The sequence below is a fragment of the Roseateles saccharophilus genome, from assembly GCF_004342485.1.
GTDB lineage: Bacteria > Pseudomonadota > Gammaproteobacteria > Burkholderiales > Burkholderiaceae_C > Pelomonas > Pelomonas saccharophila.
The window spans coordinates 1-55797 of sequence record NZ_SMBU01000035.1 but is presented as its reverse complement, the minus strand read 5'-3'; the positions used below and the strand labels follow the sequence as shown (position 1 = coordinate 55797).

The window sequence follows — 55797 nt, the reverse complement described above, 5'->3', positions numbered from 1 at the left end:
ACCATCACCGGCAATGGCGTCATCACGATGACCTTCAACGCCGCAACCAAGGTCGGTACCGATCTGGGCGGCAATACGATTACGTTGACCCCGAATGTGGGTGATACCGCCATTGTCTGGACCGCCTCCACCAACATCTCCAACCCCACGCTGGTTGCGGCCATCACGAAGAACAATACCTAAGCGTTCATTATCTAGCAAAGAGGGGGCTGTGCCCCCTCTTTTTTTGCCCCCACTCAAGCGATCATTCACGTTCTGGATAACACTCGAACCATATCCCTCATCTGAAAAAATGCACCCGCGTTCATTCCGTGCCAACAAATGACATCTCTTTGTCAGCGCCTTAGCAGCCGCCTACTGATTGGTGGGATAGCGCTTTACATCGTGGCGATGCCGTTCTATTCGTCACTTAGCGGCTCTGCACACAATGATGCGCGACTTGCACAAATCCCACTATTTTTGCTGGGAACGGTTGTCCTTTTCATCGGACAAAAAAATCTTCCGAACTGGACAAGTTTTCAGCAGCTAACAACTACGATTCTTGTCATCTTAGCTGGCATATCTTGCAGCTTGGCTAAAAATCATGGCGCTGCATTGCGAGAGTGCACACTGTGGATTTCTCTAGCCACCCTATCCGCCGCAGTATTTATTGCTTGTTTTCAGAATAAAACGATAAAATTTATTATGCAAGCCATCACGCTTGCCTGGCTTGTTTATTCTGCATTCTTCTTTCTTGCTTGGGTTGCAAATCTCCTCGCCCACGGCGAAACACATTTCTGGCTGGCGGTTCCTGGATTCGACAACCCAAGATTCCTGAACCATGCCCAAACGATTGCGATTCCGCTGTTGGCCGCAGCCACTATCCATACAGACAAGTGTCGCACCGAATTAGCCTTGTCATGGATCGCCCTGTGCCTTTGCTTTGCAATGCTGATGGCGTTGGTCGCACGCGCCAGCACGGTCAGCCTCATACTAGGAACAGCAGCAGCAGTCGTGGTTTTCGGGCGCGCCGCCTTCCCGCTCGCCCGACGCATTCTACTAGGCGGCGCCATAGGATTTCTGATTTATCTTTTGATATTTCAAGGAATACCTCATTGGTTCGATCTCAAGACCATCAGTTCACCGCACACCCCTGCTGACCTCGTGAGCGATCATTCGCGGATTTATCTCTGGAAAATCGCGCTTTACGACGTAGCCAAAGCCCCTCTTATAGGGGTCGGCCCAATGCACTATTCCGCAGATTTCAACGGACGAGGCGCACACCCGCACAACATATATCTTCAGCTGATTGCGGAGTTTGGCGTGCCGTTCTTCGTGCTGCTGACCACCGCCACGGTCGTTCTTGCTAGGCGCAGCTTGCGTCATATCCGTCAAACCTCACATGCACCGGATACGCTAACCGTAGCAACTACGGCAGCATTGGTCGCCGCGCTCGTTGATGGCACCTTCTCAGGAAATTTCGTCGTTCCAATGGCTCAGATCTGGATCTGCCTAGCGGCAGGCCTATTTTTCGCCAGCACGAACCACCCAATATCAACACCCGGCACGACGCGAGGAATAAATTTGCTCGCCGTCGTAGCCCTATTAGGAATCCTGAGTTTGCAGTTGCTATTTTCGGTCGAAACAATTCAAGAATACATTCACAAGCCGATAACGATAGATAATCGCCCCGCTCTTCCTGGGGCAGAGGCCAATAGTCCGCGCTTTTGGCTTGACGGCTGGCTTTAACGCACACGGTGCGGAAAGTCATCTATTCAGAAACCATCTATAGGGAAAGATCGCATTGGCCGCCGCCCCCCGCATCTCAGACCCGTCCGTTGATCCGGTTGTCGCCATCTATCAAGTGATCGCGCTAAGCGCCACCGCGGCCCTCCCCCCGCTCCTCGCCTACAACCAGACCCCGGCAACCACGCTCTACAACCAACTGCTAGCCCTGGCCAGCTGGGGCCTCGTGCTGTGGCTGTGGGCGAGATCCTCGCCCGGGTGGCGCGCCGGCCTGAAGAGCCCGGCCGCGCTCGCCCTCGTGCTGCTGCTCATCGCGCCACCGACCTCGGTCATCTGGCGTTCCCTGCCACTGTCGGTCGCCCTGGACGCCGGCGCCGTCATCGGCGCCGGCCTGGCCGTGCTGCTGGTCGCGCAGGGTCTCGGCAACGATGCACGTCCGAAGGCTGGCGAGGCATTCTTCTGGGGCCTGCTCATCGCCGGCCTGTGCAGCGTCGCGATCAGCGTCGTGCAGGTCTTCGCGCCCGATCTGGCTGACGGCAGCTGGATCGCCCGCTACGGCATCGCCGGTCGCGCGGCGGGCAATCTGCGCCAGCCCAACCATCTCGCCAGCCTGATGATGTGGGCCGCCGTCGCGGCCGTCTTCGGCACCGAAAGACGCGGCTGGCGCGCGGCCCTGCCCGTGCTGCTGCTGGCCTTCGTGTTCGCCGTCGTGCTGAGTGCGTCGCGCACCGGCTACGGCGGCATCCTGATGCTGGCGCTGTGGGGCGTGCTGGACCGGCGGCTGTCCCGCAGCGCCCGCCTGTCCCTGCTGGCCACGCCGGTGATGCTCGGCGTGTGCTGGTGGCTGATGTCGCTGTGGTCGACCGAGAGCGGCCACGCCTTCGGTGCGGCCTCACGGCTGGCGGAGGGTGCCGGCTCGCCGTCCCGCCTGGCCATCCTGCGCAACGCCTGGGACCTGACGCTGGCCAACCCCTGGCTCGGTGTCGGCTGGGGCGAATTCAATTTCGCGTGGAGCCTGACGCCCTTCCCGGACCGCCCCATCGCCTTCTTCGATCACACGCACAACCTCGTCGCCCAGCTGGCCGTTGAACTGGGCCTGCCCTGGGCAAGTGCCGTGCTGGCCCTGCTGGCCTGGGCACTGTGGCGGGCCTGGCGCGGCGCCGCGCAGGCCGACGACGACGCCCCCCTGCGCCGTGCTGCCCTGATGATCGTGCTGACCATCGGCCTGCACAGCCTGCTCGAGTACCCGCTCTGGTACGCCTATTTCCTGCTGCCGGCCTGCTTTGCGCTGGGCCTGGCGCTGCCGGCCGCGAGCGACGCCAGGCCGGCCGGTAGCGGCCCCTGGCCCTGGCTCGGCGGCCTGCTGATCGCGGGCAGCCTGTTCGCCGTCTGGGACTACCAGCGCATCGTCGTGATCTATGCGCCCAGCGACGACGCCGTGCCGCTGACCCGGCGCATCGCCAGCGGCCAGGCCTCGCCGCTGTTCGGCCACCAGGCCGACTACGCCGCCGCCACCAGCCTCCCCCCCGGCCCCAACGCGCTGGCCGCCGCGAAGCGCACCGCCTTCAGCCTGATCGACGCGCGCCTGCTGATGCATTGGTCACGCTCGCTGGAAGTGACCGGAGACGTAGAAGGCGCGCGCTTTCTCGCCGACCGCCTGCGCGAGTTCCGCAACCCGACCGGCGACAACTGGTTCGCGGCCTGCACGGACGCAGCCTCGGCGCCCGCCATGCCGCAATGCCAGCCGGCCTCGGCCGTGGTGGACTGGCGCAGGCTGCGCTGACTCAGGCGGCGCGCCAGTCGCCCGACTTGCCGCCCTGCTTCTCCAGCACGCGCACCTGGCCGATAACCATGCCGCGGTCGGCGGCTTTGCACATGTCGTAGACGGTCAGCAGGCCCACCTGCACGGCGCACAGGGCCTCCATCTCGACACCGGTGCGGCCCAGCGTCTCGACCAGGGCCCGGCACAGCACGCGGCTGCCCGCCTCGTCGAGCTCGAACTCGACGGCCACGCGCGTGATCGGCAGCGGGTGGCACAGCGGCACGAGGTCGCTGCAGCGCTTGGCGCCCTGGATGGCCGCGATGCGCGCGACGCCGAGCACGTCGCCCTTCTTGGCCGCGCCGCTGGCGATCAGCGCAAAGGTCTCGGGTTTCATGCGGATCTCGCCGGCCGCGACGGCGACGCGGTGGGTCTCGGCCTTGGCCGACACGTCCACCATATGGGCCTGGCCCTGGGCGTCGAAATGGGTCAGCGGTGAGGTGGACATACCAGGAAACATTCAGGAAACCGAGTTGCAGGCATCATAGACAGCCGGCTTGACGCCGGCCGGAGCCCCTGTTCGATGAAGAAGTTCGCCGCCACCCGCCCCCTGCTGACCCTGCTCGCGGCCGCCACGCTGGCCCTGCCCGGTGCCCCGTTGAATGCCCAGGTCAACCTGCCGGCGCTGGGTGACGCGGTGTCGCAGGACCTCGACGTCGGCTCCGAGCGGCGCCTGGGCGACCAGGTCATGCGCCAGATCCGCATCGACCCCGACTACGTGCAGGACCCGCTGCTGCAGGAGTACCTCGAGAGCATCTGGAACCCGCTGGTCGCCGCGGCGCGCAAGCTCGGCCACATCGGCGACGAGACCCAGGCGCGCTTCGCCTGGGAGCCCTTCCTGGTGCGCGACAAGAGCGTCAACGCCTTCGCGCTGCCGGGCGGCTTCGTCGGCACCCATCTCGGGCTGATCCAGATGACGGTGTCACGCGACGAGTTGGCCTCGGTGCTGGCCCACGAGCTCTCCCACATCACGCAGCGCCACATCGCGCGCCGCATCGCCGGTGACTCGCGCAACAGCATGGTCGCCGTCGCCGGCCTGCTGCTCGGCATCCTGGCCGCGTCGCGCGGCAACATCGAGGCCGCCAATGCCGGCATCGTCGGCGGCCAGGCCGCGGCCACGCAGCTGTCGCTGAACTTCTCGCGCGACATGGAGCGCGAGGCCGACCGCGTCGGCTTCAATGTGCTGGTCGAGGCCGGCTTCGCGGGCAGCGGCATGGTCAGCATGTTCGAGCGCATGGAGCAGGCTTACCACCTGATGGACAACGGTTCCTATCCCTATCTGCGCTCCCACCCGCTGACGAGCGAGCGCATCGGCGATGCGCGCACGCGGCTGGCGCTCGAGCCCTTCTCGCGCCCGCGCGGCCTGGCCGAGCATGCGCTGATGGCGGCGCGCTCGCGCGTGCTGATGGACCCGCGCGTGGAGGCCTGGCGCGTGCTCGAGAACTACGACGCCGGCGCACGCAAGGACGCCAGCAACGGCTACGAGCAGCTCGGTGCGCGCTACGCGGCCTCGCTCGCGGCCATCAAGCTGCGCGACTTCGACCGCGCCGAGGCCACGCTGCGCAGTGCCGAGCTGACGCTGCAGCTGATTGGCCCCACGCCTGCCGAGACCGCCGCCGCCGCGCGCGTGCTGACCTATCTGCGTGCCGAGCTGGCCGAGGCGCGTGGCCGGCCGGCCGACGGCATCGTGGCGCTCGATTCGCTGAAGGGCGAAAAGTCGCGGCCGATGCTGATGCAGCGCGTCGGCCTGGCCCTGGCCTCGGGGCCGGCGTCGACCTCCGGCCCGGCGCTGCGCGAGGCCGCGGATGCGCTGCAGACCCACGTCAGCCTGGAGCCCAACGACGCGCTGGCCTGGCATGAGCTGGCGCTGATCTGGGAGAAGCTGGGCCAGCCGCTGCGCGCGGTGCGCGCCCAGGCCGAGACCCATGCCGCCGCGGGCGACCTGAATGGCGCCATCGACCGCCTGCGCTCGGGCCTGCGCCAGTCGCGCGGCCCCGACGCCGACCAGGTCGAAGCCTCGGTCATCGACGCGCGGCTGCGCACCCTGGTCTACCAGCGCCAGGGCATCCTGGCCGAGATGTACAAGGGCCGCTACATCCCGCCGGACGTCGAGTTGCCTGATTGAGCCCCCCTACCGGCTTCGCCGGCCCCCTCGAGGGGGCGCAGCCAGTGGCCCGGCAAAGCCGGTTCCACGGCTGCCGCTGGAGGGGCGGCGGGGCTATGCCCGCCTAGTGATCCGGTGCAAGGCGCGCGAAGCGCCACCTTCCGTCCAGCGACTCCAACGGATCCGGCTTTGCCGGTCCGTCGGGAGTGCCCCCTTGAGGGGGCGGCCGTCAGGCCGTAGGGGGTGGGCTCAGTCCTGAGGGAAGAGCCGCTCGATGACGACGTCGATGACCATGCCGCACAGGCTGTAGATCAGCGAGCCGACCAGCGCGGCCCAGAAGCCCGTCACGGCGAGGCCTTCCAGCACGGAGGCGGCGGCCCAGAACATCAGCGCGTTGATGACGAACAGGAAGAGCCCCAGGCTCAGCACCGTCACCGGCAGCGTCAGCAGCACGAGCACGGGCCGCAGCAGCGTGTTCAGCAGGCCCAGCACGAAGGCCGCGACCAGCGCCGAGCTGAAGCTCTTCACGACGACGCCAGGGTAGAGGTGGGCCACCAGCAGCAGCGCACCGGCCAGCAGCAGCCAACGGACGAGGATCTTGGTCATGGCCGCGAGCATATCGGGCGCTGCCCGCCGCTGTGTCGCGCCATTGTCGCATCGGCTATACATATGCAAATAGGAATCGTTCGCATTCGTGTTAAGATTTTTTCATCGAATCCGGACCCACCCTCTCGCCCGTGAAGCCCGCCCACGCCTTCGTCGCCCCCACGCCCTTTGCCGCTGCTGAACGGCATGTGGTGGCTGCCCCGCAGCCGCGGCCGGGCTTTGGGGAAACCTCCGGCCCAGGCGGCAGGCAGCGCGCGCTGGCCGTGGGCATCGTCGTGCTGCATCTGCTGGGCCTGTGGGGCCTGAGCCAGATGCAGGGCCTGCGCCGCACGGTGGCGCAGATCGCGCCCGTCGTCGTGCGGCTGGTGGCGCCGGCCGAGCCCGCCAAGCCGCAGCCCGCGCCCCCGGTCGCCGCGCCGCAGCTGCACGCACCCGCCCCGCTGCTGATCGAGGCACCGCTTATCGCCGTCGCCGCGGCCCCCGCGCCGCCCGCCGTCGTGGCCGTGCCGCCGCCTCCACCCACCGTGGCCACCGCGCCCGCGGCACCGACACCGGTCTTCCCGGTCACGCCGCCGCCCGCCCTCAAGCAGGTCCCTGCCAGCGCCGTGCGCTATCTGAAGGAGCCGCGCATGACGGTGCCGCTGATGTCGCGCCGACTGAGGGAATCCGGCGTCGTGCACCTGCGCATCGTCGTCGACCTGCGCGGCCAGCCGCGCGAGATCACGCTGGCCCGCTCCTCGGGCTTCGCCCGCCTGGACGAGCAGGCGCTGCAGGACATGCGCAGCGCCCGCTTCGTGCCACAGACCGAGAACGGCCAGCCCGTCGAGTGGGAGGTCATCGCGCCGATGTCCTACGAAGTCGACCGCTGACCCCGCTTCCACCCCATCGCCAGCCATGCCGTGGGCGGCCCCTCGTGCCGTCGTGGGCAGAGCCATGCCCATTCACGATCCATCGGAGAGATTCCCCATGCCCCGCCACAAGAACAAGCCGACACCTCTCTTGCCACTCGGCGCACTGGCCGCCGGCTTCGGCCTGAGCGCCGCCACGCTGGCCCAGACCGCGCCGGCCGCCCAGGACAACGTGCTGCCCGTCGTGCGCGCCAAGGCCAGCGCCGAGAAGCAGGGCAAGGACGACTACCAGGCCGGCGAGACCCGCATCGGCAAGGGCAGGCAGGACATCCGCGACATCCCGCAGTCGCTGACCGTCGTCACCGAGAAGCTCATCGACGACCGCAACTACAGCAACGTCAAGGAGGTGCTGAAGAACACCGCCGGCATCAGCTTCCAGGCGGCCGAGGGCGGCGAGGAGGACATCAAGATCCACGGCATCTCGCTGCAGAGCACCGGCGACATCTTCATCGACGGCATGCGCGACCCGGCCTTCTACGACCGCGACACCTTCTTCCTCGACCGCGTCGAGCTGCTGCGCGGCTCGGCCTCGCTGCTGTTCGGCCGCGGCTCCACCGGCGGCGCGGTCAACCAGGTGAGCAAGCAGGCCCAGCTGGCCGACCAGAACCAGGTCGACGTGACGATGGGCAGCCATGGCGCGCTGCGCACGCTGGCCGACTTCAACACCCGCACCGGCGAGGCCGCGGCGCTGCGCGTCAGCGCGATGGCCAACACCGCCGACAGCAATGGCGCCGGCTCCAGGGTCGACAAGCGCGGCATCGGCGCCAACTACCGCTTCGGCGTCGACGAGACCGACGAGTTCGGCGTCACGCTCTACGGCCTGCAGAACGACAACGGCATGAACTACGGCGTGCGCTGGATCAAGCCCGACGCCTCGGCCCCGGTGGCCAATTCGCTGGTGACGAAGCTGGACCCCGATGCCTATTACGGCCTGGCCAGCGACTTCAACAAGGGCACGGCCTACTACGGCATGCTCACCCACACCCACCGCTTCTCGCCGAAGACGGAGCTGGTGACCAAGCTGCGCCACGCCGAGTACACGCGCGACCAGCGCGCCACGCTGTGGAACTTCGCCGCCGCGGCCCAGCAGCCCGGCGGCCAGGCCGTCACGCTGGCCACGCTGAGCCCGGGCACGGTGCTGACGCGCGGCCAGCAGCTGAAGAAGCAGGACATGCAGACCGTCACGCTGCAGAGCGACCTGAGCAGCCGCTTCACGGCCTGGGGACTGGAGCACAACCTGCAGGCCGGCGTCGACCTCGCCCACGAGAAGAAGCAGGTCTACGGCCAGATCTCGGCCGCCCAGGGCGGCATCGTGCCGGCGCGGCCCAACACCACCCTCGGCACGCCGTATGACGACGCCAGCCTCGACGAGGGCCTGCGCAGCTACCGCGAGACCAGCGCCTATGTCTCCAAGGCCTACGGCGGCTATCTGCAGGACATGGTCCAGCTCGCGCCGATGTGGAAGCTGCTGGCCGGCCTGCGCTACGACCACCTGAAGGGCGACTACGACACGTTCAACGTACCGGCCAATGCGCTGACGCCGGTGACGACGAGCAGCTACCGGATGCAGGTCTCGGCGTGGAGCAAGCGCGCCGCCCTGCTGTTCCAGCCCGGTGCGCAATGGTCCTTCCACCTGATGGGCGCGACCTCCTTCAACACCTCGGGCGACGCCTACTCGCTGAGCCCGGCGAACCAGGACATCCCGCCCGAGCAGTCGGTCAACGTGGAGCTGGGCGCCAAGTGGGACAGCGCCGACGGCAAGCTCAGCCTGCGTGCCAGCGCCTTCCGCAACACCAAGCTGCACGAGCGCAACACCGACCCGCTGAACACCAATGTCGTCGAGCTCTCGGGCAAGCGCCATGCCGCCGGCCTGGACTTCGACATCGTCGGCCGCATCACGCCCGAGTGGGAGGTATTCGGCAATTTCACGTGGATGCCGGTGTCGCGCATCGACATCTCCAGCGCCACCTCGGGCGAGAAGCAGGGCGACCGCCCCTCGCTGTCGCCGCGCTACTCGGGCAGCCTGTGGACGGCCTACCTCGTGCAGCCGCGGCTGCGCCTGGGCGCCGGCCTGAATGCGCGCAGCAGCCAGACGCCCAACCGCAACCCGGCCGGCATCGTCGCGCCCCGCTTCGTCACGGCCGACCTGATGGCCGAGTTCGCCGCCGTCCCCGAGCAGCTGCTGTTCAAGCTCTATGTCAGCAACGTGGCCAACAAGCTCTATGCCGACCAGCTCTACACGGCCTTCTACGTGCCCGGCACCGGCCGTGTGGCAAGCATCACCGGCACCTACAAGTTCTGACCCGTCATGCTGCTGAAGATCACTCAGGTGCTGGACGCCGCCGGCGTGGCGCGGGCGCGCGAGCTGCTCGCCGCCGCACCCTGGGTCGACGGCCGCACGACGGCCGGCACCCAGGCCGCCCAGGTCAAGAACAACCAGCAGCTGCAGCCCGGCGGAGAGGCGCACCGCGAGCTGCAGGCCCTGGTGCTGCAGGCGCTGGAAAAGCACCCGTTGTTCTTCTCGGCGACGCTGCCCAAGCGCGTGCTGCCACCGCTGTTCAACCGCTATGCCGGCGCGGCCAACACCTATGGCGACCATGTCGACCAGGCGGTGCGCTATCTCCCCGGCGGCACCCAGCGCGTGCGCACCGACATCTCCTGCACGCTCTTCCTCAGCGAGCTGGCCGACTACGACGGCGGCGAGCTGGTCGTGCAGGACACCTTCGGCGAGCAGCGCGTCAAGCTCGCGGCGGGCGACCTCGTCGTCTACCCCGGCACCAGCGTGCACCGCGTCGAGCCCGTCACGCGCGGCGCGCGGCTGGCCAGCTTCTTCTGGATCGAGAGCATGGTGCGCAGCGACGAGCAGCGACGCCTGCTCTACGAGATGGACCTGAGCCTGATGAAGCTGAGAAACGAGCTTGGTGCGTCACCCCAGCTGGTGCAGCTGACCGGCACGTATCACAACCTCTTGCGCATGTGGGCCGACACATGAACGCACCGCGCATCGAAGCCCTGCCCGAAGGACTCGCCAACCTGGCCGACTTCGAGGCGCCCGCGCAAGCACGAGTCGACGCCAAAGCCTGGGCCTATCTGAACGGCGGTGCGGCCGACGAGATCACGCTGCGCGCCAACCGCAGCGCCTGGGATGCCATCCGGCTGCAGCCCCGCGTGCTGCGCGACCTCGGCCACGGCCACACCCGCGTGAGCCTGCTCGGCCGCGAGCTGCGCCACCCCATCCTGCTCGCGCCCATCGCCTATCAGCGCCTCTTCCATGCCGACGGCGAGCTGGCCATCGCCCACGCCGCCGCGGCCCAGGAGGCCGGGCTCGTCCTCAGCGCCCAGGCCAGCGTGACGATGGAAGACGTCGCCGCGCCCCTGCTCGGCGATGCCGGCACCGGCCCGCTGTGGTTCCAGCTCTACTGGCGCGACGACCGCGACTTCATGCGCGCGCTGCTGAAGCGCGTCGAGGCCGCCGGCTACCAGGCCCTGGTGCTGACCGTCGACGCGCCCGTGCATGGCGCCCGCGACCGCGAGCGCCGCGCCGGCTTCCGGCTGCCCGAAGGCATCCGCGCCGTCAACCTCGGTGGCGTCAAGAAACCGCTGGACCTGCAGCCCGGCCAGAGCGCGCTGTTCGACGGTCTGATGCCGCGCGCGGCAACCTGGCGCGAGATCGACTGGCTGCGCGCCGAGAGCCCGCTGCCGCTGCTGCTCAAGGGCGTCACGCATGCCGACGACGCCCGCGAGGCGCTGGCCCGTGGCGTGACCGGCTTCGTCGTCAGCAACCACGGCGGCCGCGCGCTGGACACGCTGCCCGCCAGCGCCGAGCTGCTGCCGCCGCTGCGCGCCGCCCTCGGGCCCGAGGTGCCCCTGCTCGTCGACGGCGGCATCCGCCGCGGCACCGACGTGCTCAAGGCCATGGCCCTGGGCGCCAACGCCGTGCTGCTCGGCCGCCCCTATGTCCACGCCCTTGCCGCCTGCGGCGCGCTCGGCGTGGCCCACGCGCTGCGCCTGCTGCGCGACGAGCTGGAGATCGCGATGGCGCTCTGCGGCTGCAAGACCCTCGCCGACGCCGGCCCGGCGCTGATCTGGCCCGGCAACTTCCGTTGAAGGACTCACGATGAAACACCTCCTCGCCGCCCTCGCACTCGCCGTCACCGCGGGCACCGCCCTCGCCCACGGCAACGTGTCCTGCCCCGCCGTCCCCAAGGAAGAGAAGCAGCCGCAGATGGCGCTGCAGAAGAAGCTCGAGGGCGAGGGCTGGAAGGTCCGCCAGGTCAAGAACTACAACGGCTGCTACGAGGTCTACGGCCTCGACGGCCAGGGCAGGAAGGCCGAGGCCTTCTTCAACCCCAAGACCTTCGAGCGCGTCTACCCCGAGGGCGAGCAGCCCGAAGGCAGCAAGTGATGCCGCGATGAGCGCCACGCGCGTCCGCGTCTGGGACGCCCTCGTGCGCACGCTGCACTGGGCGCTGGCCGGCGCGGTCGCGACCGCCTGGATCAGCGGCCACCGGCCGCCCCGCCACTTCGATGCCTGGCACCACACGGCCGGCCATGTCGCGCTCGCGGCCGTCGCGCTGCGGCTGCTGTGGGGCCTGGCCGGCAACCGCTACGCGCGGCTCGCGCAGTTCGTGTGCGGCCCGCGCGCCGTGCTCGCCTATGCCCGCGCGCTGCGCTCCGGCCATGAGCCGCGCCACATCGGCCATAACCCGCTGGGCGGGTGGATGGTGCTGGCGTTATGGGCCACGGCCGCGGCGCTCTCCACCACCGGCTGGCTCTACACGACCGACTGGCTGTGGGGCTACGAGTGGCTGTCGGACCTGCACGCCGCGCTCGCTGGGCTGATCGCGGCCCTCGTCATCGGCCATCTCGGCGGGGTCCTCGTGACGAGCTGGCGGCATCGCGAGAACCTCGTCGGCGCGATGTTCAGCGGCCGCAAACGCGCGCCCGAAGCCGGCGACATTGGCTGAGAACGCGCCTGCCAAGGGCCTCGTGTGACGCGAGGCCGCGACAACCCCGATGTTTCCTGGGCAGATACGCGTTTCCTCCTGGGAGAAAGCCTTCTATTCCTCCATGGAGCGCAGTACCATCGCCGGCGCAGGGTGCTAGAGAGTATTGAAGGCTTACGCGGCCTTCACCCGGACCCGGCACATCAACAACCTTTGATGGAGTGAATCGACATGGCAACTGCGAAGAAGGCCGCGCCCGCGAAAAAGGCAGCGCCGGCCAAGAAGGCGGCTCCGGCCAAGAAGGCCGCGGCCCCCGCCAAGAAGCGCACGCCCAACGCCGCCTTCATGAAGGCCCTGACCCCCAGCGCGGCCCTGGCCGCCATCGTCGGCGCAGCCCCGCTGCCGCGCACCGATGTGACCAAGAAGGTCTGGGAGTACATCAAGAAGAACAAGCTGCAGGACGAGCTGCAGAAGCGCGTCATCAATGCCGACGCCAAGCTGAAGGAAATCTTCGGCAAGGCCAAGGCCGACATGTTCGAGATGACCAAGCTGATCAACAGCCACCTGAAGTGAAGCGGCGCCGCGCCTGCCGCGGCCTCGTGAACGAAAGCCCGGCGATGCCGGGCTTTTTCATGCCTGCTGCGCGGCTCGTGCCGCGCGCTCATGCCGCGCAGGGCATGTCCACGGTCCTTGTTCATGCCAAGCCGCTTGCAGGCGGCTTGGCCTTCGTCGGGCGTCGCAGAGTCCGCAGGGACTCTGTTTGGTCCCGACTCAGTCCAGCAGATGCTGCAGGCCGCGCTGCAGCTGCGACAGGCCGATGGGCTTGAGCCAGTAGTCGTCGAAGCCCGCCTCGCGCGCAGCCCGCACCAGCGCGCTGGGGTCGTCGGCCGACAGCGCCACCCAGCGCGCACCCTGCAACGCGGCCGACAGGCCCGCGTCGGCGCCGACCCGCTGGCGCAGCTCCAGCCCCGTCATGTCGGGCAGGTTCATGTCCACCAGCACGACGGCCGGCCGGCATTCGGCCAGCGCCGCCAGCGCCTCGGCTCCGGTCTCGGCCATGCGCAGCTCCCAGCCCGGCAGCAGCCGGAACATCTCCTCCATCAGGATCAGGTGGATGCGGTCGTCTTCGACGTAGAGCACCAGCGGCAGGGCGCGGTCGGGCATGGCGGATTCTGGGTGAGCGACAACTACAGCGGTCGGCACGATAGCAGCAATGCCCGGCCGGGCCGCCGGGCGGCGACCGGCGGTGGCTTTCACGCGTTTGCGTGATTTTTCTCACCCGACTCAGACCCCCTCTTTGAGGGTTTCCAACGCGGATAAACCCTTGATATCCCTAATACTTGGGCATGCGCCCTGGTTCGGGCGCCTTCCTTTTCCGGGCCTTCCGATGTCCCTGATCGCCAGCCTTGCACTCGCCGTCTCCGCCGGCTCCACGCTGCCCCAGTGCAGCTGGGACCGCCCGGGCGCCAATCCCTTCATGGGTGATGTGGTCGCGGCCGTCGATCATTACGCAGACATTCCCGCGGCGACGCGCGACAAGCTCAAGGCCCGCATGAAGGCGCGCAACTATGACGACGTCGCCGTCATCGAGCGCGACGCGATCAAGGGCAAGGCCGAGTATTCGCCCGAGATCCGCGACATGCATTTCGGCCCGGGCGCCGTCTGCCGCACGGTGACGCGCACGAAATGGACGGCCAAGACCCAGGAGCGCGGCCTGGTCTATTGCGAGGACGGCCAGTGCATCCTCGTGCCCACCGTCTGCCGCAACGTCAGCCGCATCAACCGCCTGCAAAAACCCACGGCCATCGCGCCGGCCCATACCGAGAACGTCGCCTCGTCGACGCGCACGGGCGAGGACGCCACGCCGCTGGAGTTCGAGGCCCCGGGTGCCGGCCCGATGGCGGCCGGCGCGCCGGGCAGCTTTGCCCAGCAGTCCGGCGTGCCGGCGCTGGCGGGCGGCGCGTCGCCGGCCACCAGCGCCGGCCTGCTCGGCGGCTCGGCACCCACCCCGGTCGCGGCCCAGGGCAGCGGCCCAGGCCTGATCGGCCTGGGCATGCCCGCCCTGCCACCCGGCACCGTGCGCGTGGCCGACTCCAACTCGGGCCTGCCCGGCGTCACGCCGGCCGTGCCCGAGCCCGGCAGCTGGGCCATGATCGCCGCCGGCCTGCTGGTCATCGGCTATCGCCTCGGCCGCCGCCGTTGAGTCCGGACCGAGGACAGGCCCTGCGGCCTGTCCGACGCCGGACGAAGGCCAGCCGCCATGCAGGGCGGCTGGCATGAACCCTCAACGCCGCTTCAACAACGGCGCCAGATAGCGCCCCGTGTGGCTGGCCTCGCAGGCCGCCACGTCCTCCGGCGTGCCCGCCACCAGCAGCGTGCCGCCGCCGGCGCCGCCCTCCGGCCCCATGTCGACCAGCCAGTCGGCCGTCTTGATGACGTCCAGGTTGTGCTCGATGACGACGATGGTGTTGCCGGCGTCGCGCAGCTGGTGCAGCACCTTGAGCAGCAGCGCGATGTCGGCGAAGTGCAGGCCGGTGGTGGGTTCGTCCAGGATGTAGAGGGTGCGGCCGGTGTCGCGCTTGGAGAGCTCCAGCGCCAGCTTCACGCGCTGGGCCTCGCCGCCCGACAGCGTCGTCGCGCTCTGGCCCAGCTTCACATAGCCCAGGCCCACGTCCAGCAGGGTCTGCAGCTTGCGCGCCAGCGCCGGCACGGCGTTGAAGAGCTGATGCGCGTCCTCCACCGTCATGTTCAGCACGTCGGTGATGTTCTTGCCCTTGTAGAGCACTTCCAGCGTCTCGCGGTTGTAGCGCCGGCCCTGGCAGACATCGCAGGGCACATAGACGTCGGGCAGGAAGTGCATCTCCACCTTCAGCACGCCGTCGCCCTGGCAGGCCTCGCAGCGCCCGCCGGCCACGTTGAAGCTGAAGCGCCCCGGCCCGTAGCCGCGCTCGCGGGCCGTGGGCATCTCGGCGAAAAGCTCGCGGATGGGCGTGAACAGGCCGGTATAGGTCGCCGGGTTGGAGCGCGGCGTGCGGCCGATGGGGCTCTGATCGACGTTGATGACCTTGTCGAAGGCGTCCAGGCCCTCGATCTCGTCATGGGCGGCCGGGTCGGCATGGCTCTGGTAGAGCTTCTTGGCGACCGCTGCGTAGAGCGTGTCGTTGACCAGGGTGCTCTTGCCCGAGCCGGACACGCCGGTCACGCAGGTCAGCAGCCCGACGGGGATCTCGACCGTCACGCCCTTGAGGTTGTTGCCGCGGGCGTTGACGATGCGCAGCTGCTGCCCGTCGACGGTCCGGTGGCGCTCGGCCGGCACCGCTATGCGCGCGGCGCCGCTCAGATACCGGCCGGTCAGGGAGTTCGGGTCGGCCGCCACATGCTCGGGCGTGCCCTGGGACATGATCCGACCGCCATGCACGCCGGCACCGGGCCCGAGGTCCAGCACCCAGTCGGCCGCCCGGATGGCGTCCTCGTCGTGCTCGACGACGAGCACCGAGTTGCCGAGGTCGCGCAGTCGGCGCAGCGTGGCGATCAGGCGGTCGTTGTCGCGCTGATGCAGGCCGATGCTGGGCTCGTCCAGCACATACATGACGCCGGTCAGGCCCGAGCCGATCTGGCTCGCGAGCCGGATGCGCTGGGCCTCGCCGCCCGACAGCGTGTCGGCGCTGCGGTCCAGGCTCAGGTAGTTCAGACCCACGTCGTTCAGGAAGCGCAGCCGTGAGGCGATCTCCCGCACGACCTTGTCGCCGATCTCGGCCTTGTTGCCCTTGAGCTTCAGACCTTCGAAGTAGTCCAGGCATTCGCGCAGCGTCGAGTGCTCGACCTCGTAGATCGGCCGGCCCTTGAAGCCGGCCGGCGCGTCGGCCGGCTGCAGCACGACGTTGCGCGCCTCGCGCCGCAGCCGCGAGCCCTCGCAGGCCGGGCAGGGCTTGGCGGCCATATAGCGCGCCAGGTCCTCGCGCACGGCGGCCGAGTCGGTCTCCTTGTAGCGCCGCTGCAGGTTGGGCAGGATGCCCTCGAAGGGGTGGTGGCGCTTGACCTGGCGTTTCTTGCCGGTCGAGGTCTCGGCCTGGTAGGCGAAGGCGATGTCCTGCTCGCCCGAACCGTCCAGCAGCACCTGCCGGGCCGTGGCCGGCAGTTCCTCCCAGGGCGCCTCGACGTCGAAGCCGTAATGAGCCGCGACGGCCTCCAGCAGCGAGAAGGTGTAGGGGTTGCGCCGGTCCCAGCCCTTCACGGCGCCGCTGGCCAGGCTCAGCGTCGGGAAGGCGACGACGCGGTCGGCGTCGAACACGGTGACCTGGCCCAGGCCCTCGCAGCTCGGGCAGGCGCCCACCGGCGAGTTGAAGGAGAACAGCCGCGGCTCCAGCTCGGGCAGCGAATAGGAGCAGACCGGGCAGGCGAACTTGCTGGAGAACAGCGTCGTCTCCTGCGAGTCCATATTCATCACCAGCGCCCGGCCGTCCGCCTGCCGCAGCGCCGCCTCGAAGCTCTCGGCCAGGCGCTGGCGCAGCTGGTCGAGGGAGTCGGCGCGCAGCTTGACGCGGTCGATGACGACGTCGATGTCGTGCTTCTCGGCCTTCTTCAGCGCCGGGATCTCCGGCGCCTCGACCGTCGCGCCGTCGACCCGAAAGCGCACATAGCCCTGGGCCTGCAGGTCTGCAAAAAGCTCGACGAACTCGCCCTTGCGGTCGCGCACGACCGGCGCGAGCAGCATCAGACGGCTCTCGTCGGGCATGGCCAGCACCGCGTCCACCATCTGGCTGACGGACTGGGCCTCCAGCGGCAGGTGGTGGTCGGGACAGAAGGGCGTGCCGGCGCGGGCATAGAGCAGGCGCAGGTAGTCGTGGATCTCGGTGACGGTGCCGACCGTGGAGCGCGGGTTGTGCGAGGTGGCCTTCTGCTCGATGGAGATGGCCGGCGACAGGCCTTCGATGACGTCCACGTCGGGCTTGTCCATCAGCTGCAGGAACTGGCGCGCGTAGCTGGACAGGCTCTCGACATAACGCCGCTGGCCCTCGGCATACAGCGTGTCGAAGGCCAGCGAGGACTTGCCCGAGCCCGACAGCCCCGTGATGACGACCAGCGCATGGCGCGGCAGGTCGACATCGATGTTCTTCAGGTTGTGGGTGCGCGCACCGCGCACGCGGATGAATTTCGACTCGGGGGGCGACATGGGAGTTTTCACAAGGGAACCGGCCATGATAGGCCGCCACAATCCGCCGCGCCGGCCCCCGGCAACAGGGAGAACAGATGATCCAGAGCCTCAGAGCCGCCTTCGTGGCCATGCTGCTGTGCGCGGTCACCGTGCAGGCCGCACCGCCACCCACCGCCGCCTTCTTCAAGCCGCCGGACATCAGCGCGCCCAAGCTCAGCCCCAACGGGCGATACCTGGCGGTGCTCGTGGCCGGCAAGAACGAGCGAATGTGGCTGGCCGTCATCGACCTGCAGAACCCAGGCGCCCCCAAGGCGGTGGCCGGATTCTTCGATGCCGACATCTCGTCCTACCACTGGGTCAATGACGAGCGCCTGGTCTACGACGCCTCCAACACCCGCGACGGCAGCTCCCGCGTCCGAGCCCCGGGCCTGTGGGCCGTGGACCGCGACGGCAGCAAACAGCGCCAGCTCATCCATGCCACCTGGGACAGCGATAGCACCTCCACGCGCATCACGGACCGGCGGCTGGAGCTGAACTGGCAGTTCGCCGGCACGCTCGACTCTGGCGGCGACGAAGTGTTCGTCGTGCGTCTCCCGTGGGATAACGAGGCAGAAACCCAGAGCCTGCAATTCTCCCGCCTGGACACCCGCACCGGCCTGCGGCGCAGCCTCAGCTACCAGTTGCCGGATGGCGTCCGGCAGTGGCATCTCGATGCCCTGGGCGAGCCGCGCGCCGTCGAATCCGTTCTGCAGGGCCGCCACAAGACCTATCTTCGGGAAGGCGACGGCTGGCGGCTCTGGCAAGACCAGCCGGCCTATGGCGACGACCGCAGCCTCAAGCCCAAATGGTTCGGGCCGGATGGCCAGGTCCTCGTGCTCGACGGCTACCAGGGCTACAGCGCCATTTACAAGCTCGACCCCACCACGCTCAAGCGCGAGGACAAGCCCCTGCTGAACTTCAAGGGCTACGACTTCCGCGGCAGCATCGAGTACGACCCGCAGGCCCGCCGCCTGCTCGGTATCCACTACGAGACGGATGCACCGGGCACCGTGTGGCTCGACGCGACGATGAAGGCCCACCAGGCCGCCATCGACGCCAAGCTGCCTGGCTCGGTCAACCGCATTTCCTGCGGCCGCTGCCTGAGTTCGCAGGCCCTGCTGGTGACGGCCTATTCCGACCAGCGCCCGCCGGTCTACTGGCTCTACAAGCCGGCCGACAAGCAGCTGCAACCCCTGGCCGCACAACGGCCCGACATCAAGCCGGCCGACATGGGCCAGCGCGACTACCACCGCATCAAGACCCGCGACGGGCTGGAGATCCCGGTGCTGGTCACCCAGCCCGCGGGCGGCAACCCGGTCAAGCGACCCACCGTCGTGCTGGTGCATGGCGGCCCCTATCTGCGCGGCACGCACTGGACCTGGGAGCCCGAGGCCCAGTTCCTCGCCAGCCGCGGCTATCTCGTGCTGGAGCCCGAGTTCCGCGGCAGTGCAGGCTATGGCTGGCAGCTCTTCCGCGCCGGCTGGAAGCAATGGGGCCTGGGCATGCAGGACGACCTCGCCGACACGCTGGCCTGGGCCGTCAAGCAGGGCTGGGCCGACCCGCAGCGCGCCTGCATCGCCGGCGCCAGCTACGGCGGCTACGCCGCGCTGATGGGCGCCATCCAGCAGGCCGACCTCTTCAAGTGCGCCGTCGACTGGGTCGGCGTCACCGACATCGGCCTGATGTCCAGCATCCACTGGAGCGATATATCCGAGGAGTGGAAGCGCTACGGCATGAGCCAGCTGGTTGCCGACCCGGCCACCGACGCGGCGCAGATCCGCAGCACCTCGCCGCTGCAGCGCGCCCGGGACATCGGGATCCCGCTGCTGATGGCCTATGGCGGCTCCGACCGCCGCGTGCCCATCAAGCACGGCACCGACCTCAAGGCCGCCATGTCGCCCGACCAGCCGCTGGAATGGGTGGACTACCCCGACGAAGGCCATGGCTGGTTCAACCTGAAGACCAACGAGGACTTCTGGGGCCGCGTCGAACGCTTCCTGGCCCGCCACATCGGCGCCGACGCGAAGCCGTCCGCCCCGGGAAGCTGACGCTTCGTCGCGGCCGCGTGCAGCTCGCGGCCCGCGTCTGGCGATTCATCGCAGCGCCGTGGCGGCGCGCCGGTCGCTTGCCGAAACTGCTTCCATCGACACAGCAATCCCGCTGTGCAAGCCCCGAAGGAAGCATCATGAAAGCCACCGTCCTGATCCAAGCCGCCGCCGTCGCCGCCTTTGCGTTCACCGCCTTGGCCGCCAGCGCCGCCCCGCAGCAAGTGCAGAAGCTGCCCCGCGTCGTCGTGACCGGCAAGGCCACACAGGAAGTCGCCCAGCTGCCGCGCGTCGTCGTCACCGGCTATGCCGCCCGCGAGGTCGCCCAACTGCCGCGCGTCACCATCAGCGCCCGCCGCGCCTGAGATGCCGGCCGCGAAAAACACCCGAGCCGAGTCGCCGGCGCAGCAGGCCGGTGGCCCGCGCTGCGCCGCCGAGTCGGCTTGATGCAACGCTTTGTCACAGGTCTGAAAGACAATCCGGGCTTCTGACTGGAGCCCGCCTTGAAAGAAGAGCTGCGCAAACGCCGGTCCTGGCTGGATGGCTTCATGGCCTATCCGGCCCCGACCGGCCTGAGTGAAACCGCGCTGCGCGACAACATCATCCTGCTCGACCAGGCCCTCTACACGCTGTGGAGCCTGGGCGACAACCTGATCTACGCGTGGACGCCCGAGGCCCGCGGCCTGCGCGTGCTGGTCGCGCCGCACCAGACGCTGACCGAATACACGCTGGGCGACGGCACGCTGCCGCAGGCCGAGATCACGCGCCGCACGCGGCTGCTGGACAAGCTGCTGTCCAGCCAGGAACACCTCGCCGCCCAGGCCTTCGACGCCGTGGCCGCGGCCCTCGGCGTCACGCCCCATCTCGTCGAGCTGCCCTTCGCGCCGGAGCGCGGCCTGGGCCTGCCGCTGATCGCGGCGATCGCGGCGCGCTACGGCATCCGCCTGGTGGAAGACCGCGCCGTCATCCTGTTCGACGCCGTCGGCTTCTCGCTGCTGACGCCGCTGCAGCAGGTCGTGCAGCTCAACAGCCTGTCCTGCTCGGTCAACGCGGCCTACGCCAAGCTGCTGGCCCGCGAGATCAACATCAACTTCGCGCGCACGACGACGGGCGACGGCTTCTACATCTGGAACCGCATGCGCGGCGTCGAGGCCAATGTCGAGCTCTACCAGCTGATGCAGTTCATCCTGGCCGACAACGCGCTGGCCCAGGAGCGCGCGACGCGGCCCGAGTCGGTGCCCAAGCTGCGCGCCTGCTTCCACGTCGGCTCGCACTACGAGTTCTATCAGTCCGAGGGCCTGAACCCGACCTCCTTCAGCTATTTGGTCGGCCAGGTCACGATCGAGCTGGCACGCATGATCGAGCACGCCCAGCCGGGCCAGATCCTGGTCGGCAAGTTCAACACGCTGATGCACGACGAGGCCACCGGCGAGGACGTGCGCATCGACAGCCTGGACTTCGTCGAGCGCACGCGCGCGCCGCTGCGCAGCCTCAACGGCCTCAATCTCGCCGGCTCCGAGGTCGACGAGATCGCCTGCTACCTGACCGGCCGGCGCGACATCTTCGGCCTGTGGGGCATCAGCGAGTACGAGATCGCCGACAAGCACGGCCTGGTCCACCGCGTCTACAACGCCAAGATCAACATCCACCGCCGCAACGGCGAACCCATCTACCTCGGCCTGCGCGAGGAAGACCTGCCCGAGGATGCGCCGCGCAGCGTGGCCGACACCGACTTCGTGCCCATGCAGGTCTGAGAAGCTGTGAACGGCCCCCTCACGCCCGCTCATCCCGCCGCAACGCCGCCACTCGGCGTTGCAAATGCTCGCCGTAGCCCGAGCTAAGGCTGTGCTTTGCGCCTTGATTGGCGCCGCCACGACGGTCTGCTCGGCCGCGCGGGATTCATTCACACCTTCTGAGTTCTGAGGCTAGGGCTGCCCCTCCAAAAGGGCCAGTTCTTGCCGCCAGCCGGGAGACGCAGCGGCTACGATCCTTGGCGCTGTGACCGAGTCTCCCGCCTCCCATGCCGCCGGCCTGCCCGCCCTGGGCCAGCGCCGGCTGCTGACCCTGCTGTTCGTCGACCTGAGCGGCTCCACCGCCATGGCCGAATGGATGGAGGCCGAGCATTACGCGGCCATGCTGGGCGGCCTGCGCACGCTGTACGAGCGCATCGTGCCCCACCATGGCGGCGTCATCGCACGCATCCAGGGTGACGGCATGCTGGCCGTCTTCGGCCACCCCGAGGTGCGCGAGGACGATGGCCGCCGCGCCACCGAGGCGGCGCTGGAGCTGCACGCCGCCGTGCGCGCGCTGCTGCCACCCGGCCCACGGCCAGCCGATTTCGCCGGCCTGGCCCTGCACAGCGGCATCCACGCCGGCATCGTGCTCGTCAACGAGGGCGACCAGATGCGCGGGCGCTTCGAGCTGCTCGGCAACGCGCCCAATATCGCCGCCCGCCTGTCCGAGGCTGCCCGGCGCGACGAGATCATCGCCAGCGATGAGAGCCTGGGCCTGCAGAGCCAGTTCTTCGAGACCGGCCCGCGCTTCTCGCTGCAGCTGCGCGGCCGCGCCACGCCGCTGGCCGTCTACCGCGTGCACGGCCGCGCCGCCGTGGCGCGGCGCTTCGAGGCCAGCATGCGCCGCGGCCTGGCGCCCTTCGTCGGCCGCAACGCCGAGCTGGCCACGCTGGAGGCCGCGCTCGCGCGCGCACTGGCCGGGCACACACTGTGGCTGGGCATACGCGCCGGCGCCGGCGTGCGCAAGACCCGGCTCACCGAGGAGTTCCTGCGCCATGCCCAGGATCAGTCCGACCAGCCCTTGCGCATCCACCGCGGCTATTGCGAGAGCTACCTCAGCGCCGAGCCGCTGCAGCCCTTCCTGCAGATGCTGCGCGCGCTGGACGGCCTGGACGACGCGCCGCCCGAACTCTTCGCGGCCCAGCACAGCGCGCCCGGCCAGCGCGCCGACGCGCTGCTCGCGCTGCTGCTCGCGCTGGCGCGCCGCACGCCCCAGCTGGTCTGCATCGACGACCTGCAATGGGCCGACGACGCCTCGCTGCGCCTGCTGCACCGGCTGCGCGCCGCCGCCTCGGCCCAGGGCCTGCCGCTGCTGCTGCTGAGCGCCAGCCGCCCGACCGGCGAGCTGCCGGCCTCCAACGACGACCCGGCCCAGCTCATCGAGCTGCCACCGCTCAGCGAGACCGAGGCCGCGCGTGCGGTGCAGCAGCTGCTGCCGCAGATCGACCCCTTCATCGCCGCCGAGGTGCAGCGCCACGCCGGCGGCAACCCGCTGTTCATCGAGGAACTCTGCCACGCCGCTGCCGACACCGGCGAGGGCCTCGCCGAGGGCCAGAGCGGCTCGGCCTGGCTGGCCGCCCTGGTCGAGTCGCGCGTCGACCGCCTCGCCCCCGAGCAGGCCCAGCTCGTTCGCATCGCGGCCGTCATCGGCAACGTCATCCCGGTCTGGCTGCTCGAGATCCTGACCGGCTACGGCGAGCAGCACCCCGCCGTGCGGGCCCTCGCGGCCCAGGATTTCATCTTCCCCGACCAGCGCCCCGGCCATCTGCGCTTCAAGCACGGCATCACGCGCGACGTCGTCTACGAAGCCACCGGCCTGCACGAGCGCCAGGCCCTGCACCGCCACATCAGCGTCGCGCTGGCCGCGCGCGGCGGCAACCAGAGCCAGCTGCACGAGCAGCTGGCCTACCACGACGCCGCCGCCAACGACTGGCCCGCCGCCGCCCGCCACGCCGAAGCCGCCGGCGACCAGGCCCTGGTCGCCTCCGCGCTGGACCGCGCCAAGAAGCAGTTCCGCGCCGCGCTGGCCGCGCTCGAGTTCCTGCAGCAGCCCGGCGAGGGCGAAGACCAGGCCCGCGAACGCCGCCGCCGCTGGATCGGCATCGCGCAACGCCTGGGCATGGCCTGCGTCTTCGACGCCTCGCAGGACGACCTGCGCGTGCTCAAGCACGCCGTCGAGCTGGCCCATGCCGATGGCGACGCCAATCTCATCGCCCGCACCGAGTACTGGCTGGCCTATGTCGGCTACGCCCTTGGCGAGACGCGCGACAGCCTGCGCCACGCCCGCGCCGCCGTGCAGACCGCCGAAAGCTGCGGCGACACCGCGCTGCTGGCCCAGCTGTCCGGCACCGTCGGCCAGTTGCAGGCCGCCGCGGCCGACTACGCCGACGCGCTGCCGATGCTGGACCTGGCCATCACGCGCCAGCGCGAGCGCGCCAGCAAGAGCGCGGTGAACCAGATCGGCCTGTCCTTCTCGCTGTGCTGCCGCGCCTATGTGCTGGGCGACCAGGGCCTGTTCGCGCAGGCCCACGAGGTCTTCGCCGAGGCGCTCGCGCCCTTCGACGGCAGCGGCCATGCGGTGGAGGCCAGCATGCAGGGCTGGCGCGCCGCCGTGCTGCTGTGGCAGGGCCGCTGGGCCGAGGCCCGCGACGCCGCGGCCGTGGCCCACCGCGTCGGCGCCCAGGTGCGCAGCATGTTCACCTGCGCGATGGGCCATGCGGCCGGCGCCTACGGCGCCTGGATGCAGGCCCACGACCCGGCCGCGCGCCAGCACATCCTCGACGCCACCGCCTGGCTCGCGCCGCGCGGCGGCGGCCTGTACAGCAGCTTCCAGCACGGCTGGCTGGCCGACATCCTGTCCGAGCAGGGCGATGCCGGCGCCGCGCGCCAGCATGTGGCGCTGGCCCTCAGGCGCGGCCGCCAGCACGACTGGATCGGCGGCGCCATGGCCTACCGCGCCGCGGCGCGGCTGGCCGCGCGCATGGACGACGCGGCGCGCGCGCGGCGCTATCTGGCGCTGGCCCGCGAGGCCGGCGAGCGCCGCCAGTCGGCCCACGAGGCCGCCGTCACGGCGCTGCTGGAAGCCGAGCTGAGGCTGGACGACGGCTGGCGCGCCGCGGCAGACCGGGCCCGCGCCGAGTTCGAGCGCATGGGCATGAGCGGCTTCCTCGAGCGCGCCCTGCCGCACCTGGCCTGAGCCCGGCCCGCCAGGTCAGCCTCCGGTCAGGCGGCGATTTCTACAGTCGCGCGCCGCTGCCGGGCAAGCATCCGGCCTATCTGCACGCGCTGACCGATCTGCGCGCCGCCCGCTGGTTCATGTATCACCAGCCCGGCGATGCCAAGGTCGACGCGGACGAGGACGTGGGCATCCGCGAGATCGACGCCACGATCAACGAGATCAAGCGGGCGACCATCGACGATGGCAAGGACGTGAACGATCATCCGAACGTCGACGTGAAGGAGCACGGCGGCCGCCTGCTGAAGGCGATCGAGACGCTGCAAAAGGCGCGCGCCGACATCGCCAGGGAAGAGGACAACCCCGAGGTGCATCAGCTGCGCCATCGCGCCCTCCAGCACCTGGACCGTGCCATCCGCGCGGCCAAGGCCGCGCATGCCGAGTGGCTGAAGGACATGGGCCGCTGACCGCGGCCCGGCGGGGCGCAAGCGCCCCGCCTGCTAGACGGCCAGCGCCACCACCGTCGGCGCCCCGGTGAAGCGCATCACCCCGGCATCCATCACCGCCGCGATGACGCCCAGCATCACGCCCATGCCCATGCCATAGCCCGGGCAGGCATGGGGCGGCGGGCCGTTCGGGTCGACGCGGTCGCCGCCGAACGCAAGATGGTGGCGCAGCGGGTCCTGCTGGGTGGCCGAGCCCAGGGCCACGACCAGCACGTCACCGGCCTTCACGTCGACGCCGCCGAGGCGGTGGTCGGCGCGCGCCCGGCGCCAGACCTGGAAGGGCGTGGGCTTGTAGTTCAGCGTCGCGACCAGCGCCGGCCGCAGCCGCGCGACGGCGGCCGTGTAGCGCTCGGGCAGGCTGGCCGTGGCGGGCAGCTCGTGCCACTGCGGCTGCAGCTCCCAGAGCTTGCGCGTCTGCACCCAGATGGCCAGCGTGGCCAGCAGGTTGGCATGCGTCGTCGGCGGGAAGCCGAGCATGATGCCGGCCAGCATGCGCGTGGGCAGGTCGGCCGGCGCGCCGGGCACGGCGCGGGCCGCTGACAGGATGGCCTGGCTCAGCTTGGGCAACTGCTCGAAGGGCGTGGCGGCCAGCCAGCCATCTACCGCCTCGGTGAAGGCGCTGCCCGCCTGGCGGCCGGCGGCGCAGACGGCCGGCGTCGGATGCGGCCCGAAAACATAGCGCGACACGCGGAACAGCGCGGCCGGGCAGCGCGGCGCCTCGACCTCGGAAGGGGCGTGGAACTCGGTGCCCCAGACATGCCGGCCATCCGGCACGCCGAACCAGATCTGGCAGAGCTTGGCCAGCACGCCTTCGCTGAGCCGCTCCAGGTCCAGCGGCGTGTCGGTGGGCAGGTCGGCCGGCTTCTGGCCGGGCGGGAAGGCGGCCAGCAGGGCTTGCGCCTCCTGGCGCAGGCCGGCGATGCCGGCGCTGGCGACCTGGTAGGCGGCCATGAAGGAATCCGCCTCGCTGACGCTCTCGAGCACGCGGTTGACCACGGGCGCCTGCTCGCGGTGGCCGCTGTCGTCGTCCAGGCCCAGGTAGCCGACGCCGACCGAGTCGGCCATGCGCTCGCCGTAACCACTGACCGAGTAGCGATCCGGCGTGTTGCGCAGCACCTCCTGCACGCGATCCGCCGCGCCGACGAGCACGCCGTAGGAAGTCGCGACGACACCACCGGGCTGCTGGCGCACCCAGGCCCAGGCGGCGTCGCGGCGGTTGGGGTCTTCCAGCCAGCCCTGCCAGGCGGCGAAGTCCTCGCGCGGCGGCATGGCCGCAGGCAGGGGCGCCGTGGGCAGCTGCGGCAGCGGCAGCTCGACGAGGCCGGGCAGGGCCTTGAGCGCGCGCACGGAGGGCACGAAGAAATAGGCACCCCACTGCAGCGTGACGAAGGGCTCGCTGCCGAGGTCGATCTCGTAGGCGCGCCTGTCGTGCTCGAAGGGGTAGAGGCGCGGGCCCGCACCGGGGTCGACGACACCGAGCAGCGGGTCGCTCTGCGCCGAGTAGCCGCCGCTGGCATTGCCGCCGGCCACCCAGCGCTGCACGACCTCGAACTGCTCGGCCAGGTGGGCGTTGTAGGCCATGAAGATCAGGCCGCGGTCGGCGTCGTCCACCGGATGGTCGCGGTCGGGCGGCGGGCCATAGCTCATGCCGCGGCGCAGGATGCGCGGCATGCGGCTCCTGGCGAAGGCCTGGTCGGCGCCCAGGTCGCGCGGGTTGGTGCGGCGGATGTGGGCGTGGAAGGGGCAGAGCGCGCCCTTGGCATCGGCCTCGTAGTTGAAATCGTTGACCGCGCGGTCGTCGGCCAGCGGCTCGCCCGTGCGCCAGCGGCCCATCAGCTTGGCCAGCAGCAGCTCCTTGGGCAGGCCGGTGCGCTCGGCCTCGGCATGCATGCGCGCGTCCAGCCGGCCGACGTACTGGCGCAGCTTGCGCACGGCCAGGAAGCTGCCGCGGTCCAGCAGCGCATCGGGCTGCTCGGGCACGGCATAGCCCTTGTCGCGCGCGGTGGCGTAGCCCTGCAGCACCTCGCCGTCGCGCACGCGGTCGTCCCAGCGCTGGCCGGTGGCCTGCGGCGCCTGCCAGTCCGGCACGGGCTGGCTGATGCCGTCCTTGAAGCCGAAGCTCTCGCGCTCCGCACTGCTGCCGCGCAGCGGCTCGACGGCCATCAGCGCCAGGCCCGTGCCCTGGGTCAGCGCCGCCGCGATGGCGGCGATGCGGTCGTGGTCCGCCTGCGTGACGAGCTCGCCGGGCTCCGGGCTGGCGAAGCGCAGCTGCACGAGCAGATGGGCGCCGGCCGGGTCGAAGCGGTCGCGGCCGTTGACATGGGGCGCCAGTGCCCAATGAGCCGGGTGGTTGTGGCGCACATCGCCCAGCAGGCCGGCGCGCGCGGCCATGCCCTCCTTGAAGGCCTGCGGGAAACGCTCCAGCCGCGCCTGCGGCACGCCTAAAGCGCTCAGGCCGGCCAGCGTCAGCGCGACCTGGGTCCAGACGCCCTGCAGCGGCCCGGCCTGGGGCGGCTGCTGGCCCTCCGCGGTGACCGGCGCCGTCGACAGCCAGGCCAGCGCCGGGCCGGGCTGGGCCACGCGCATCAGCAGCAGCGCGCCGCGGTTGGCGGGCAGCTTGCTCAGCAGGCCGGCCTGGATGTCGGCATCGGCCAGCGGCAGCTCGCGCGCCTGGACGGCGGGCGGCGTCAGCGTGCTTTCGAACCATTGCAGCATCGCGAAGTGGCGGCGGCGCAGCAACTCGCCGGGCGTGTTGCCGGTGCCGATGGGGAAATGCTCGCGCGTGCCCAGCCGCGTCAGCTCGAACAGCACATCCTGCGTCGCGCGCAGCAGCACGCGGCCGTCCCAGGCCTGCTCGTTGAAATAGCGCTGCAAGGTGTACAGGCCCGCCAGCGGCACCAGGCCGCGCGCGGCCATCGCGAAGCGCTCGGCCGGCTCGGTGGGCAGCGGCGCCACTTCACCGGCGGCCGGCGCGCGCAGCCGGTCGGCGCCCAGCTCGCTGACATGGCCGCGCTGGGCGGCCTCCAGCCTCGACAGGTATTCGGCGTCGCTGACCGTGCGGCCGGACTCGATGAACAGGAAATCGGCCGACACCTCGTGCGCCCGCACCCAGCGCGCATAGGCCTCGAAGCTGCAGTTGCAGGACAGCTCATAGCCCTCGACATGGCAGAGGATGAGGTCCAGCGTGGAGCCGAGCTGGTCCCAGATGACCCGCATATACGGCTCCCAGCCGCCGTCGAAGTTGACGTTCAGCAGCAGCCGGTCGGGGGCGCCGTCCCGGCCGTCGACGACGGCCCAGCGGAAGGAATGCACGATGCGCCAGCGCGCGACGATGTCACTGTAGCGCGAGGCCGGCGCACTGGACTCGCGCGAGCCCAGGCGCAGGCCGTTGAGCGTGCGCAGCACCTTGCGCAGGCGGTCGACATGAGTCGCCACCTCCAGCGCGTCGACAAAACCGGGTTTGATGTCGGCCAGCAGCACCAGATCGGTGATGCCGCCGAGTTGAACGTCGTTGCCGCGTGCCATGGTTTCCCTCCCAGGATGAGGTGGCAAGTATCCCGGCGCGGCATGACGGCGCGACTGCAGTGATCCCCCAGTTTGTTGACGCCGCGCGGCACGCCTTGGTCCGCACCAGCCGCAGCTCATCCGCGAAAAACCGCAACCTATCGCAAACCCTAGGTCTGCAGGGCCTCTTCCGAACACACTGCCAGCCATAGACACGGGAGAACAGCCATGAACCGCATCAGCACCACCGCCCACCGCAACCGCCTGCAAGCCTTCGGCGCCGCCATCCTCGTCGCCCTGGTCGCACTGACCGGTGCCAGCTGGATGACGCTGACGGCGCCGGCCGAGGCGCCCGAGGTCATCAAGCTGGATCGCGTCGTCATCAGCGGCGTGCACACGCCCGAGCCCACGGTGGCCCAGCTGCCGCGCGTCGTCATCGAGGGCCGCCGCAACACGGCGGGCGAGACCATCCAGGTCGCCAGCGCCTGCGTGGCTCCGGCCGTCTGCTAACGGCCCAGCACGCGAAGGATCTCGCGGCCATAGGCCTCGAGCTTCTTCGCGCCGACGCCGCTGATCTCGCCCAGCTCGGCCAGGTCGCCCGGCAGCACGCGAGCCATCTCGGCCAGCGTCGTGTTCTGGAAGATCACATAGGCCGGCAGGCCGTGCTCCTTGGCCACCTCGGAGCGCCAGGCCTTCAGCGCCTCGAAGCGCTCCTGAGCCTCGGCGTCCAGGCCCAGCGCCGGGTCGGCCTTGGGCTTGGCGCCGCCGCGTGAGGCCTTGGCCTTGCCACGTGGCTTCTTCTCCTCGGCCTCGCGCAGCCTCACGTCCACGTCGCCCTTGAGCACCGCGCGCGCACTGTCCTGCAGCGCCAGCGTGTTGAACTCGCCCTCGGCGGCCACATGGCCCAGCGCGATCAGCTGGCGCAGCACGGCACGCCATTGCTGCTCCGACAGGTCGGCACCGACCCCCCAGGTGGACAGGCTCTCGTGGCGGTACTGCTGGGTCTTGTCGGTGGCCTTGCCGCGCAGCACGTCGATCAGGTGGCCGGCGCCGAAGCGCTCGCCGCGCTGGTGGAAGCGGTAGATGCAACTCAGCAGCTTCCTCGCCGCCTCGGTCGCGTCCCAGGTCTGAGGCGGGTTCAGGCAGTTGTCGCAATTGCCGCAGGGTTCGCTCGCCTCGCCGAAGTAGGCCAGCAGCCGCACGCGCCGGCAGTCGGTCGCCTCGGCCAGGGCCAGCAGCGCATCCAGCTTGCCGCGCTGGCCCTGCTTGAAGACCTCGTCCGCCGGGCTGTCGTCGATCATGCGGCGCTGGTTGACGACGTCGGCCAGGCCATAGGTCATCCAGGCCTCGGCGGGCGCACCGTCGCGGCCGGCACGGCCGGTCTCCTGGTAGTAGGCCTCGATGTTCTTGGGCAGGTCCAGGTGGGCGACGAAGCGCACGTCGGGCTTGTCGATGCCCATGCCGAAGGCGATGGTGGCGACCATGATGAGGCCGTCCTCGCGCAGGAAGCGGTCCTGGTGGCGGCGCCGCACGTCGGCGTCCAGGCCGGCGTGGTAGGGCAGCGCGTTCAGGCCCTCGCTCTTCAGCCACTCGGCCGTCTCCTCCACCTTCTTGCGGCTCTGGCAGTAGACGATGCCGGCATCGCCCTCGTGCTCGTCGCGCACGAAGCGCAGCAGTTGCTCGCGCGGCGAGCCGTTCTTCTCGACGATGAGGTAGCGGATATTGGGCCGGTCGAAGCTGCTGATGAAGACGCGCGCGTCCTGCAGCTGCAGCCGCTGGATGATGTCCGCGCGGGTCAGGTCGTCGGCCGTGGCCGTGAGAGCGATGCGCGGCACCTCGGGGAAGCGCTCGTGCAGCAGGCTGAGCTGCAGGTACTCCGAGCGGAAGTCATGCCCCCATTGGCTGACGCAGTGGGCCTCGTCGATGGCGAACATCGACAGCAGGCCGCGCTCCTGCAGCGATGCGAGCTGGGCCAGGAAGCGCGGCGTCGTGAGCCGCTCGGGCGCCGCGTACAGCAGCGTGAGGCGCCCGCTCATCATCTCGCGCTCGATGCGGCTGGCCTCCTCGCCCGTCTGGCTGGAGTTCAGGAAGGCCGCGTGCACGCCGGCCTCCTCCAGCGCGCCGACCTGGTCGTGCATCAGCGCGATCAGCGGGCTCACCACCACGGCGACCCCCTGGCCGCGTCGGTGGCGCAGGATGGCGGGCACCTGGTAGCACAGGCTCTTGCCGCCACCGGTGGGCATCAGCACCAGGGCGTCGCCGCCGGCGGTGAGCTGCTCGACGATGTCGCCCTGCTGGCCGCGGAAGGCGGTGTAGCCGAAGACCTGGGACAGCACCGCTTGCGGCGTGTCCGGTGCGGAGGAATGATGGAGGGGCGACTGCATGGCGAAGGCCGGGATTGTCGCCAACAACTCGCCGGGCTCCTCCGGCCCCAGGAGATCGTCATGCTGCGTCATCGTTTCGCCGGCCTGTCGCTGGCCGCTTTCGCCGCCTGCGCCGGCGCCCAGACCGCCGCGCTCAACGGCGCCGTCGCCGCCCAGGTCGACCGCGCCTATCCCGAGCTCGAGGCCCTCTACCAGGACATCCACAGCCACCCCGAGATCGCCTTCGAGGAAACGCGCACGGCCGCGAAGCTCGCCGCCGAGATGCGCGCGCTGGGCTTCACCGTGACGGAACACGTCGGCAAGACCGGCCTCGTCGCGATCTACGAGAACGGCGCCGGCCCCACCGTCATGGTGCGCACCGAGCTGGATGCGCTGCCGATGGAGGAGAAGACCGGCCTGCCCTACGCCAGCCGCGCCAAGACCCTGTCCAACGGGCGCGAAAGCTTCGTCGCCCACAGCTGCGGGCACGACGTGCACATGGCCGCCTGGGTGGGCGCGGCGCGCACGCTGGTCGCGCTGAAGGACCGCTGGCAGGGCCGGCTGATGTTCATCGCCCAGCCGGCCGAGGAGATCGTCTCGGGAGCCCGCGCGATGGTCGAGGATGGGCTGTTCACGCGCTTCCCCAGGCCCGATGTCGCCGTCGCGATCCATACGACCAACACGGCCTATGGCACGGTGCAATACCGCGCCGGGCCGTCGATGTCGGCCAACGACACCTTCGAGATCGTGTTCAAGGGCCGCGGTGGCCATGGCTCGGCGCCGCACGAGACCATCGACCCGATCGCGACGGCCGCCCGCTTCGTCACCGACGTGCAGGCCGTCGTCAGCCGCGAGAAGGACCCGCGCGAGTTCGGCGTCATCACGGTCGGCGCCTTCCAGGCCGGCACGGTAGGCAACATCATCCCCGACCAGGCCGTGCTGCGCGGCACGATCCGCTCCTATCTGCCAGAAGTACGCGAGGTGCTGCTTAAAGGCCTGCGCCGCACGGCCGAGCATGTCGCCGCGGCGTCCGGCGCTCCGGAACCGGAGATCACGATCACGCCCGGGGTCGGCACGATGATGAATGACGAAAGCCTCATTCGACGGATCGAGCCCGCCATCAAGAGCGCCCTCGGTGCCGACCATGTGTTGCTGGCCCGTCCGAACACCGCGAGTGACGATTTCTCGGTCTTCGCTGTCCAGGGCGTGCCCTCGCTGATGATGCAGTTCGGTGTCTACCCGCCCGAGCGGGTCGAGGCTGCCGCCAAGCCCGGCGCCGCGCAACTGCCACGCAACCATTCACCGTTCTTTGCCCCGGTGGCCGAGCCCAGCATCAAGACCGGCATCAAGATCACCAGCGCGACCGTGCTGGCGCTGATGGACAAGCGCTGAACGGAGCCCGTCATGCCCACACCCGAAGAACTGCGCCAGACCCTGATCCGCAATTTCCACGACGCGCCGCTCGAACGCTTCGAGCGCCCGCCGCTCTACGACACGCGCTCGACCTCGCTGACCGAGGGCACGGCCGCGGCCAAGCTGGGCGCGAGCTTCGACATCGTCCCGCCCGGCAAGCAGAGCTGCCCCTACCACTTCCATTACGCGCAGGAGGAGATGTTCGTCATCCTGCAGGGCGAGGGCACGCTGCGCGTGGCCGGCGAACTCGTACCCATCAAGGCCGGCGACGTCATCACCACGCCCGCCGGGCCTGGCTACCCGCACCAGATTCTCAACACCTCGGACGCGCCGCTGCACTACCTCAGCATCAGCACCAAGGAGAGGCCCGAGGTCTGCGAATACCCGGACTCGGGCAAGGTCGGCGTCTTCGCGTCGGGGCTGCGCTTCCTGCAGAAGCGCGAGGCCGGGCTGGACTACTGGGACGGCGAGCCCTGAGAAATCTGGGCGCGCTGTCAGCGCGTCACACGCAGTCCCAGCCCAGCCGCACCAGGCTGCACTGGCGGCAGACGAACTTGTAGAACGCGTTGTCGCCGGCCGGCTCGTAGTCGCGCGTGGCGGCGGCCCATTGCTTCTCGGTCGTCCCGTAGTGCTGGCGCCAGTCCGCCCGCGTCGCCTCGCTCGCGTCCTCGACATCCTCGACCGACGCATCGCCGTGGAACTCGCAGGCGTCGCCGCAATGCGCCAGCCACTCCTCCTGCTGCCAGGACGAATAGCCCGGCGTCCTGAGGCTCACCTCGTCGACGATGTCCTGCGGCAGGCCCGCCTTCTGGAGCGGATGCGCGTCCGAGAAGCTCGCGCCCAGCCTGGCCGCGGCCGAGCCGTCGGCGATGCACCAGGGGCAGAGCTTCTCGTCCAGGTCGCTGGTCGCATAGACCGGCTGCACATAGACGAAGCCACGCGCCTGGCCGCAGCAGGCGCACTGGATGCGCCGCGGCTCGATCGCGCCCGTGGACAGCGGGTCGGCGTGGTAGCGAAAGACGGGAAGGTCGTTGTTCATCGTTGCTCCCTGTGGGGTTCATCGGCCGGGTCGGGCCGGCTCAGAAGGTGTGAATGAATCCGGCGCGCCCGAGCGGGTCGCCCAAGGGGCCTCAATCTAGGCGCAAAGCACAGCCGTAGCTCGGGCTACGGCGAGCATTTGCAACGAAGAGTGGGGCGCTTTGGGCGGAACGAGCGGGTGTGCAGGGTTCGTTCACAGCTTCTCAGTAGTGCGGCGGCAGCTCGTCGCGCAGCGTGCGGGGTGCGCCGGGCTCGGCCGATGTGCGGTCGCGCAGCTCCACCAGCTCGCGGACCAGCCGGTCGATCTGGGCCTGCTGGCGCACGACGACCTGGTTGAGCTGCTCGACCGTGTCCTCGGCGAAGCTGGCCTTGATCTCCAGGTCGGTGATGCGCTGCTCGAGGGTTTGAAGGGTGTCCATGCCCCTATTGGATCAGCGCCTGTCGCCCCTGGCGGAGATGGTGCCCATGCCCGACACCGAGCGCTGCACGCTGGGGTTGCCGAAATAGTCCACCGAGCCGATGCCGGAGATGTGGGCCGAGAGATCGCCGGTGACCCACAGCAGCACATTGCCGATGCCGCTGACGCTGACGCGGGCACTCCGGGCCTGCAGGCGGTCGGCCACGACCTTGCCCTTGCCCGAGATCTGCAGCGTCAAATCGTCCACGCGGCCGCCGAGCTGGCCGTCGCCGGCGCCGGAGATGGCGAAGCTGAGCTGCCGGGCCTGCAACTGGTCCAGCCGAGCCTGGCCCGCGCCGCTGATGCTGAGCCTGAGCTGGTCGCAGCGCAGGGCCCCAGGCGCATGCACGTCGCTCGCGCCGGAAACGGTGAGCTGGCGCAGCTCGCGCATCTCGACCTGGACGAAGACCTTGGACGAATTCCAGAACTTCCAGCCGCCGCTGGGGCGGATGACGAGCTGGCGGTCGGCCAGCTCGACCTCCACGCCCTTCTGCGCGTCGGCGTCTCCGGCCACGAAGGCCTGGTCCCGCTCGCCCTGCACGAGGACGACGCGGGCCGCACCGGCCAGCTCCAGGCGGTCGAATTCGCCCGGCGCATAGATCCGGCCCGGCCCGGCGGGCAGGGCCGGTGGCGCCAGCGGGGCCTCGGGCACCGGCAGGGAGGGCGGCGCGGGGGGCGCAACGGTCTGGGCGCCGGCCAGGCCGGCAGCCCAGGCCAGCAGCAGCGGGAGCAGTCTAGGAGACCAGAGGCGGGGCTTCACAGCGACTGCTCCCGGAGCATCTTGGACACCTCGCGGTTGGCCGTGATGCGCGAGCCGTCGCGCAGCTGCACGACGAGCTGGGAGTTCTCGTCGGGCGTCATGCTGTCGACGAAGTCCAGGTTGACGATGCAGCCGCGCTGCACGCGCAGGAAGCGCGCCGGGTCCAGCCGCGTCTCGAAGTCGGCGATGGGCAGGCGCACCAGGAAGCTGCGGCCCTTGCTCGTGATGGCGGTGTATTTGTTGTCGGAGCGCAGGCATTCGATGGCGTCGACCTGCAGCGGGAAGATCTTGCCCTGGTCGCGCACCAGCAGGCGGGTCAGCGGCGCGTCGGCCGGCGTGCCCAGGGCCTGGGCGACCTCCGAGTTGCTGGGGGCCGCGTCGCGCAACGCGTGCGCCACGGCCTCGTCGAAGCGCTCGCGCGAGAAGGGCTTGAGCAGATAGTCCACCGCGTGCAGCTCGAAGGCGGTCAGCGCATGCTGGTCGTAGGCCGTCGTGAAGATGATGCGCGGCTGGTGGGCATCACCCTGCAGCACCTGCACGACCTGCAGGCCGGTCAGGCCCGGCATCTGGATGTCGGTCAGCACCAGGGCGGGCTTCAGGGCGCGGATCTGCGCCAGCGCCTCCTCGCCGTCCTCGCAGACGGCCACCAGCTGCAGGCCCGGCGTGGCCTTGACCCAGTCGGCCAGCGCCTCGGCGGCCAGGGGTTCGTCTTCGGCGATCAGGACGGTGGTGGTGCTCATGTCTGTGGAATAAACAAGTCGACGCGAAATCCCGCGCCGGGGGCGGTGTGGATCCGGAGCCGGGCCTGGCCCTCGTAGTCCAGCGCGAAGCGCTTCCTCAGCGCGGCCAGGCCCACGCCGCGGCGCTGGCCGGGCTTGGGTTCGAGCGCCTCGGGCTCGCAGCCCGGGCCGTCGTCGGCCACGGCCAGGTCCAGCCCATGGTTGAGTGCGTTGCGACGCGCCGTGATCGTCACGCAGCCGCCGCCCTTGCGCGGCGCCACGGCATGCAGGATGGAGTTCTCGACCAGCGGCTGGAGTGTGAGCGGCGGCAGCTCGTCGGCCAGCACGCGCTCCTCCAGCTGCCAGTCCACGCGCAGCCGCGGGCCCAGGCGCAGGGCTTCGAGCGCCAGGTAGTCGCGCAGGAAGTCGATCTCGTCGGCGAGCAGCACGCGGTCTTCGGCGCCGCGCTTGGTGTCCAGCACATAGCGCAGCATGGACGCGAACTTCAGCAGCGCGGCCTCGGCACCGGCCGGGTCCTTGCGGGTCAGCGCGATCAGCGTGTTCAGCGTGTTGAACAGGAAATGCGGGTTGAGCTTGCCGCTGATGGCCGACAGCTCGGCCTTGGCCAGCGCGCTCTCGGCCTGGGCCGCAGCGATGGCGGCCGAGCGCGCGGCGCGCGACTGCAGCACGGCCGTGAAGGCGGTGGCGATTGCTGCATAGACCACCACTCCCCAGACCGAACGCCACAGCAGGCCGGCCAGCAGCACGGCGCCGGCATGGTCGGCACCGAACAGCGTCGCGTTGACGGCGAACTCGCCCGCCTGCCACAGCGCCGAGAAGGCGAGAGCTGCCAGCGCGTGGGCCAGGCCCGTCGCGGCCGGGCCGGCGTCGCCGGCATGCAGGCGTCGCGCCAGCGGCCAGACAGCCACGCCCAGCAGCATCGGCGCCCACAGCATCGTCGTGGCCTGGTAGACCGCCAGCCAGAAGGGGTCCAGGCCGCGGTCGAACTCGCTGCCGGCCAGCACGAACAGGCACCAGGCCAGCGCACAGGCGCCTGCGTAAGACAGCCACAGCCGCCGGTTGCTGCGGCGGTTGCCGGGGTGGGGGCCGAGGGTCACCATGGCTTCATCTTAGGGAGGGGCGACGGCGAGACGGTGGCCGGAGAGACAAAATGCGGGCGCCGAGGTGCGGGATGCGGTCTGCGGGGTGTTGCTGACAGGGCAGGAGACCCCGCCCGGCATAATTCGCCCCCTTCCCATCGAATTCGGACGAGCGTCATGGCCAGCGTCAACAAAGTCATCCTCATCGGCAACGTCGGCAAAGACCCCGAGGTCCGCTACAACCCCAGCGGCGGCGCCTGGGTCACCCTCAGCCTGGCCACGACCCGCAACTGGAAGAACCGCGAGACCGGCGAGCGCCAGGAAGAGACGGAATGGCACCGCGTCGTCTTCAACGACCGCCTGGCCGAGATCGTCGGCGAATACGTCCGCAAGGGCCGCCCGCTCTATGTCGAAGGCCGCCTGAAGACCCGCAAGTGGCAGGACAAGGAAGGCCGCGACACCTACACGACCGAGATCATTGCCCAGGAGATGCAGCTGCTGGGCGGCCGTGAAGGCGGCGGCGGTGGCGATGAAGGCGGCGCCGGCGGCTACAGCCGCGGCGGTGGCAGCGACGACATGGGCGGCGGCCGCCCCGCGGCCCGCCCGGCCGCGCCGCGCCCGGCGCCCCAGCGCGCCCCGGCCCCGGCGCCCAAGGCGTCGACCGGCTTTGACGACATGGACGACGACATCCCGTTCTAAAAAGTACCTGTAGGTAGTCTGTCAACATCAGGCCCGCAGCCCAATGGCTGCGGGCCTTTTGCTTGTTTACGCGCTTCCTTGCTGGGTCTGAGCGACGCCGAGGGGTGATCCAAAGTGGTGTTGCATGGTGGGTGATCTCCGCCGCGCGGCAGATTTGGCCAACGCCATCAATAGCTCCAAGTAGCAATTGGCATAGCGCGCCTGGTTCATTGCGACCATCGCCGCTTGAGCTCTGCACTTTCCCATCAGGCAGCCCATCGCCGAGTTGCCTAGCGGCCCCTGGCTGTCGTGCAAGTAGATTTGCCTTGCAATGGTACTTTAGATATATTCTATTTGTATGCCAAAGCCTGCCCGCGCCATCCAGCAGTTGCCGCCATCCACTATCGCTGCGCTCGACAAGCTCGGTGCAGATCTGGCTGTGGCCCGGCTGCGTCGCAAAGAGTCGCTGAAGACCTGGGCCAAGCGCATGGGCGTGACGGTGCCGACGCTGCTGCGCCTCGAGTCTGGCGACCCGACCGTCAGCCTCGGCATCGTCGCATCGGCGCTCTGGCTGCTCCAACGCGACGGCGAACTCGGGAACCTAGCAGCGCCGGAATTCGATCGAGGCGCAATCGAGATGGATGTCCGGGCCGCGGTCGATTTGGGAAGGGCCCGTGCCCAGGCATCCGCTGACGCTCGACTCCGCAAGCAGAGCAAGACAGCCTGATGCGCTACGACACGCTCTACCTCTGGTACCTCGCTGATCCGGCCGCGCCGCGATACGTAGGTGTCCTGCAGCTGGTCGCCGCCGGAAAGGGCGTTTCCCTGCGTTACGGCCAGCAATGGCTCAAAGAGGGATTCCCGCTCAGCGAGGACCTGCCGCTCATCGATACCGAGCACATGCCTCCCGGCCGTCTGGCAGGTGACGCACGGGCCGTCGGCGCGGTCGATGACGCGCGCCCTGATCGCTGGGGCGAAAAAGTCATCCGCTTCGTGAACAAGCCGAAGCGTGCCTCCCTGATGGAGTACCTGTACTACGCCGGTGACGAGCGCTTCGGCGCTCTCGGCGTGTCCACATCCGAGACTGCCTACAGCCCGCGGGCCGGCGGCCCGCTACCGCGCCTGGCCGACGCCCAGGAGCTCAGCGAAGTCGTGGCCAAGATCGAGGCTGCGGAACCTCTGTCCGATCTCGAGGCCCGGATCATCGCTGGCGGCGGCAGCCCGCTCGGTGGCGCCAAACCCAAGGCGCTCATCGAGATTGATGGTCAGGAATGGGTCATCAAGTTCTTCAACAACGAGCCCGTCGACACACCGTTGATCGAGCATGCGTCGATGACGCTAGCCCGAAAGGCGGGCATCACCACTGCCGAGACCCAGGTCATCAGGCTCCAGGACGGCAACGCCGTGGCGGTGCGACGCTTCGACCGCACCCCCGGCGCCCGAATCCACAGCATTTCCGCGGGTACGGCGATTCGTGCGGCAACGGCAAGCGGCGCCGAGCCAGAGATGGGCTACCCGGCCCTTGCGCGCATCCTTCGCCGCACGGGCGTCTCGCTGAACGACACCCACTTGCGAGACGCGCGCGAGCTTTTCCGGCGCATGGTGTTCAACATCCTCATCGACAACACGGACGACCACGAGAAGAACCATGCCCTCCTGGTGGTCAGCCCTCGCGAAAACGGACGCCTGAAGCTAGCGCCGGCCTATGACGTCCTGCCGACGAACTCTGGCCAGGGCTTCCAGGAGTTCATCTGTGGCGCCGCGGGGCAGGAGTCGACGCTCACGAACGCGATGTCGCAGTTCGACGCATTCGGACTGCTGGCAATCGAAGCGGCCCAAGAGATCGCGTATGTCATCCGCGTGGTCAGCGGCTGGCGGGAGCACTTCGCGGCGGTTGGCGTCACCGACCGCGACATCGAAAGCCTGGCTGAGCGAATCGATGCCGACGAATTGCGATCACAGCGAGAAAACTTCGACCCGTCGACATACGAAGCGGCCGCGGTCAAGCCTAAGCGTGCCAGTCCATTTTCCAAGACGGGGCAGCGTTGAAATCTGATGGCTCTGGCGGCCCTGTGATGTAAACAAGGAATCCAGAAAACCAATGACTTGTTTACGCCGTGAAAAAAGTTCTGTCGCAAACGGCCGGCTTCTCATAGGACGAGCGGTGCTGTTGACATCGCCAAGGTGAACGTAACCGTTCTGACACCCGGATCGCCGCATCGGCACCTCACAAGGCCCGCAACGCCAGCCGTTGCGGGCCTTTTGTTTGCGCGGCCTATTCCTCCGGAAGCTCGGCGAAGCGCTGCGCCAGGAAGTCGATGAGGCCACGCACGGCGGGCAGCAGGCCGCGCCGGGACGGGAAGACCGCGTGGACGACGGCGCCCTTCGAGCACCAGTCGGGCAGCAGCCGCACCAGTTGCCCGCTGCGCAGCTCGTCCATCAGGATCATGGCCGGCAGCTGCACGACGCCCAGGCCCGCCACGGCGGCGGCACGCAGTGAATGCATGTCGTCGCTGACCAGGCGCGGCCGATAGGCGATCGCCGCCGTCACCCCTTGCGGGCCGATCAGCTGCCAGCGGTGCTCACGCTCGCCCAGGCCGACACCCAGGCTGGGCAGGCGGTCCAGGTCGGCCGGCACGGCGGGCAGCGGATGCTGTTTGCAGAAGACGGGGCTGGCGACGAGCACCCAGTCGCGCTGCGCGAGCTCGCGCATCACGAGGCTGCTGTCCTCCAGCGGTGGCATGCGCGCACGGATGGCGATGTCATAGCCCTCCGCGACCAGATCGACCGGCCGGTTGAGGCCCGCCAGATGGACCTCGACCTGCGGGTTCAGCGCCATGAACTCCACGACCATCGCGGCCACGCGGGCGTGCAGCAGCGCGACCGGGCAGCTCATGCGCACGACGCCGCGCGGCTCGCCCGACACCTGCTCGACGGCCTCCTCGGCCGCCTGCGCCTCGACCAGCATCGCCTTGCAGTGCCGGTAGTAGTGGCTGCCGATGTCGGTGACCGAGAAGCGCCGCGTCGAGCGCTGGATCAGGCGCACGCCCAGCCTGTCCTCGAGCTGGGCGACGCGCCGGCTCAGCTTGGACTTGGGCAGGCCCAGCGCGCGGGCGGCGGGCGCGAAGCCGCCGTGGTCGACCACATGGGCGAAGTACTTCAGGTCGTTCAGGTCCTGCATGGCGACGCTCCATTGTTCTATTTTCAGAACGATGAAGCGCAATATTAGGCTCTACCGAAGCATTGGCTCGAAACCTACATTTATTTCACGCCGGGGGCAGGACGCCCCCGCCTCGACAAGGAGTGTGAGATGAAGAAGGTTCTCGGCATCTACGGCAACCGCAACCAGCACTGGGTCGGCGACGGCTTTCCGGTGCGCAGCCTGTTCTCCTACGGCACGCTGGGCCAGCACGCCAGCCCCTTCCTGCTGCTGGACTACGCCGGCCCGGCCACCTTCGGGCCCGGCCAGCGCCGGCGCGGCGTCGGCGAGCATCCGCACCGCGGCTTCGAGACGGTGACCGTCGTCTACCAGGGCGAGGTCGAACACCGTGACTCCACCGGCGCGGGCGGGCGCATCGGCCCCGGCGACGTGCAGTGGATGACCGCCGGCAGCGGCATCCTGCACGAGGAGTTCCATTCGCAGGACTTCGCCCGCCAGGGCGGCACGCTGGAGATGGTGCAGCTGTGGGTCAACCTGCCCGCCAAGGACAAGATGACCGCGCCGCGCTACCAGACGCTGACGAGCACCGACATCCCGGTCGTCGCCCTGCCCGGCGAAGCGGGCTCGCTGCGTGTCATCGCAGGCGACTACCTGGGCCACCGCGGCCCGGCGCGCACCTTCACGCCCATCGACATGTGGGACCTGAGGCTGGACGCCGGCAAGGCCGTCGACCTCGACCTGCCCGAGGGGCGCAACGTGGCCGTCGTCGTGCTGCGCGGCACGGTGCTGGTGAACGATGCCGAGGTCGTCCGCGAGGCCACGATGGCCCTGCTCGACCGCGGCGGCCGCCGCGTGCGCCTGGAAGCCAACGACGGCGCGACGGTGCTGCTGCTCAGCGGCGAGCCCATCGCCGAGCCCCTGGTCGGCCATGGCCCCTTCGTCATGAACAGCGCCGAGCAGATCGAGCAGGCCTACGACGACTTCCGCAGCGGCCGCTTCGGGCGCATCCCGCCGCAGCAGCTGGCGGCGGCCCAGCCGGCCTGACCCCCAAGGCGCCGCCGCAAACCGGCGGCGCCTCCCCCACCTGCGGGCCCGGCCCGCAATCCATGAAACGGAGACCGACATGCAGACCCTGACGACCGTGGTCCTGGCCCAGCCGGGCTCGGGGATGTTCGCAGCCTGCGACGCCGCCGGCGCCTGCGCGCTGCTGGAGCTGGTCGAAGGCAAGGTGCCGCCCGTCGGCGCCCGCCTCGACGGCGACACCAACAGCATCGGCATCGGCGCGCTGCGCCTCGGCGACGACGCGGCGCTGTCGGCCTTCGTGCACGCCTACGACTGTTCCCTGCAAGCGGTCCAGGACGCGATCCGCTGAGGCCGCACCGCGGCCACCTCCCAACCGCGTCCACTCTCCCCAGAAAGGAAATCCACCATGTCCAAGCCCTACGCCCGTCTCGACAAGAACAACGCCGCCGTGCTGCTGGTCGACCACCAGGCCGGCCTGTCCTCCCTCGTCCGCGACATCGAACCCGACAAGTTCCGCAACAACGTGCTGGCCCTGGCCGACCTGGCCCGCTACTTCAAGCTGCCGACCATCCTGACCACGAGCTTCGAGAACGGGCCCAACGGCCCGCTGATGACGGAGTTGAAGCAGGGCTTCCCCGAGGCCCCCTACATCGCCCGCCCCGGCCAGATCAACGCCTGGGACAACGAGGACTTCGTCAAGGCCGTCAAGGCGACCGGCAGGAAGCAGCTCATCATCGCCGGCATCGTGACCGAGGTCTGCGTCGCCTTCCCCGCGCTGTCGGCGCTGGCCGAGGGCTACGAGGTCTTCGTCGTCACCGACGCCTCGGGCACCTTCGACGCCGTGACGCGCCAGGCCGCCTGGGACCGCATGAGCACGGCCGGCGCCCAGCTGCTGAGCTGGTTCGGCGTGGCCTGCGAGCTGCATCGCGACTGGCGCAACGACATCGAGGGCCTGGGCACGCTGTTCGCGAACCACATCCCGGACTACCGCAACCTGATCAACAGCTACACGACGGTGCAGGCCAATCGCTGACCCACCGGGCCCCTGTCCGCGGCCGCGGCTGTCAAGAATCCCCTACACGGGCCCGATGGCGCCGGCGCCGCGGCTGAGCGAAAGTCAAGGTCATGGCCAGTAAATAGGAGGTAAGCCATGCGTGACAACGGACCGGTGAACCAGCAGGAATACGAGATCAGCAGCGACACGCCCCTCGTGTCCACGACCGACCTGCACAGCCGCATCACCTACTGCAACCCGGCCTTCATTGCCGCCAGCGGCTTCACCCGCGAGGAGCTGGTGGGCGAGCCCCACAACATGATCCGCCACCCCGACATGCCGGCCGAGACCTTCCGCGACATGTGGGCCACGCTGAAGGCCGGCGAGCCCTGGACGGCGCTGGTCAAGAACCGCCGCAGGGACGGCGGCTTCTACTGGGTGCGCGCCAACGTGACGCCGGTGCGCGACGCCGGCGGCATCTGCGGCTATATGTCGGTGCGCACCAAGCCCAGCCGCGCCGAGGTGCAGGCCGCCGAAAGCCTGTACGCGCAGATGCGCGAGGAATACCGCGCCGCCGGTGGCGGCAAGAGCGCGCGGCTGGCGACGCGGCTGCACCGGGGCGCCCTGCAGCGCGCCGGCCTGGCCGGGCTGGCGACGCGGCTGCGGCGCCAGGCCGGGCTGTGGGCGCAGGGCGGCGTGCTGCTGGGCAGCGGCGCGCTGAGCGCCGCGCTGGCCCTGGCCGCGGCCGGCTCGCTGGCGCTGAGCCCGGTGCTGGCCGTCGCCGGCGCCGCCGCGTTGACGACGCTGCCGCTGCTGGCCTGGCTGCACCGCCGCAGCGACAAGGCCCTGCTCGAAGCCGCCCTGGCCGCCGAGCGCCTGGCCTCGGGCGACCTGACGCAGAACCTGCAGTCGACCCGCGCCGACGCCCAGGGCCGGCTGATGCGCGCGCTGGCCCAGCTGACCGTGAACCTGCAGGCCGTCGTCGGCGATGTGCGGCGCGAGGTGGACGGCGTGCATCTGGCCTGCTCCGAGATCGCCGCCGGCGGGCGCGACCTGGGTGAGCGCACCGAGACCCAGGCCGGCAGCCTGCAGCAGGCCGCCGCGGCGCTGGAGCAGGTGGCCGCCACCGTGCGCCACACGGCCGACGGCGCCGTCAAGGCGCGCGACCTGGCCCACGACACGGCCAGCGCTGCCCACCAGACCGGCGTCACCAGCGAGGCCGCCAGCGCCAGCATGGAGGCGGTGCGCGAGACCTCGACCCGCATCAACGAGATCGTCGGCGTCATCGACGGCATCTCCTTCCAGACCAATATCCTGGCGCTGAACGCGGCCGTCGAGGCGGCGCGCGCGGGCGACTCGGGTCGCGGCTTCGCGGTGGTGGCCGCCGAGGTGCGCACATTGGCCGGGCGCACCCGCGAGGCCGCGCAGGAGATCAAGAACCTGGCCGAGAACGCGCGCGCGCGCGTCGAGGAAGGCGCCCGCATCGTCGCCGAGACCGGCCGCTCCGCCCGCCAGGCCGAGACGGCGGTAGCGCAGATGAACGAGCTCATCGGCCGCATCAGCACGGCCGTGGAGCAGCAGAGCGGCGGCATCGGCGAGGTCAACGGCAGCGTCGCCAGCATCGACGGCATCACGCAGCAGAACTCGGCCCTGGTGGAGGAGCTGTCGGCCTCGGCCCTGTCCCTGGCCCACCAGGCCGAACTGGTGACGCAGGCGGTGCGGGTGTTCCGCCTGGAGGGCCGCGGCGCCAGAATGGCCGCATGAAGCGAGCAGCGCGGCTGACCCGGCGTTCGGCGGCGCACCCCGGCTCCGCCGCGCGGGCAGGCGGCGCCGACAACCTGCACGACGCCCACAAGGCGCTCGCGGCCATCGTCGATGGCGCCAGCGATGCCGTCATCAGCATCAACGGCGACGGCCTCATCACCCTTTTCAACCCGGCCGCCGAGCGCATCTTCGGCCACCCGGCCGCACTGATGCTGGGCGGGCCGATGGACCGGCTGCTGCCCGTGGCGGTGCGCGCCGGCCACCCAGCCCTGATCAGCCGCTTCGCCCAGTCCGGCGTGACCCAGCGCAGCATGGGTGTCGGGCGGGTGCAGGGCCTGCGGGCCGACGGCCGCATGCTCGAGCTGGAGGCCTCGATCTCGCAGGCCGTCGCGAACGGCCAGGTCGCGCTGACCGCCATCCTGCGCGACGTGACCGAGCGCGTCGCCCAGGAGCGCCTCATCGAGACGGCGCGCGACGAGCTGGCCCAGCTCAACCGCCGCCTGCTCGAGCAGGAGAAGCAGACCAGCCGCAAGCTCGCCCAGGGCCTGCACGACGAGCTCGGCCAGACCCTGGCCGCGCTGCGGCTGCACTGGGAGGCCTACCGCGGCGCGCCCGGCGCCCAGCGGGCCGGCATGGACGAACGCATCACCAGCCTCGTCGTGCAGGCCAACCGGCAGATCCGCAGCGTGCTGTCGGACCTGCGCCCGCCGCTGCTCGACGAGCTGGGCCTGGCCGCCGCGCTGGACAACGAGATCCGCCAGCACCATGTCGAGAAGGATGCGGCCGAGGTCGGCCTGCAGACCTCCGCCGAAGCCAGGTCGCAGCGCTGGTCCGCCGACGTCGAGTACGCCACCTTCATGATCGCCCGCGAGGCCCTCATCAATGCGCTCAGCCACGCCGCGGCCCACCACATCGGGGTGCGTCTGAGCGGCAATGCCGCCGGCCTTGAGCTGCGCGTGGAGGACGACGGCATCGGCATGGCCACCGACACCCATGTCGGCCGCCCCGGCCACCTCGGGCTGATCGGCATGCGCGAGCGCGCCCATGCCATCGGCGCCGCGCTGCGCATCGACGGCGCCCTCGGCCATGGCACGACAATCACGCTGAGCTGGGCCCAGGAGGCCTGCGACGCTGGGGAGGCGCCATGTGCTGCGAGTCGACGACCGGAGGGTGTCCCGCGCGAGGGGACATGAGCGCCGCGCCGGGCCGCCCCAGGCAAGCTCGCTCCCGCTCGGCGGGTCCGGCAGCAGGCCCAAGGCTGCGTCGATGAGCCGCATCTACCTGATCGACGACCACGCCATCATGCGCGACGGCCTGCGCCTCGTGCTGGAGGCGGCCGGCCACGAGGTCGTCGGCGAAGCCGCCGACCCGACGCCGGCCCTGGCTGATCTCGCGCGCCTGCGGCCCGACGTCGTGCTGCTGGACCTGCGTCTGGGCCAGCGCTCGGGCTTCGAGCTGCTGGCCGAGTTCCAGCGCCGCGGCCTGAAGCTGCGCGTCATCGTGCTGACCATGTCCGACCAGCCGCGCCACGTCGCCGAAGCGTTGCGCCTGGGCGCCTGCGGCTATCTGCTCAAGGGCTCGGCCGGCAGCGAGCTGCTGCAGGCCGTCGAGGCCGTGGCCGCAGGGCGGCGCTTCCTGAGCCCGCAGGCGGCCGAGTTCGCCGCCTCGGCGCCGGCCAGCGCCGAGCCCCACGCCGACGAGGACGCGCTGTCGCCGCGCGAACACCAAATCCTGCTGATGGTGGCCCAGGGCCAGACCAGCAACGCCATCGGCGAGGCCCTGCACCTGTCGCCGAAGTCGGTGGACACCTATCGCAGCCGGCTGATGAAGAAGCTCGGCCTGCACGACATCGCCGCGGTCGTGAAGTGGGCGATCCGCGAAGGGCTGATCAGCCTAGACGAGGACTAGGAAACCAGTCGCCGCATCAGCGGCGCCGGCAGCGCCGCGACGGCGCGTTCGTCCTGCTCGTCCTTCAACGCGACACCGCTGAGCTGGCGCGTTCGCGCCTCGCGCAGCAGCGCATGCAGCTTGGCCGCGGCGGCCATGGGTGCCAGGCCCTCGGGGCGCACATTGGAGAGGCAGTTGCGCTCGGCGTCGACGAGGCCGACGCGCGGCGCCCAGCTGAAATACACGCCGAGGCTGTCCGGCGCCGACAGGCCCGGCCGCTCTCCGATCAGCACGACGACGCAGCGCGCGTTCAGCAACGCGCCGACCTCGTCGCCCAGGGCCACGCGGGCCTGGGTCGCGACGACGGGCGGCGCCCAGGTCCAGCCGCCCTCGGCCCGCAGGCGCTCGCGCAGCGCGGCGAACAGCGGCAGGGCCTGGCGCTGCAGGGCCAGCGCCGAGAGGCCGTCGGCCAGGACGAAGGCGAGGTCGGCCGCGGGCACCCGCCGTGCCGCCAGCGCCTGCGCGCCGGCCTCGTCGAGCCGACGCCCCAGGTCGGGCCGCTGCAGATAGGTCGCACGGTCCGGCGCGCGGCTGTGCACCCGCAGCGGCGCCTCGCCCAATGCGCGCAGGCCGGCCAGCAGCGTGTCCGCATCCAGGGCCGCATGCACGGCGTCGCGCGCCTCGGCATGGGCGTGCTGGAAGGCCAGGTGCGCGGCGGTGGGCAGGCTGGCCCCGGCACGGCCCAGGCCGATGCGCGCGGCCGTGTAGCGGCGCAGGCTGGCCCAGGGCTGCGCGGTGACGGGCGGCTTCAAGGCCCCGGCTCCAGCAGCGCGGCAAAGCGCGCCGGCAGGCCGCCGTCCGCCAGCCGCGGCGCATCGGGCGCGAACACACCCATGCGCTGCAACCAGGCCTCGAACTCGGGCGCCGGCCGCAAGCCCAGCAGGCGCCGCATCGCCAGCGCGTCATGAAAGCTCGTGCTCTGGTAGCCCAGCATGATGTCGTCCGAACCCGGCACGCCCATGATGTAGTTGCAGCCCGCCGCGCACAGCAGGGTCAGCAGGCTGTCGACATCGTCGACATCGGCCTCGGCATGGTTGGTGAAGCAGACGTCCACGCCCATCGGCAGGCCCAGCAACTTGGCCGCGCAGTGGTCCTCCAGGCCCGCGCGCAGGATCTGCTTGCCGTCGAAGAGGTATTCCGGCCCGATGAAGCCGACGACGCTGTTCACCAGCAGCGGCTCGAAGCGCCGCGCCACCGCATAGGCGCGGCATTCCAGCGTCTGCTGGTCGCAGCCATGGTGGGCGCCGCTGGACAGCGCACTGCCCTGGCCCGTCTCGAAATACATGACCTGGCGGCCGCCGCGCTTGAGCGCCAGCGCGGCCTGCCGCGCCTCCTCCAGCAGCGCCAGCGTGACGCCGAAGCCGCGGTTGGCGCCCTCGGTGCCGGCGATGGACTGGAAGATCAGGTCCACCGGCGCGCCGCGGTTCATCGCTTCCAGCGTCGTCGTCACATGCGTCAGCACGCAGCTCTGCGTCGGGATCTCATGCCGGGCGATGACGGCATCCAGCATCTGCACGAGGCGCATGACCTGGGGCAGGTTGTCGGTCGCGGGGTTGATGCCGATGACCGCGTCGCCCGCGCCCATCAGCAGGCCGTCGAGCAGGCTGGCGGCAATGCCGGCCTCGTCGTCGGTCGGGTGGTTGGGCTGCAGCCGCGTGGCCAGCCGCCCGCGCAGGCCCAACGTGCTGCGGAACTGCGTCACCACCTCGCAGCGCGACGCGATCAGCATCAGGTCCTGCACGCGGCAGAGCTTGCTGACGGCGGCCGCCATCTCGGGCGTGAGACCGGCGGCGATGTCGGCCGGCTCGACCGCCTCGGCCAGCAGCGCATCGCGCAGGCCGCCGACGGTGAGATGCGAAACAGGCGCGAAGGCGGCGGCGTCATGCGTGTCGACGATGAGCCGCGTGACCTCGTCCGCTTCGTAGGGCACGACGGCCTCGTTCAGGAAGGCCTTGAGCGGCAGGTCGGCCAGGGCCAGCTGGGCCGCCACGCGCTCGCGGGCATTCGCGGCGGCCACGCCCGCCAGCTCATCGCCCGAGCGGCGCGGGCTGGCCTTGGCGAGCAGGGTACGCAGGTCAGCGAAATGGAAGCGTTCGGTGCCGAGGATCAGGGCATAGGCCATGGCGCGAGTGTGCGCCGCAGCTGCTGCGGCTGCATGACAGGGCTGTGACGCGCCAAGCTCAATCCTGCTTCAGCAGCTCGATGAAGGCGGGGTTGAGGACAATTTTTTCGCGGCCCAGCTTGTGCTCGCGCAGCAGGCCGATGCCCTTGCGAGACGCCTCAAGGTGCAACGACCGCACGAGCTTCTCCAAGGCATATCTTTCGAGCGACTCGAGACGTGCACGCGCAGGGCCGATGGCCTTTTCAGGCGGCTTGGGACGAGCCTCTTCGCGAGCGGGCTTCGCAACGGCTATCGGTTAGCAAACTTTTTTGTTTGCTATCTGGAATTGAGGTCCAAGTTGATGATTTTGTTGGTATTTTTTGCTTAGGCATGTTTCGTCAGGACACAGCGTTCGATCCAGCCGGCACGGCTTGTCGAGAGCGAACTCAGGCTGGCGGCTCCCCGAACTTGCCAGGCGCCTGTTGGCAACGCGCGGCTGCCATGGGAGGCGCAGGTCTATTAGTCGTTCGCAGAAAGCCTGCGGCGACCTTCATCGCAGGACTGGATGGGTACTGGCCATATGTCGACAACCGCAGATTGAATCGACATTTCAACTTGTTATGTCTATCCACTCGACATGACGCCTGGAAATGTCGATTTCCAGGCGATGGATCGACATATTCGAGGCCGCACACCTCAAACCCAGGTCAGCGCCACCGCATCGCGCACGGCCGCCACGGCGGGCACCGCCAGCGCCGCCGGGCTGCTGATCCAGCAGAACCAGGTCGGCGCCGACCAACCCGCCCAGATGCGCGCCTGGCCGGCCTCTTCCATCAGCGCTGCCTGGTCGCGCCGGACCATGCCGGCCCCCATGCCGGCTGCAACCATGCTGCGCACCGCCACCTCGGTGTCGGCCTGCAGCCCCACCTCCAGCACCGCGCCGGCCTGACTGAACAGCCTCTCTTGGTGAATGCGCAGGCCACAGTCCGGCGGCGTGGTGATCCAGGGCAGCGCCGCCAGGCCTGCCAGGTCCGGCGGCAGGCCACCGCCCAGCAGCAGGCGTTGCGGCACGACGGGCACGATCTCGGTGGCCTGCAACCGCCTCAGCTCCAGGCCCTCGATCTGCGGCTGCTCGTGCAGCACGCAGGCGCAGTCCAGCTCGCCGCGGCGCACGGCGGCGATGGCACGCAGCGACACCAGTTGCTGCAATTGCAGCTGCACGCCCGGGTGGTGCTCGGCCAGGTGCACGAAGACCTCGCCCAGGCGCAGCGCGACGGCGTCGCTGACCGTGGCCATGCGCACCTGGCCGCGCGCCTCGCCGCGGATCTGCGCCGCCGCCGCCTGCATGCCCTGGGCCGCGGCCAGCGTGCGGCGCGCCTCGGCCAGCAGGCGCTCGCCGGCGGCGGTCAGAGCCATGCCGCGGGCGCTGCGCTCGAACAGCTTCACGCCGAACTCGTCCTCCAGCGCCTTGAGCTGGGCGCTGACGGCCGGCGGGCTCGTGAACACGCGCTCCGCCGCGCGCGTGAGATTGCCTTCGGTCGCCACGGCGACGAAGGTCTTGAGCTGGTAGATCTCCATGGCCGGCATTCTGCGCAGCCCGGGGCCATGGCGGGTGTGGATTTTCCGAACGGGGCGGTCCGCCGAAACGAATGGATGGTTTGGCGCGCGACGCCCAAAGTCCGCTCATCCGAAAAGTTCGTCTGGAGCCCTCCATGACCACCGCCTCCACCCCTCGCGCCATCGCCGCCCTGCTGTTTGCCACCACGGCCTGGGGCAGCCTCTTCCTGATCGGCAAACCCGTCGTCGCCCGGCTCGACCCGGTCTGGTTTACCTTGCTGCGCTATGTGCTGGCCACCGCGGTGCTGGCCCTGCTCGTGCAGTTCGCCGGCGAGCACCCCTGGGCCAAGCTGCGCCGCCACGCGCTGCGCCACAGCCTCGTCGGCGTGGCCGGCTACGGCCTGTTCAGCATCATGGTCTTCCACGGCCTGAGGCTGTCGCTACCCTCGCACGGCTCCGTCATCATGGCCACCATGCCCTTCACGACCCTGGCCCTGCGCTGGGCGCTGGACGGCCAACGCCCGCCGCTGCGCGCCATTGCCGGCGCAACCCTGGCCTTGGCCGGTGTCGCGACCGTGGCCAACCTGCTCGGCCATGCCGGCGAGGTCAACGCCCGCACGCTGCTGGGCGACGCCAACACGCTGGCCGGCACGCTGGGCTGGGTGCTCTACACCCGGTCCATGGCCAAGCTGCCCGACCACAGCCCGCTGGAATACGCCGCGCTGACGGCCATCGCTGCCCTGCCCTGGCTGGCCGTCGTGGCCGGACTCGCCACCCTCGTCGGCTGGGCCCAGGCCCCGTCCTTCGAGCTGGTGCAGGCCCTGAGCCCGAAGCTCGCCTACATCGCCCTCGTGCCCACCGTGGCCGCCGTGCTCGCCTTCAATGCCGGCGTGAAGAAGCTCGGCGCGCCGATGGGGACGCTGTTCCTGAACATGGTGCCGGTGTCCGTCATCGCCGTGCGGGCAGTGATGGGTGAGGCGCCGCATGCGACGGAGATCCTGGGGGCGGCGCTGGTGGGCATGGGACTGGCGTTGACGGTGTGGACGCCGGCCGCAGCGCGCAAGCCGGTGTTGGCAACGACAGCGGGGTCGCGCTGCACGGCCTGATGCGTTCAACAACCGGCGCGACGTGAAACTGCCCCCCTGCTGACCGTGGACCAGGCAGGCACGACACCACCAGGATCCGACGGGCCCACAGCATTGAGCTTCGAAGCCCGGGCCGTCAGAAAGTCGCGCCGCCTCAAGCGCGCCAGGTCAATTGCGGCAATGCGCCAGCTGGTAGCTGTCGACGCCGGCGTAGGTGCCGATCAGGTGGGCAAGCTCGGGCATCGATGACTTCGAATGTGCGTCCAGCGCAATGGCAATGAAATGCCATTCGGTCATTCCGGCATGCATGTTGATCGACAGCGAGCCGTCGACGATCTCGTAGCCGCGCTCGGCCGCGAGCTGACGCAGCGTCTCCTCGCGCGGGACGACACCCTTGCAGAATTGAATGCTCACGGAGATTCCCGAACGCGATGGCAACCAGCGCTCCAGCTTGTGGACCCAAAGCATGCACACCGTGGAGAGACCCGCGAGCAAGATGGCAGCGCCATAGAAGCCGACCCCGACCAGCACGCCGATCACGCTGGACGACCATACGGACGCCGCGGTCGTCAGCCCCCGGATGTTGAGACCATCCTTCATGATCACGCCGGCTCCGAGGAAGCCGACGCCCGTGACGATGCCTTGCACGACGCGCGTCGGATCCGGGTTGAGCGCCAAGCCGGCGTGGCCGCCGTACCAGAGGGCGGGGTAGCCTGCGAAGACCGTCAAGGCGGCGGATGCCATGCAGACCAGGCCATAGGTACGCATGCCGATGGCCCGGCCTTGGTAGGTGCGCTCGTAGCCCACGATCAGGCCCAGCGCCAAGGCACCGGCGAGGTTCAAGAAGATCAGCAGGTTCGCTGAGATCTCTGGGGCGGACCAGTACGTCGACAGCGTCCCGTTCGAAAACACATTCATGCTTGGCTGTCCCTCAGCTTCTCGGCCCTATGTTGGCTGGCAGCGCTGGGGGAAGGCCGGAAAAAACTTCGCGCTGACAGGTGTTGTGTGAGTCGATCCGAGGTGATTCGGACCGCCGCTGAAGATTCTCGGACCAATCAGGTGCCGAGCCGTTCGATCAACGAGAAGCCGAGGTGGAGCCCCTGCCCGCCAGAGGACGTTGGCGGACTCGGTGGCGATGCTGAACTCCTTCGAGCCGTTGACAAGCCGCCTTGCCTGCGCCGCGCATCGGCGCCGCGGGACAAACAACACCCGCCGAGTGCCAGCTTTATGGCGTCCTGGTGAAATGTCAGTCTCGGCCAGTTCCAGTCGGTCGCGAAGGGCTGGTTTGAGGTGTGCAATCGACCGACCAACCCGGCGGCGTCAACATCGGCCCGCACCCTTGCAACCAATGAAGCTCAAGGCGCGACCTAGGCGTTGCATGGCGGTGTGCGAAGGGTGCTTCCAGTCGCGCGGGCGACGTGCACGCCTCAGTTCGGTTCGAGGACGCGCATCTCGATATGCATGCCAGCGGCCGCCGCCATGTTCACCAGTGCATCCAGGCCGAACAGGTTGATTTTGCCGCGCATCAGGTCGGACACCCGCGGCTGCGTGACACCGAACACCCTCGCCGCTTCGGCTTGACTCATTTCGCTACGAGTGATGTGATTCTTCAGCGCCGTCATCAGCGCCGAGCGCAGCTTCATGTTCTCCGCTTCCTCGGGCGTGTCCTCGATCGCGTCCCAAACGCTCGCAAACCGTTGCTTGCTCATTGCCCCAACTCCTTCAACAGGTCGCGGTACCGCTTGACGGCAAGGTCCAGATCGGTCTTGGTGGTCTTCTGCGTCTTCTTCTGAAAGCAGTGGAGCACGTAGACCGCGTCGGCGAACTTCGCCACGTACAACACACGGAACGCGCCGGCCTCGTCCCGAATGCGAATCTCCTTCACCCCCGTACCCACGGTCGGCATGGGCTTCCAGTCGTCAGGCTCTTGACCGCGCTGCACTTGGTCCAACTGGTGGCCGGCGTCGCGTCGAGCAGCCAGCGGAAAGGCCCGCAGGTCGTCGAGGGCGCTGCCTCGGAACGCAACAGGTTTCGGGGTTGGCATATCGCAATCATACAAGTATTTGTATGTTGTCGTAGGCATCCATCGGGACGTTCATATGGGCCAGATGCTCTTGCAGTGCATGCGCCGCGCCTGCTCTTCAGCCCCTCGGCACAACCACGCAAGCCAAAGTAGTCGTGAATGGGGTAACAGCGGCGCCCAAGCTTGCGCGCGGATGCGTTCAAAGAAGCGCATTTAGCCTTCGGGGATCGGCGAGAGCTGCAAGTCGAAGACGCGCCAGAATTCGACGGGCCTGTGCGGTCGCGTGCCAATGTCTGCTGTGCGGCATCGAAACCGAACAAATGGACTTCTGCTGAGGGTCGGGTGCGGAGATCCGCGGCACCGAACAGCGGCCGTTCGGGTCGCCGTCGGTCAGACCACGGCGCCGGCGCCAGCTGCCACACCGCAACCTGCCGTAGCCGCCGCCATCAACATCGCGCAGCAATGACCGTGATGTGTCCGACACCGTGAGCCTGGCTGCCGGGACCGACAGACGGGTCCCGGCCAGAAGCGGGCGGCCACCAACGACCGCTCTCAGGTAGGCTGGCAGCGCGTGTACCGTTGCGCCCCAGTTTTAGCAGCACGCGAAATTGCGTTAGCAAGTTGAGCCCCGAAGCCGCCGCGTGCTGCTACGGCTGAACTCAATAAATGACACCTTTCTCATCCCAAGGAGCATCCGTGCGCCTACTTGTCTCCCTCGTCGTCATGGCCTCGCTCGTCTCGGTAGCAGGTGCCCAACAAGGAGCCCCAGACATTACGAAAATCATGAGCTACTTCGTTGTGTCCGAAGTCGCTGCCCAAAAGTGTCTCAGCCCGAGTGAGGAAGAAAGGGCAAAGTTCGCGCAGAACCTTCTGTCGGTCACGGTAAGGTCGAGGCAGGTCATCAAGGAGCGGAGTCCTGGAAAGTCAGATGAAGTTCTTTCGGCGGAATTTGACGCGTTCTATTCCTCGATCCGGAAGGGCTACTCCGAAGCGTTAGAAAAGGCTGGATGCGATTCGCCGGTTGGAAAGCAAGGCACTAGCTTGTGGAAGGCGAATGTCAATTGGTCAGCCGTGTCGGACCGCAATTGACCGCTTCCAGGTCATCGATCTTGTGTAGGCGAATGGCCGCAACGGGTCGAGACCGGCAGTACCGGTGACGGTGAACCGGTCGTTCCGGCGCGACAGACTCGACCGGCAACTATCAGCGACGATCTCGAACTCGTGGTCACGGCCCGGGGCGGTCACGCTTGACGCCCCGATGCTGATCAGCTTGGGCGAGTGGTCAGCAGGCTTGACCTCTCACTCCGCCGCCGCCTTGCTTGAAACAGCCTCGCAGCTGCCACCAATCTCGGCGTCCTTGACTGCCAGGGCGGAGCGGCGATCGTCACCGTTGAGCGCGATGCGACAGTCCTCGAAGCGGACGCCGCGTGCATGGCGCACGAAAAACGCCCAGCCGGGCAACGCGTAATCGATCGCTTCATACTTGGCGGTCGGCGTCGCGAATATGAACTTCGGGTCCGGATAGCCGCCTGCGTAGTACGGGAAGCGGGCCATTTCGCTGTCATCGCTGCCGAACACGCGTGGCCCAGTGGCTGCGCCCACGCCGGCGTAGGTGATCGCGATGTCCTTGAAGGTGATCCCCTTGAGGTCATGCTCGCCGGTGGCATCTGCCGGCAGACCACTCAACAGTGAGCCCCAGGGATAGCGCAGTTGATCGCCCCGGATCGTCTCGAATCGGATGTCGTGGATGGCGCCGACCGGCGCCTTGCCGCGTGCGCCCAGGAGAACGAAGAAGGGCGTGCCAACATCGTGTGCTGTGATCCGGCGGAAAGTGACGTCCGAGACCTCTGCACCGTCGACCGATTCCACGGCCATGGCGGCGGCCTGTGCATTCGCGATCGATACATCCTCAAACAGGATGTGGCGCATCGCGCCAACCGTCGCGGTACCCAGCTTGAGGCCATTGGCCACGCCGGCGCCCAGGATACGAGCGTGGCGCACCGTGACATCCTGGAGCCCCTTGCGGCTGCCGCTCTTGAGGCAGATTCCGTCGTCACCGGCGGTCACCGTGACGTTCTCGATCAGCACGTCACGCCCATCGACCACGTCGATACCATCGTGCGTCGGGCCAAGGGGCGAATCGATGGCAATGCCGCGAATGACCAGATGCTCGACCTCCAGGTTGACCACGGCCCACGTTGCTGCATTGCGTACCGTGACGTCCTCGATGGCCACATTGGTGGACAGCGTCGTGAAGATCGCCATCGGGCGTTGGCGCTCCGGGCGTGACATGCCGCGCCACTTGTCGATGTCGGCATTGCCGTCGATCGTGCCGCCTCCGTCGATGCGTACGTGATCGGCACCTTCCGCATAGATCAGCGCTCGCTGGCATTCGGAGAGCTGCGTGTTGACGGTCGGCGGATGCTGCGTCGGGTAGTCCTCGTCGTCACGGCTCCCCAGCAGCGTGGCTCCGGTCGCGATGCGTAGCGTCATGTGGCTGTGCAGCGTGATCGTCCCAGACAGGAATGTCCCCCGTGACAGAAGCACAACGCCGCCGCCAGCGGCGGAGCAGGTGTCGATGGCCTTCTGCAGCGCCACAGTGTCCTTGGCATGGCCATCGGCAACAGCCCCGAATGCAAACGCATCGCAAACCTTGGCGTTGTCTGCGCTGACATTCGCCGGCGTCCTCGCCAGCGTGAGAGGGCCATTGGCGACCCTCGCGCATCCTGCAAGCGCCACTGCAGTCATGATCAGGAGCGCCAGGCGGCCAATGAGAAGATTCATGTTCGACTTCACGTGGAATTGGCGCCCACGCTATCTCAATCGGCGTCAGCTGTGGATTCGCGTCGTGCGCCCCCTATGCGCGTCGCGAGCGACTCGCTGGCGGGTCGGTCTGTTCAGGCCAACGGCCATGACCGGTCGTTCGCCAGGGGCGGCTTTCATGCGACCGGGCGGCAGGCTCCATTCCAGTCGTGAAGCGATTTCGTGGGCAGCCAAGGCGCGCCGTGGCCATTGTCAGGAAGCTTCCGGGTCCATGTTGTGTGCCAACTCCATTGCGTCGTGCAGTACACGACCAATCACGAGAAGTTCCGGCTCGAGGCGGTGAACGAAAAAGTGGCGCGGCCGGCGGACCACACCTGCCCCCGCAATCACATGATGCCGGCTCAGCCGAAGATGCCACGATCGAACACCTGCTGTTACGTCCCGCGTAGATTTGGGCTCGCAGTCCCAAGCTATTCGAGGTTGAGCAGAAGCTGTTGTCCCGCGAAGGTTTGGACGGGACCCGCAAC

General features: G+C 69.2%; 50 protein-coding genes and 1 pseudogene. 31 read left to right on the top strand and 20 right to left on the bottom strand.

The features are described 5' to 3' along the window. From EV671_RS21555 to EV671_RS21545, 3 genes are all read left to right on the top strand, one after another. Positions 1–183: pilin (locus EV671_RS21555; RefSeq protein ID WP_207911219.1), on the top strand; the 183-nt coding region annotated here is incomplete at its 5' end. Between the two features lie 207 nt (positions 184–390). Next, complete coding sequence (locus tag EV671_RS21550; RefSeq protein WP_165917672.1) at positions 391–1728, top strand: O-antigen ligase family protein; 1338 nt, start codon at positions 391–393, stop codon at positions 1726–1728. Positions 1729–1843: 115 nt separating this feature from the next. Continuing rightward, positions 1844–3508 carry a PglL family O-oligosaccharyltransferase gene (locus tag EV671_RS21545; protein ID WP_165917671.1) on the top strand — a complete coding sequence of 555 codons (1665 nt, stop codon included), beginning with the start codon at positions 1844–1846 and terminating at the stop codon, positions 3506–3508. A gap of 1 nt (position 3509) precedes the next feature. Here EV671_RS21545 and moaC read toward each other — a convergent pair whose 3' ends face one another. Next, positions 3510–3992 carry a cyclic pyranopterin monophosphate synthase MoaC gene (gene moaC, locus EV671_RS21540; protein ID WP_243655836.1) on the bottom strand — a complete coding sequence of 161 codons (483 nt, stop codon included), beginning with the start codon at positions 3990–3992 and terminating at the stop codon, positions 3510–3512. Between the two features lie 75 nt (positions 3993–4067). Between moaC and EV671_RS21535 the strand changes: the two genes are divergently transcribed. After that, the gene (locus EV671_RS21535) at positions 4068–5669 is read left to right on the top strand and encodes a M48 family metalloprotease (RefSeq protein ID WP_132575645.1); all 1602 of its coding nucleotides are present in this window, start codon (positions 4068–4070) and stop codon (positions 5667–5669) included. A 228-nt stretch (positions 5670–5897) separates the two neighbouring features. On the opposite strand, the gene EV671_RS21530 is transcribed toward EV671_RS21535, so the two are convergent. Next, positions 5898–6254, bottom strand: coding sequence for a phage holin family protein (locus EV671_RS21530; protein WP_415840470.1), 357 nt, complete (start codon positions 6252–6254; stop codon positions 5898–5900). 131 nt (positions 6255–6385) lie between these two features. On the opposite strand from EV671_RS21530, the gene EV671_RS21525 reads away from it, so the two are divergent. The 7 genes and pseudogenes from EV671_RS21525 to EV671_RS21495 all read left to right on the top strand — a co-directional run. Further along, on the top strand, positions 6386–7123 hold the full coding sequence (locus EV671_RS21525) for an energy transducer TonB (RefSeq protein WP_243655835.1): 738 nt from the start codon (positions 6386–6388) through the stop codon (positions 7121–7123). A 97-nt stretch (positions 7124–7220) separates the two neighbouring features. Then, positions 7221–9464: a TonB-dependent receptor gene (locus EV671_RS21520; protein WP_132575641.1), complete on the top strand. Its 2244-nt coding sequence runs from the start codon at positions 7221–7223 to the stop codon at positions 9462–9464. A 6-nt stretch (positions 9465–9470) separates the two neighbouring features. Continuing rightward, positions 9471–10154, top strand: coding sequence for a Fe2+-dependent dioxygenase (locus tag EV671_RS21515; protein WP_132575639.1), 684 nt, complete (start codon positions 9471–9473; stop codon positions 10152–10154). Further along, positions 10151–11269, top strand: a complete 1119-nt coding sequence (locus EV671_RS21510; RefSeq protein WP_132575637.1) for an alpha-hydroxy acid oxidase — start codon at positions 10151–10153, stop codon at positions 11267–11269. Before EV671_RS21515 ends, EV671_RS21510 begins: the two co-directional genes overlap by 4 nt. Before the next feature lie 10 nt (positions 11270–11279). Next, entirely contained in the window at positions 11280–11567 is a 288-nt protein-coding gene (locus EV671_RS21505; protein WP_132575635.1) for a PepSY domain-containing protein, read from the top strand. A gap of 7 nt (positions 11568–11574) precedes the next feature. Beyond that, a complete protein-coding gene (locus EV671_RS21500; protein WP_132575633.1) occupies positions 11575–12129 on the top strand; it encodes a cytochrome b/b6 domain-containing protein in 555 nt (184 codons plus the stop codon). A 213-nt stretch (positions 12130–12342) separates the two neighbouring features. Then, a pseudogene (locus EV671_RS21495) lies at positions 12343–12681 on the top strand (SWIB/MDM2 domain-containing protein); the annotation flags it as partial. A 198-nt stretch (positions 12682–12879) separates the two neighbouring features. On the opposite strand, the gene EV671_RS21490 reads toward EV671_RS21495, so the two are convergent. Then, positions 12880–13272 carry a response regulator gene (locus tag EV671_RS21490; RefSeq protein ID WP_132575629.1) on the bottom strand — a complete coding sequence of 131 codons (393 nt, stop codon included), beginning with the start codon at positions 13270–13272 and terminating at the stop codon, positions 12880–12882. A 223-nt stretch (positions 13273–13495) separates the two neighbouring features. On the opposite strand from EV671_RS21490, the gene EV671_RS21485 reads away from it, so the two are divergent. Then, positions 13496–14311 (top strand): MHFG family PEP-CTERM protein, encoded by an 816-nt coding sequence (locus tag EV671_RS21485; RefSeq protein WP_132575627.1) that lies wholly within the window; start codon positions 13496–13498, stop codon positions 14309–14311. Positions 14312–14392: 81 nt separating this feature from the next. Here EV671_RS21485 and uvrA read toward each other — a convergent pair whose 3' ends face one another. Then, positions 14393–17281 (bottom strand): excinuclease ABC subunit UvrA, encoded by a 2889-nt coding sequence (uvrA, locus tag EV671_RS21480; RefSeq protein ID WP_132575625.1) that lies wholly within the window; start codon positions 17279–17281, stop codon positions 14393–14395. Between the two features lie 77 nt (positions 17282–17358). Here uvrA and EV671_RS21475 point away from each other — a divergent pair, with 77 nt between their 5' ends. The 5 genes from EV671_RS21475 (at position 17359) to EV671_RS21455 (ending at position 24782) form a co-directional block, all read left to right on the top strand. Beyond that, positions 17359–19350 carry an alpha/beta hydrolase family protein gene (locus EV671_RS21475; RefSeq protein ID WP_132575623.1) on the top strand — a complete coding sequence of 664 codons (1992 nt, stop codon included), beginning with the start codon at positions 17359–17361 and terminating at the stop codon, positions 19348–19350. A gap of 137 nt (positions 19351–19487) precedes the next feature. Next, a complete protein-coding gene (locus tag EV671_RS21470; RefSeq protein WP_132575621.1) occupies positions 19488–19712 on the top strand; it encodes a hypothetical protein in 225 nt (74 codons plus the stop codon). 138 nt (positions 19713–19850) lie between these two features. Further along, entirely contained in the window at positions 19851–21101 is a 1251-nt protein-coding gene (locus EV671_RS21465; protein ID WP_132575619.1) for a hypothetical protein, read from the top strand. Between the two features lie 244 nt (positions 21102–21345). Then, positions 21346–24336 (top strand): adenylate/guanylate cyclase domain-containing protein, encoded by a 2991-nt coding sequence (locus EV671_RS21460; RefSeq protein ID WP_132575617.1) that lies wholly within the window; start codon positions 21346–21348, stop codon positions 24334–24336. Between the two features lie 119 nt (positions 24337–24455). Next, positions 24456–24782, top strand: a complete 327-nt coding sequence (locus EV671_RS21455; protein WP_132575615.1) for a hypothetical protein — start codon at positions 24456–24458, stop codon at positions 24780–24782. A 33-nt stretch (positions 24783–24815) separates the two neighbouring features. Here EV671_RS21455 and EV671_RS21450 read toward each other — a convergent pair whose 3' ends face one another. After that, positions 24816–28346, bottom strand: a complete 3531-nt coding sequence (locus EV671_RS21450) for a Dyp-type peroxidase (RefSeq protein WP_165917669.1) — start codon at positions 28344–28346, stop codon at positions 24816–24818. A 207-nt stretch (positions 28347–28553) separates the two neighbouring features. Here EV671_RS21450 and EV671_RS21445 point away from each other — a divergent pair, with 207 nt between their 5' ends. Next, positions 28554–28835, top strand: coding sequence for a hypothetical protein (locus EV671_RS21445; protein WP_132575610.1), 282 nt, complete (start codon positions 28554–28556; stop codon positions 28833–28835). On the opposite strand, the gene recQ is transcribed toward EV671_RS21445, so the two are convergent. Continuing rightward, the gene (gene recQ / locus EV671_RS21440) at positions 28832–30709 is read right to left on the bottom strand and encodes a DNA helicase RecQ (RefSeq protein ID WP_132575608.1); all 1878 of its coding nucleotides are present in this window, start codon (positions 30707–30709) and stop codon (positions 28832–28834) included. The two genes, EV671_RS21445 and recQ, sit on opposite strands and share 4 nt — an antisense overlap. A 60-nt stretch (positions 30710–30769) precedes the next feature. Between recQ and EV671_RS21435 the strand changes: the two genes are divergently transcribed. Both EV671_RS21435 and EV671_RS21430 read left to right on the top strand, forming a co-directional pair. After that, entirely contained in the window at positions 30770–32080 is a 1311-nt protein-coding gene (locus EV671_RS21435) for an amidohydrolase (RefSeq protein ID WP_132575606.1), read from the top strand. A 12-nt stretch (positions 32081–32092) separates the two neighbouring features. Continuing rightward, positions 32093–32578 (top strand): cupin domain-containing protein, encoded by a 486-nt coding sequence (locus EV671_RS21430; protein ID WP_132575604.1) that lies wholly within the window; start codon positions 32093–32095, stop codon positions 32576–32578. Positions 32579–32603: 25 nt separating this feature from the next. Here the strand turns inward: EV671_RS21430 and EV671_RS21425 are convergent, their stop codons facing one another. From EV671_RS21425 to EV671_RS21405, 5 genes are all read right to left on the bottom strand, one after another. Further along, positions 32604–33140: a CbrC family protein gene (locus tag EV671_RS21425; protein ID WP_132575602.1), complete on the bottom strand. Its 537-nt coding sequence runs from the start codon at positions 33138–33140 to the stop codon at positions 32604–32606. 202 nt (positions 33141–33342) lie between these two features. Then, a complete protein-coding gene (locus EV671_RS21420) occupies positions 33343–33558 on the bottom strand; it encodes a SlyX family protein (protein ID WP_132575600.1) in 216 nt (71 codons plus the stop codon). Between the two features lie 12 nt (positions 33559–33570). Beyond that, entirely contained in the window at positions 33571–34356 is a 786-nt protein-coding gene (locus EV671_RS21415) for a head GIN domain-containing protein (RefSeq protein ID WP_132575598.1), read from the bottom strand. Then, complete coding sequence (locus EV671_RS21410) at positions 34353–35096, bottom strand: LytR/AlgR family response regulator transcription factor (RefSeq protein ID WP_132575596.1); 744 nt, start codon at positions 35094–35096, stop codon at positions 34353–34355. The genes EV671_RS21415 and EV671_RS21410 overlap by 4 nt, the downstream gene beginning before the upstream one ends. Then, positions 35093–36196, bottom strand: a complete 1104-nt coding sequence (locus EV671_RS21405; protein WP_132575594.1) for a sensor histidine kinase — start codon at positions 36194–36196, stop codon at positions 35093–35095. Before EV671_RS21405 ends, EV671_RS21410 begins: the two co-directional genes overlap by 4 nt. Before the next feature lie 156 nt (positions 36197–36352). On the opposite strand from EV671_RS21405, the gene ssb reads away from it, so the two are divergent. The 3 genes from ssb (at position 36353) to EV671_RS21390 (ending at position 38902) form a co-directional block, all read left to right on the top strand. Further along, a complete protein-coding gene (ssb, locus tag EV671_RS21400) occupies positions 36353–36874 on the top strand; it encodes a single-stranded DNA-binding protein (RefSeq protein ID WP_132575592.1) in 522 nt (173 codons plus the stop codon). A gap of 337 nt (positions 36875–37211) precedes the next feature. Then, on the top strand, positions 37212–37580 hold the full coding sequence (locus EV671_RS21395) for a helix-turn-helix domain-containing protein (protein WP_132575590.1): 369 nt from the start codon (positions 37212–37214) through the stop codon (positions 37578–37580). Next, on the top strand, positions 37580–38902 hold the full coding sequence (locus EV671_RS21390) for a type II toxin-antitoxin system HipA family toxin (RefSeq protein WP_132575588.1): 1323 nt from the start codon (positions 37580–37582) through the stop codon (positions 38900–38902). The genes EV671_RS21395 and EV671_RS21390 overlap by 1 nt, the downstream gene beginning before the upstream one ends. A gap of 226 nt (positions 38903–39128) precedes the next feature. On the opposite strand, the gene EV671_RS21385 is transcribed toward EV671_RS21390, so the two are convergent. Beyond that, the gene (locus tag EV671_RS21385; protein WP_132575586.1) at positions 39129–40034 is read right to left on the bottom strand and encodes a LysR family transcriptional regulator; all 906 of its coding nucleotides are present in this window, start codon (positions 40032–40034) and stop codon (positions 39129–39131) included. A 129-nt stretch (positions 40035–40163) separates the two neighbouring features. On the opposite strand from EV671_RS21385, the gene EV671_RS21380 reads away from it, so the two are divergent. The 6 genes from EV671_RS21380 to EV671_RS21355 all read left to right on the top strand — a co-directional run bounded on the left by EV671_RS21380 (position 40164) and on the right by EV671_RS21355 (position 45702). Continuing rightward, positions 40164–41057: a pirin family protein gene (locus EV671_RS21380; RefSeq protein ID WP_132575584.1), complete on the top strand. Its 894-nt coding sequence runs from the start codon at positions 40164–40166 to the stop codon at positions 41055–41057. Between the two features lie 79 nt (positions 41058–41136). Next, positions 41137–41385 (top strand): hypothetical protein, encoded by a 249-nt coding sequence (locus tag EV671_RS21375; RefSeq protein WP_132575582.1) that lies wholly within the window; start codon positions 41137–41139, stop codon positions 41383–41385. Positions 41386–41442: 57 nt separating this feature from the next. After that, positions 41443–42069 carry an isochorismate family cysteine hydrolase YcaC gene (ycaC, locus tag EV671_RS21370; RefSeq protein ID WP_132575579.1) on the top strand — a complete coding sequence of 209 codons (627 nt, stop codon included), beginning with the start codon at positions 41443–41445 and terminating at the stop codon, positions 42067–42069. A 117-nt stretch (positions 42070–42186) separates the two neighbouring features. Beyond that, complete coding sequence (locus tag EV671_RS21365; protein WP_132575577.1) at positions 42187–43794, top strand: methyl-accepting chemotaxis protein; 1608 nt, start codon at positions 42187–42189, stop codon at positions 43792–43794. After that, positions 43791–44987, top strand: coding sequence for a PAS domain-containing sensor histidine kinase (locus tag EV671_RS21360; RefSeq protein ID WP_132575575.1), 1197 nt, complete (start codon positions 43791–43793; stop codon positions 44985–44987). Before EV671_RS21365 ends, EV671_RS21360 begins: the two co-directional genes overlap by 4 nt. Before the next feature lie 73 nt (positions 44988–45060). Continuing rightward, positions 45061–45702 carry a response regulator gene (locus EV671_RS21355; protein WP_132575573.1) on the top strand — a complete coding sequence of 214 codons (642 nt, stop codon included), beginning with the start codon at positions 45061–45063 and terminating at the stop codon, positions 45700–45702. Here EV671_RS21355 and eutC read toward each other — a convergent pair. From eutC to EV671_RS21335, 4 genes are all read right to left on the bottom strand, one after another. Continuing rightward, entirely contained in the window at positions 45699–46493 is a 795-nt protein-coding gene (eutC, locus tag EV671_RS21350; protein WP_132575571.1) for an ethanolamine ammonia-lyase subunit EutC, read from the bottom strand. The genes EV671_RS21355 and eutC overlap by 4 nt on opposite strands. Then, the gene (locus EV671_RS21345; protein ID WP_132575569.1) at positions 46490–47863 is read right to left on the bottom strand and encodes an ethanolamine ammonia-lyase subunit EutB; all 1374 of its coding nucleotides are present in this window, start codon (positions 47861–47863) and stop codon (positions 46490–46492) included. The genes eutC and EV671_RS21345 overlap by 4 nt, the downstream gene beginning before the upstream one ends. A 58-nt stretch (positions 47864–47921) precedes the next feature. Continuing rightward, on the bottom strand, positions 47922–48053 hold the full coding sequence (locus EV671_RS27825) for a hypothetical protein (RefSeq protein ID WP_277592445.1): 132 nt from the start codon (positions 48051–48053) through the stop codon (positions 47922–47924). A 485-nt stretch (positions 48054–48538) separates the two neighbouring features. Next, the gene (locus tag EV671_RS21335; protein ID WP_132575567.1) at positions 48539–49420 is read right to left on the bottom strand and encodes a LysR family transcriptional regulator; all 882 of its coding nucleotides are present in this window, start codon (positions 49418–49420) and stop codon (positions 48539–48541) included. A gap of 134 nt (positions 49421–49554) precedes the next feature. Here EV671_RS21335 and EV671_RS21330 point away from each other — a divergent pair, with 134 nt between their 5' ends. Next, entirely contained in the window at positions 49555–50505 is a 951-nt protein-coding gene (locus EV671_RS21330) for a DMT family transporter (RefSeq protein ID WP_165917668.1), read from the top strand. Between the two features lie 147 nt (positions 50506–50652). Here the strand turns inward: EV671_RS21330 and EV671_RS21325 are convergent, their stop codons facing one another. The 3 genes from EV671_RS21325 to EV671_RS21315 form a co-directional block, all read right to left on the bottom strand. Then, the gene (locus EV671_RS21325) at positions 50653–51402 is read right to left on the bottom strand and encodes an MgtC/SapB family protein (protein WP_132575563.1); all 750 of its coding nucleotides are present in this window, start codon (positions 51400–51402) and stop codon (positions 50653–50655) included. Between the two features lie 509 nt (positions 51403–51911). Further along, on the bottom strand, positions 51912–52193 hold the full coding sequence (locus EV671_RS21320) for a helix-turn-helix domain-containing protein (protein ID WP_132575561.1): 282 nt from the start codon (positions 52191–52193) through the stop codon (positions 51912–51914). Then, complete coding sequence (locus EV671_RS21315; RefSeq protein ID WP_132575559.1) at positions 52190–52528, bottom strand: type II toxin-antitoxin system RelE/ParE family toxin; 339 nt, start codon at positions 52526–52528, stop codon at positions 52190–52192. The genes EV671_RS21320 and EV671_RS21315 overlap by 4 nt, the downstream gene beginning before the upstream one ends. 762 nt (positions 52529–53290) lie before the next feature. On the opposite strand from EV671_RS21315, the gene EV671_RS21310 reads away from it, so the two are divergent. Continuing rightward, positions 53291–53596: a hypothetical protein gene (locus EV671_RS21310; RefSeq protein WP_207911218.1), complete on the top strand. Its 306-nt coding sequence runs from the start codon at positions 53291–53293 to the stop codon at positions 53594–53596. Positions 53597–53806: 210 nt separating this feature from the next. Here EV671_RS21310 and EV671_RS21305 read toward each other — a convergent pair whose 3' ends face one another. Beyond that, positions 53807–55291, bottom strand: coding sequence for a glycoside hydrolase family 28 protein (locus tag EV671_RS21305; RefSeq protein WP_132575555.1), 1485 nt, complete (start codon positions 55289–55291; stop codon positions 53807–53809). Positions 55292–55797: the final 506 nt, after the last annotated feature.

Bases quoted from the DNA above. Each gene is read 5' to 3' on its own strand.
- EV671_RS21550 (WP_165917672.1), top strand. From the start codon at position 391: ATGCCGTTCTATTCGTCACTTAGCGGCTCTGCACACAATGATGCGCGA.
- moaC (WP_243655836.1), bottom strand. From the start codon at position 3,992: ATGTCCACCTCACCGCTGACCCATTTCGACGCCCAGGGCCAGGCCCAT.
- EV671_RS21535 (WP_132575645.1), top strand. From the start codon at position 4,068: ATGAAGAAGTTCGCCGCCACCCGCCCCCTGCTGACCCTGCTCGCGGCC.
- EV671_RS21530 (WP_415840470.1), bottom strand. From the start codon at position 6,254: ATGACCAAGATCCTCGTCCGTTGGCTGCTGCTGGCCGGTGCGCTGCTG.
- EV671_RS21520 (WP_132575641.1), top strand. From the start codon at position 7,221: ATGCCCCGCCACAAGAACAAGCCGACACCTCTCTTGCCACTCGGCGCA.
- EV671_RS21515 (WP_132575639.1), top strand. From the start codon at position 9,471: ATGCTGCTGAAGATCACTCAGGTGCTGGACGCCGCCGGCGTGGCGCGG.
- EV671_RS21510 (WP_132575637.1), top strand. From the start codon at position 10,151: ATGAACGCACCGCGCATCGAAGCCCTGCCCGAAGGACTCGCCAACCTG.
- EV671_RS21505 (WP_132575635.1), top strand. From the start codon at position 11,280: ATGAAACACCTCCTCGCCGCCCTCGCACTCGCCGTCACCGCGGGCACC.
- EV671_RS21500 (WP_132575633.1), top strand. From the start codon at position 11,575: ATGAGCGCCACGCGCGTCCGCGTCTGGGACGCCCTCGTGCGCACGCTG.
- EV671_RS21490 (WP_132575629.1), bottom strand. From the start codon at position 13,272: ATGCCCGACCGCGCCCTGCCGCTGGTGCTCTACGTCGAAGACGACCGC.
- EV671_RS21485 (WP_132575627.1), top strand. From the start codon at position 13,496: ATGTCCCTGATCGCCAGCCTTGCACTCGCCGTCTCCGCCGGCTCCACG.
- uvrA (WP_132575625.1), bottom strand. From the start codon at position 17,281: ATGTCGCCCCCCGAGTCGAAATTCATCCGCGTGCGCGGTGCGCGCACC.
- EV671_RS21475 (WP_132575623.1), top strand. From the start codon at position 17,359: ATGATCCAGAGCCTCAGAGCCGCCTTCGTGGCCATGCTGCTGTGCGCG.
- EV671_RS21470 (WP_132575621.1), top strand. From the start codon at position 19,488: ATGAAAGCCACCGTCCTGATCCAAGCCGCCGCCGTCGCCGCCTTTGCG.
- EV671_RS21455 (WP_132575615.1), top strand. From the start codon at position 24,456: ATGTATCACCAGCCCGGCGATGCCAAGGTCGACGCGGACGAGGACGTG.
- EV671_RS21450 (WP_165917669.1), bottom strand. From the start codon at position 28,346: ATGGCACGCGGCAACGACGTTCAACTCGGCGGCATCACCGATCTGGTG.
- EV671_RS21445 (WP_132575610.1), top strand. From the start codon at position 28,554: ATGAACCGCATCAGCACCACCGCCCACCGCAACCGCCTGCAAGCCTTC.
- recQ (WP_132575608.1), bottom strand. From the start codon at position 30,709: ATGCAGTCGCCCCTCCATCATTCCTCCGCACCGGACACGCCGCAAGCG.
- EV671_RS21435 (WP_132575606.1), top strand. From the start codon at position 30,770: ATGCTGCGTCATCGTTTCGCCGGCCTGTCGCTGGCCGCTTTCGCCGCC.
- EV671_RS21430 (WP_132575604.1), top strand. From the start codon at position 32,093: ATGCCCACACCCGAAGAACTGCGCCAGACCCTGATCCGCAATTTCCAC.
- EV671_RS21425 (WP_132575602.1), bottom strand. From the start codon at position 33,140: ATGAACAACGACCTTCCCGTCTTTCGCTACCACGCCGACCCGCTGTCC.
- EV671_RS21420 (WP_132575600.1), bottom strand. From the start codon at position 33,558: ATGGACACCCTTCAAACCCTCGAGCAGCGCATCACCGACCTGGAGATC.
- EV671_RS21410 (WP_132575596.1), bottom strand. From the start codon at position 35,096: ATGAGCACCACCACCGTCCTGATCGCCGAAGACGAACCCCTGGCCGCC.
- EV671_RS21405 (WP_132575594.1), bottom strand. From the start codon at position 36,196: ATGGTGACCCTCGGCCCCCACCCCGGCAACCGCCGCAGCAACCGGCGG.
- ssb (WP_132575592.1), top strand. From the start codon at position 36,353: ATGGCCAGCGTCAACAAAGTCATCCTCATCGGCAACGTCGGCAAAGAC.
- EV671_RS21395 (WP_132575590.1), top strand. From the start codon at position 37,212: ATGCCAAAGCCTGCCCGCGCCATCCAGCAGTTGCCGCCATCCACTATC.
- EV671_RS21390 (WP_132575588.1), top strand. From the start codon at position 37,580: ATGCGCTACGACACGCTCTACCTCTGGTACCTCGCTGATCCGGCCGCG.
- EV671_RS21385 (WP_132575586.1), bottom strand. From the start codon at position 40,034: ATGCAGGACCTGAACGACCTGAAGTACTTCGCCCATGTGGTCGACCAC.
- EV671_RS21380 (WP_132575584.1), top strand. From the start codon at position 40,164: ATGAAGAAGGTTCTCGGCATCTACGGCAACCGCAACCAGCACTGGGTC.
- EV671_RS21375 (WP_132575582.1), top strand. From the start codon at position 41,137: ATGCAGACCCTGACGACCGTGGTCCTGGCCCAGCCGGGCTCGGGGATG.
- ycaC (WP_132575579.1), top strand. From the start codon at position 41,443: ATGTCCAAGCCCTACGCCCGTCTCGACAAGAACAACGCCGCCGTGCTG.
- EV671_RS21365 (WP_132575577.1), top strand. From the start codon at position 42,187: ATGCGTGACAACGGACCGGTGAACCAGCAGGAATACGAGATCAGCAGC.
- EV671_RS21360 (WP_132575575.1), top strand. From the start codon at position 43,791: ATGAAGCGAGCAGCGCGGCTGACCCGGCGTTCGGCGGCGCACCCCGGC.
- EV671_RS21355 (WP_132575573.1), top strand. From the start codon at position 45,061: ATGAGCCGCATCTACCTGATCGACGACCACGCCATCATGCGCGACGGC.
- EV671_RS21345 (WP_132575569.1), bottom strand. From the start codon at position 47,863: ATGGCCTATGCCCTGATCCTCGGCACCGAACGCTTCCATTTCGCTGAC.
- EV671_RS21335 (WP_132575567.1), bottom strand. From the start codon at position 49,420: ATGGAGATCTACCAGCTCAAGACCTTCGTCGCCGTGGCGACCGAAGGC.
- EV671_RS21330 (WP_165917668.1), top strand. From the start codon at position 49,555: ATGACCACCGCCTCCACCCCTCGCGCCATCGCCGCCCTGCTGTTTGCC.
- EV671_RS21325 (WP_132575563.1), bottom strand. From the start codon at position 51,402: ATGAATGTGTTTTCGAACGGGACGCTGTCGACGTACTGGTCCGCCCCA.
- EV671_RS21320 (WP_132575561.1), bottom strand. From the start codon at position 52,193: ATGAGCAAGCAACGGTTTGCGAGCGTTTGGGACGCGATCGAGGACACG.
- EV671_RS21315 (WP_132575559.1), bottom strand. From the start codon at position 52,528: ATGCCAACCCCGAAACCTGTTGCGTTCCGAGGCAGCGCCCTCGACGAC.
- EV671_RS21310 (WP_207911218.1), top strand. From the start codon at position 53,291: ATGAGCTACTTCGTTGTGTCCGAAGTCGCTGCCCAAAAGTGTCTCAGC.
- EV671_RS21305 (WP_132575555.1), bottom strand. From the start codon at position 55,291: ATGAATCTTCTCATTGGCCGCCTGGCGCTCCTGATCATGACTGCAGTG.